The organism is Streptomyces cavernicola (assembly GCF_029968035.1).
GTDB classification, from domain to species: domain Bacteria; phylum Actinomycetota; class Actinomycetes; order Streptomycetales; family Streptomycetaceae; genus Streptomyces; species Streptomyces cavernicola.
Genome location: NZ_JASCIQ010000029.1, coordinates 1 through 57,016 on the forward strand (window position 1 = coordinate 1; position 57,016 = coordinate 57,016).

General features: G+C 70.4%; 52 protein-coding genes (1 of these 52 cut by a window edge). 38 read left to right on the forward strand and 14 right to left on the reverse strand.

Going from position 1 to position 57,016, the window contains the following annotated elements; genetic code table 11:
- From QIS96_RS24995 to QIS96_RS25010, 4 genes are all read left to right on the forward strand, one after another.
- Nucleotides 1-874: vitamin B12 dependent-methionine synthase activation domain-containing protein (locus QIS96_RS24995; protein ID WP_282544985.1), on the forward strand; the 874-nt coding region annotated here is incomplete at its 5' end.
- 254 nt (nucleotides 875-1,128) lie between these two features.
- Nucleotides 1,129-1,833 (forward strand): HAD family hydrolase, encoded by a 705-nt coding sequence (locus tag QIS96_RS25000; RefSeq protein WP_282544986.1) that lies wholly within the window; start codon nucleotides 1,129-1,131, stop codon nucleotides 1,831-1,833.
- Nucleotides 1,834-2,198: 365 nt separating this feature from the next.
- On the forward strand, nucleotides 2,199-3,806 hold the full coding sequence (locus tag QIS96_RS25005; RefSeq protein ID WP_282544987.1) for an ABC transporter substrate-binding protein: 1,608 nt from the start codon (nucleotides 2,199-2,201) through the stop codon (nucleotides 3,804-3,806).
- Between the two features lie 102 nt (nucleotides 3,807-3,908).
- Entirely contained in the window at nucleotides 3,909-5,495 is a 1,587-nt protein-coding gene (locus QIS96_RS25010) for an ABC transporter substrate-binding protein (RefSeq protein WP_282544988.1), read from the forward strand.
- An 80-nt stretch (nucleotides 5,496-5,575) separates the two neighbouring features.
- Here QIS96_RS25010 and QIS96_RS25015 read toward each other — a convergent pair whose 3' ends face one another.
- The 3 genes from QIS96_RS25015 to QIS96_RS37910 all read right to left on the reverse strand — a co-directional run bounded on the left by QIS96_RS25015 (nucleotide 5,576) and on the right by QIS96_RS37910 (nucleotide 7,842).
- Entirely contained in the window at nucleotides 5,576-6,247 is a 672-nt protein-coding gene (locus tag QIS96_RS25015) for a response regulator (RefSeq protein ID WP_060949613.1), read from the reverse strand.
- A gap of 20 nt (nucleotides 6,248-6,267) precedes the next feature.
- A complete protein-coding gene (locus QIS96_RS25020; RefSeq protein WP_282544989.1) occupies nucleotides 6,268-7,161 on the reverse strand; it encodes a RecB family exonuclease in 894 nt (297 codons plus the stop codon).
- Nucleotides 7,162-7,353: 192 nt separating this feature from the next.
- Nucleotides 7,354-7,842 carry a pentapeptide repeat-containing protein gene (locus tag QIS96_RS37910; protein ID WP_408907249.1) on the reverse strand — a complete coding sequence of 163 codons (489 nt, stop codon included), beginning with the start codon at nucleotides 7,840-7,842 and terminating at the stop codon, nucleotides 7,354-7,356.
- On the opposite strand from QIS96_RS37910, the gene QIS96_RS25025 reads away from it, so the two are divergent.
- The 3 genes from QIS96_RS25025 (at nucleotide 7,778) to QIS96_RS25035 (ending at nucleotide 10,654) form a co-directional block, all read left to right on the forward strand.
- Nucleotides 7,778-8,908: a site-2 protease family protein gene (locus QIS96_RS25025; RefSeq protein ID WP_408907250.1), complete on the forward strand. Its 1,131-nt coding sequence runs from the start codon at nucleotides 7,778-7,780 to the stop codon at nucleotides 8,906-8,908. The two genes, QIS96_RS37910 and QIS96_RS25025, sit on opposite strands and share 65 nt — an antisense overlap.
- 61 nt (nucleotides 8,909-8,969) lie before the next feature.
- Complete coding sequence (locus QIS96_RS25030; protein ID WP_282544991.1) at nucleotides 8,970-9,878, forward strand: tRNA (adenine-N1)-methyltransferase; 909 nt, start codon at nucleotides 8,970-8,972, stop codon at nucleotides 9,876-9,878.
- A 212-nt stretch (nucleotides 9,879-10,090) separates the two neighbouring features.
- Complete coding sequence (locus QIS96_RS25035) at nucleotides 10,091-10,654, forward strand: hypothetical protein (RefSeq protein ID WP_282544992.1); 564 nt, start codon at nucleotides 10,091-10,093, stop codon at nucleotides 10,652-10,654.
- A 43-nt stretch (nucleotides 10,655-10,697) separates the two neighbouring features.
- Here the strand turns inward: QIS96_RS25035 and QIS96_RS25040 are convergent, their stop codons facing one another.
- Nucleotides 10,698-11,009 carry a ferredoxin gene (locus tag QIS96_RS25040; protein WP_282544993.1) on the reverse strand — a complete coding sequence of 104 codons (312 nt, stop codon included), beginning with the start codon at nucleotides 11,007-11,009 and terminating at the stop codon, nucleotides 10,698-10,700.
- 230 nt (nucleotides 11,010-11,239) lie between these two features.
- Between QIS96_RS25040 and arc the strand changes: the two genes are divergently transcribed.
- From arc to prcA, 6 genes are all read left to right on the forward strand, one after another.
- Nucleotides 11,240-13,006 (forward strand): proteasome ATPase, encoded by a 1,767-nt coding sequence (gene arc / locus QIS96_RS25045; protein ID WP_282544994.1) that lies wholly within the window; start codon nucleotides 11,240-11,242, stop codon nucleotides 13,004-13,006.
- Nucleotides 13,007-13,243: 237 nt separating this feature from the next.
- Nucleotides 13,244-14,755, forward strand: coding sequence for a depupylase/deamidase Dop (gene dop / locus QIS96_RS25050; RefSeq protein ID WP_282544995.1), 1,512 nt, complete (start codon nucleotides 13,244-13,246; stop codon nucleotides 14,753-14,755).
- 138 nt (nucleotides 14,756-14,893) lie between these two features.
- Nucleotides 14,894-15,112, forward strand: coding sequence for a ubiquitin-like protein Pup (locus tag QIS96_RS25055; protein ID WP_282513164.1), 219 nt, complete (start codon nucleotides 14,894-14,896; stop codon nucleotides 15,110-15,112).
- Between the two features lie 50 nt (nucleotides 15,113-15,162).
- Nucleotides 15,163-15,738 (forward strand): endonuclease VII domain-containing protein, encoded by a 576-nt coding sequence (locus QIS96_RS25060; RefSeq protein WP_408907251.1) that lies wholly within the window; start codon nucleotides 15,163-15,165, stop codon nucleotides 15,736-15,738.
- The gene (gene prcB / locus QIS96_RS25065; RefSeq protein ID WP_282544997.1) at nucleotides 15,690-16,535 is read left to right on the forward strand and encodes a proteasome subunit beta; all 846 of its coding nucleotides are present in this window, start codon (nucleotides 15,690-15,692) and stop codon (nucleotides 16,533-16,535) included. Before QIS96_RS25060 ends, prcB begins: the two co-directional genes overlap by 49 nt.
- Nucleotides 16,536-16,587: 52 nt before the next feature.
- Nucleotides 16,588-17,343, forward strand: a complete 756-nt coding sequence (gene prcA / locus QIS96_RS25070) for a proteasome subunit alpha (protein WP_282544998.1) — start codon at nucleotides 16,588-16,590, stop codon at nucleotides 17,341-17,343.
- 95 nt (nucleotides 17,344-17,438) lie between these two features.
- Here the strand turns inward: prcA and QIS96_RS25075 are convergent, their stop codons facing one another.
- Entirely contained in the window at nucleotides 17,439-18,443 is a 1,005-nt protein-coding gene (locus tag QIS96_RS25075; protein WP_282544999.1) for a LacI family DNA-binding transcriptional regulator, read from the reverse strand.
- Between the two features lie 163 nt (nucleotides 18,444-18,606).
- Here QIS96_RS25075 and QIS96_RS25080 point away from each other — a divergent pair, with 163 nt between their 5' ends.
- From QIS96_RS25080 to QIS96_RS25135, 12 genes are all read left to right on the forward strand, one after another.
- A complete protein-coding gene (locus QIS96_RS25080) occupies nucleotides 18,607-19,866 on the forward strand; it encodes an MFS transporter (protein WP_282545000.1) in 1,260 nt (419 codons plus the stop codon).
- Nucleotides 19,867-19,875: 9 nt separating this feature from the next.
- Nucleotides 19,876-21,237 carry a Pup--protein ligase gene (gene pafA, locus QIS96_RS25085; RefSeq protein WP_282545001.1) on the forward strand — a complete coding sequence of 454 codons (1,362 nt, stop codon included), beginning with the start codon at nucleotides 19,876-19,878 and terminating at the stop codon, nucleotides 21,235-21,237.
- A 147-nt stretch (nucleotides 21,238-21,384) separates the two neighbouring features.
- Entirely contained in the window at nucleotides 21,385-22,371 is a 987-nt protein-coding gene (locus QIS96_RS25090) for an FKBP-type peptidyl-prolyl cis-trans isomerase (protein ID WP_282545079.1), read from the forward strand.
- A 68-nt stretch (nucleotides 22,372-22,439) separates the two neighbouring features.
- Nucleotides 22,440-22,814, forward strand: a complete 375-nt coding sequence (locus QIS96_RS25095; protein ID WP_282545002.1) for an FKBP-type peptidyl-prolyl cis-trans isomerase — start codon at nucleotides 22,440-22,442, stop codon at nucleotides 22,812-22,814.
- A 153-nt stretch (nucleotides 22,815-22,967) separates the two neighbouring features.
- Nucleotides 22,968-23,921: a helix-turn-helix transcriptional regulator gene (locus QIS96_RS25100; RefSeq protein ID WP_282545003.1), complete on the forward strand. Its 954-nt coding sequence runs from the start codon at nucleotides 22,968-22,970 to the stop codon at nucleotides 23,919-23,921.
- A gap of 17 nt (nucleotides 23,922-23,938) precedes the next feature.
- Nucleotides 23,939-25,000 (forward strand): helix-turn-helix transcriptional regulator, encoded by a 1,062-nt coding sequence (locus QIS96_RS25105; protein ID WP_282545004.1) that lies wholly within the window; start codon nucleotides 23,939-23,941, stop codon nucleotides 24,998-25,000.
- 11 nt (nucleotides 25,001-25,011) lie between these two features.
- Complete coding sequence (locus QIS96_RS25110; RefSeq protein WP_282545005.1) at nucleotides 25,012-25,335, forward strand: hypothetical protein; 324 nt, start codon at nucleotides 25,012-25,014, stop codon at nucleotides 25,333-25,335.
- 10 nt (nucleotides 25,336-25,345) lie between these two features.
- Entirely contained in the window at nucleotides 25,346-25,543 is a 198-nt protein-coding gene (locus QIS96_RS25115) for a hypothetical protein (RefSeq protein ID WP_282545006.1), read from the forward strand.
- A 219-nt stretch (nucleotides 25,544-25,762) separates the two neighbouring features.
- The gene (gene tatA / locus QIS96_RS25120) at nucleotides 25,763-26,050 is read left to right on the forward strand and encodes a Sec-independent protein translocase subunit TatA (RefSeq protein WP_282545007.1); all 288 of its coding nucleotides are present in this window, start codon (nucleotides 25,763-25,765) and stop codon (nucleotides 26,048-26,050) included.
- Nucleotides 26,051-26,142: 92 nt separating this feature from the next.
- Nucleotides 26,143-27,045, forward strand: a complete 903-nt coding sequence (gene tatC / locus QIS96_RS25125; RefSeq protein WP_282545080.1) for a twin-arginine translocase subunit TatC — start codon at nucleotides 26,143-26,145, stop codon at nucleotides 27,043-27,045.
- A 42-nt stretch (nucleotides 27,046-27,087) separates the two neighbouring features.
- Nucleotides 27,088-27,984, forward strand: a complete 897-nt coding sequence (locus tag QIS96_RS25130) for a diacylglycerol kinase (protein WP_282545008.1) — start codon at nucleotides 27,088-27,090, stop codon at nucleotides 27,982-27,984.
- 98 nt (nucleotides 27,985-28,082) lie between these two features.
- A complete protein-coding gene (locus QIS96_RS25135; RefSeq protein WP_282545009.1) occupies nucleotides 28,083-30,896 on the forward strand; it encodes a DEAD/DEAH box helicase in 2,814 nt (937 codons plus the stop codon).
- On the opposite strand, the gene QIS96_RS25140 is transcribed toward QIS96_RS25135, so the two are convergent.
- From QIS96_RS25140 to QIS96_RS25150, 3 genes are all read right to left on the reverse strand, one after another.
- Nucleotides 30,878-31,885 carry a pseudouridine synthase gene (locus QIS96_RS25140; RefSeq protein WP_282545010.1) on the reverse strand — a complete coding sequence of 336 codons (1,008 nt, stop codon included), beginning with the start codon at nucleotides 31,883-31,885 and terminating at the stop codon, nucleotides 30,878-30,880. The two genes, QIS96_RS25135 and QIS96_RS25140, sit on opposite strands and share 19 nt — an antisense overlap.
- 267 nt (nucleotides 31,886-32,152) lie before the next feature.
- Nucleotides 32,153-33,016, reverse strand: a complete 864-nt coding sequence (locus tag QIS96_RS25145) for a siderophore-interacting protein (protein WP_282545011.1) — start codon at nucleotides 33,014-33,016, stop codon at nucleotides 32,153-32,155.
- A 48-nt stretch (nucleotides 33,017-33,064) separates the two neighbouring features.
- Nucleotides 33,065-33,979, reverse strand: a complete 915-nt coding sequence (locus tag QIS96_RS25150) for a 5'-3' exonuclease (RefSeq protein WP_282545081.1) — start codon at nucleotides 33,977-33,979, stop codon at nucleotides 33,065-33,067.
- Between the two features lie 359 nt (nucleotides 33,980-34,338).
- On the opposite strand from QIS96_RS25150, the gene QIS96_RS25155 reads away from it, so the two are divergent.
- From QIS96_RS25155 to QIS96_RS25170, 4 genes are all read left to right on the forward strand, one after another.
- On the forward strand, nucleotides 34,339-35,604 hold the full coding sequence (locus QIS96_RS25155) for a quaternary amine ABC transporter ATP-binding protein (RefSeq protein ID WP_282545012.1): 1,266 nt from the start codon (nucleotides 34,339-34,341) through the stop codon (nucleotides 35,602-35,604).
- Nucleotides 35,597-38,218, forward strand: coding sequence for an ABC transporter permease/substrate binding protein (locus QIS96_RS25160; RefSeq protein WP_282545013.1), 2,622 nt, complete (start codon nucleotides 35,597-35,599; stop codon nucleotides 38,216-38,218). The genes QIS96_RS25155 and QIS96_RS25160 overlap by 8 nt, the downstream gene beginning before the upstream one ends.
- A 601-nt stretch (nucleotides 38,219-38,819) precedes the next feature.
- The gene (locus QIS96_RS25165) at nucleotides 38,820-39,365 is read left to right on the forward strand and encodes a helix-turn-helix domain-containing protein (RefSeq protein WP_282545014.1); all 546 of its coding nucleotides are present in this window, start codon (nucleotides 38,820-38,822) and stop codon (nucleotides 39,363-39,365) included.
- Nucleotides 39,366-39,372: 7 nt separating this feature from the next.
- Nucleotides 39,373-40,098, forward strand: coding sequence for a helical backbone metal receptor (locus tag QIS96_RS25170; RefSeq protein ID WP_282545015.1), 726 nt, complete (start codon nucleotides 39,373-39,375; stop codon nucleotides 40,096-40,098).
- 14 nt (nucleotides 40,099-40,112) lie between these two features.
- Here QIS96_RS25170 and QIS96_RS25175 read toward each other — a convergent pair whose 3' ends face one another.
- Nucleotides 40,113-41,264: a TDT family transporter gene (locus QIS96_RS25175; protein ID WP_282545016.1), complete on the reverse strand. Its 1,152-nt coding sequence runs from the start codon at nucleotides 41,262-41,264 to the stop codon at nucleotides 40,113-40,115.
- Between the two features lie 70 nt (nucleotides 41,265-41,334).
- On the opposite strand from QIS96_RS25175, the gene QIS96_RS25180 reads away from it, so the two are divergent.
- Entirely contained in the window at nucleotides 41,335-42,375 is a 1,041-nt protein-coding gene (locus QIS96_RS25180) for a LysR family transcriptional regulator (protein WP_282545017.1), read from the forward strand.
- Nucleotides 42,376-42,392: 17 nt separating this feature from the next.
- Here QIS96_RS25180 and QIS96_RS25185 read toward each other — a convergent pair whose 3' ends face one another.
- The 3 genes from QIS96_RS25185 to QIS96_RS25195 form a co-directional block, all read right to left on the reverse strand.
- Nucleotides 42,393-43,076 carry a gamma-glutamyl-gamma-aminobutyrate hydrolase family protein gene (locus tag QIS96_RS25185; protein ID WP_282545018.1) on the reverse strand — a complete coding sequence of 228 codons (684 nt, stop codon included), beginning with the start codon at nucleotides 43,074-43,076 and terminating at the stop codon, nucleotides 42,393-42,395.
- Between the two features lie 19 nt (nucleotides 43,077-43,095).
- On the reverse strand, nucleotides 43,096-44,559 hold the full coding sequence (gene eat / locus QIS96_RS25190) for an ethanolamine permease (protein WP_282545019.1): 1,464 nt from the start codon (nucleotides 44,557-44,559) through the stop codon (nucleotides 43,096-43,098).
- Between the two features lie 734 nt (nucleotides 44,560-45,293).
- Nucleotides 45,294-46,031 carry a FadR/GntR family transcriptional regulator gene (locus QIS96_RS25195; RefSeq protein WP_282545020.1) on the reverse strand — a complete coding sequence of 246 codons (738 nt, stop codon included), beginning with the start codon at nucleotides 46,029-46,031 and terminating at the stop codon, nucleotides 45,294-45,296.
- Between the two features lie 77 nt (nucleotides 46,032-46,108).
- Between QIS96_RS25195 and QIS96_RS25200 the strand changes: the two genes are divergently transcribed.
- The 4 genes from QIS96_RS25200 (at nucleotide 46,109) to QIS96_RS25215 (ending at nucleotide 50,628) form a co-directional block, all read left to right on the forward strand.
- Nucleotides 46,109-47,470, forward strand: a complete 1,362-nt coding sequence (locus QIS96_RS25200; protein WP_282545021.1) for a glutamine synthetase family protein — start codon at nucleotides 46,109-46,111, stop codon at nucleotides 47,468-47,470.
- Between the two features lie 8 nt (nucleotides 47,471-47,478).
- The gene (locus QIS96_RS25205) at nucleotides 47,479-48,858 is read left to right on the forward strand and encodes an aldehyde dehydrogenase family protein (protein WP_282545022.1); all 1,380 of its coding nucleotides are present in this window, start codon (nucleotides 47,479-47,481) and stop codon (nucleotides 48,856-48,858) included.
- On the forward strand, nucleotides 48,855-49,637 hold the full coding sequence (locus QIS96_RS25210) for a 3-oxoacyl-ACP reductase (protein WP_282545023.1): 783 nt from the start codon (nucleotides 48,855-48,857) through the stop codon (nucleotides 49,635-49,637). The genes QIS96_RS25205 and QIS96_RS25210 overlap by 4 nt, the downstream gene beginning before the upstream one ends.
- Nucleotides 49,638-49,734: 97 nt before the next feature.
- Complete coding sequence (locus tag QIS96_RS25215) at nucleotides 49,735-50,628, forward strand: DUF2510 domain-containing protein (RefSeq protein WP_282545024.1); 894 nt, start codon at nucleotides 49,735-49,737, stop codon at nucleotides 50,626-50,628.
- Nucleotides 50,629-50,646: 18 nt separating this feature from the next.
- Here the strand turns inward: QIS96_RS25215 and QIS96_RS25220 are convergent, their stop codons facing one another.
- On the reverse strand, nucleotides 50,647-51,855 hold the full coding sequence (locus tag QIS96_RS25220) for an amino acid deaminase/aldolase (RefSeq protein ID WP_282545025.1): 1,209 nt from the start codon (nucleotides 51,853-51,855) through the stop codon (nucleotides 50,647-50,649).
- A gap of 925 nt (nucleotides 51,856-52,780) precedes the next feature.
- Between QIS96_RS25220 and QIS96_RS25225 the strand changes: the two genes are divergently transcribed.
- Genes QIS96_RS25225 through QIS96_RS25235 form a run of 3 tightly spaced genes read left to right on the forward strand, consistent with a single transcriptional unit; the run spans nucleotide 52,781 to nucleotide 55,609 of the window.
- Complete coding sequence (locus QIS96_RS25225; protein WP_282545026.1) at nucleotides 52,781-53,644, forward strand: hypothetical protein; 864 nt, start codon at nucleotides 52,781-52,783, stop codon at nucleotides 53,642-53,644.
- On the forward strand, nucleotides 53,641-54,846 hold the full coding sequence (gene mycP, locus QIS96_RS25230; protein ID WP_282545027.1) for a type VII secretion-associated serine protease mycosin: 1,206 nt from the start codon (nucleotides 53,641-53,643) through the stop codon (nucleotides 54,844-54,846). The genes QIS96_RS25225 and mycP overlap by 4 nt, the downstream gene beginning before the upstream one ends.
- Nucleotides 54,847-54,871: 25 nt before the next feature.
- Nucleotides 54,872-55,609 carry an SseB family protein gene (locus QIS96_RS25235; RefSeq protein ID WP_282545028.1) on the forward strand — a complete coding sequence of 246 codons (738 nt, stop codon included), beginning with the start codon at nucleotides 54,872-54,874 and terminating at the stop codon, nucleotides 55,607-55,609.
- Between the two features lie 18 nt (nucleotides 55,610-55,627).
- On the opposite strand, the gene QIS96_RS25240 is transcribed toward QIS96_RS25235, so the two are convergent.
- Entirely contained in the window at nucleotides 55,628-55,999 is a 372-nt protein-coding gene (locus tag QIS96_RS25240; RefSeq protein ID WP_282545029.1) for a DUF1844 domain-containing protein, read from the reverse strand.
- Between the two features lie 418 nt (nucleotides 56,000-56,417).
- Here QIS96_RS25240 and infC point away from each other — a divergent pair, with 418 nt between their 5' ends.
- On the forward strand, nucleotides 56,418-57,016 hold the 5' portion of the coding sequence (infC, locus tag QIS96_RS25245) for a translation initiation factor IF-3 (RefSeq protein WP_282545082.1). The gene runs 61 nt beyond the window's last position; only the first 599 of its 660 coding nucleotides appear in the window; its start codon is at nucleotides 56,418-56,420; the stop codon falls past the right edge of the window.

Genomic DNA, 57,016 nt, shown 5'->3' on the forward strand with positions numbered 1-57,016 from the left:
GAAGGCCACTTCGAGCGCGGTGGTCGAGGAGCGCCCCGACGAGGGCCCGGTCCGCTCCGACGTCTCCGTCGACAACCCCGTCCCGGAGCCGCCGTTCTGGGGCACGCGTGTCGTCAAGGGCATCCAGCTCAAGGAGTACGCGTCCTGGCTGGACGAGGGCGCCCTGTTCAAGGGCCAGTGGGGCCTCAAGCAGGCCCGCACCGGCGACGGCCCCACCTACGAGGAGCTCGTCGAGACCGAGGGCCGCCCCCGCCTGCGCGGCTGGCTGGACCAGCTGCAGACCAAGAACCAGCTGGAAGCCGCCGTCGTCTACGGCTACTTCCCCTGCGTCTCCAAGGGCGACGACCTGATCCTCCTCGACGACGACGGCAACGAGCGCACCCGCTTCACCTTCCCGCGCCAGCGCCGCGGCCGCCGCCTCTGCCTCGCGGACTTCTTCCGCCCGCAGGACTCCGGCGAGACCGACGTCGTCGGCCTCCAGGTCGTCACCGTAGGCTCCAAGATCGGCGAAGCCACCGCCGAGCTCTTCGAGGCCAACTCCTACCGCGACTACCTCGAACTCCACGGCCTCTCCGTGCAGTTGGCCGAGGCCCTCGCCGAGTACTGGCACGCCCGCGTCCGCGGCGAGCTCGGCTTCGCCGGCGAGGACCCCGACGAGATGCAGGGCATGTTCGACCTCAAGTACCGCGGCGCCCGTTTCTCCCTCGGCTACGGCGCCTGCCCCGACCTGGAGGACCGCGCGAAGATCGCCGACCTCCTGCAGCCGGAGCGCATCGGCGTCCAGCTCTCGGAGGAGTTCCAGCTCCACCCCGAGCAGTCCACGGACGCGATCGTGATCCATCACCCTGAGGCGAAGTACTTCAACGCTCGGTAGTCGGCTCGGCCAAATCCAGCCCGTCCGGCGTTTGAGGACGAGGCCGAAGGCCGAAAAGGGGGGTCTGGGGGCGCAGCCCCCAGCACCGAGCCCCGTACAAGCCAAACGTGCGTGCCGCAGCACATACCCACAGGCAATCCAGCGAAGCGCGACGTACACTTGTCGGTCCAGCGCAGGCCGGTCGGCCGCAGCGCGGGGTGCACCCCGCGACGTGTGTCGACCGGCCTTCTCGTCCCTTACGGAGGTGTGCCCGGATGACCAGTACGGTCCCCGCAGTCGGTACCCGAACGGCCGAAGGCTCTGCGCTGCAGGCCGTGCTCCTCGACATGGACGGCACGTTGGTCGACACCGAGGGCTTCTGGTGGGACGCCGAGGTCGAGGTCTTCGCACAGCTCGGCCACGCCCTCGACGAGTCCTGGCGGCACGTCGTGGTCGGCGGCCCGATGACCCGCAGCGCCGGCTTCCTCATCGAGGCCACCGGAGCCGACATCACCCTGCCCGAGCTGAGCGTGCTGCTCAACGACGGCTTCGAGGACCGCATCAGCCGAGCCCTCCCGCTGATGCCGGGCGCCGCCCGCCTGCTCGCCGAACTGGCCACGCACGACGTGCCCACCGCCCTGGTCTCCGCCTCCCACCGCCGCATCATCGACCGCGTCCTGGACTCCCTCGGCCCGCAGCACTTCGCCCTCACCGTCGCGGGCGACGAGGTCGAGCGCACCAAGCCGCACCCCGAGCCGTACCTCCGCGCCGCCGCCGGGCTCGGTGTCGACCCCGCGCGCTGCGCCGTCGTCGAGGACACCGCCACCGGGGTCGCCGCCGCCGAGGCCGCCGGCTGCCGCGTCGTCGCCGTGCCCTCGGTCGCCCCCATCGCCCCCGCCGGAGGCCGTACGGTCGTCTCCTCCTTGGAGGACGTCGACCTGCCGTTCCTCCGCGACCTGGTCCGGTTCCCCCTCAACTGACCCCGGCGCGGCGGACTGCCCCGTATGGCGGGAGTTCACCCCACAAGAGACTTCCGTACGTGAGCTTTGTCACGGAAGTGCCGGTCGACAAGATCCGCCCGATGTGCTGGAACCCTTACAGGGCAAGGGACTTGCGTGACCTTGTGTCCTGATTCATCGCCGGGTGCACGAAAACTTCCCCGGATAGGTATTCGTTGCGTCCACATCCGCTGTCACAGCGTGATTACCGTCCAACTCCGGGCGTCTCCAGCGTTCCTGACAGCGCGGACTAATCTCGTCGCGAGAACATCGCACCGACTCCCGCGCCTCCCCGACCCACCCCTGTCGCGGAGCCCGCGGGAAACGAACGTTGGAGAAATCCGAGCATGAACCGCAAGACCCTGGTGCTGCCGGCTGCCCTCGGCCTGCTCGCCCCGGTCCTCGCCGCCTGCGGCGCGACGGACGGCGGCGACAAGAGCGACGAGGCGATCGTCGTCGGCACCACCGACCGGTTCTCGACCTCCGGCGGCACCCCGGCCCCCTTCGACCCGGCGTACGCGTACGACGCGAGCTCCTGGAACGTCCTCAGGCAGACCGTGCAGACCCTGATGCACCTGCCCCGCGGCGGCGGCGAACCCGAACCCGAGGCGGCCGAGCGCTGCGGCTTCAGCGACAACGCCAACGAACGCTTCGAGTGCACGCTCCGCAGCGGACTCAAGTTCTCCGACGGCCGCGAGATGACCGCCGACGACGTGAAGTTCTCCATCGAACGCGTCCTCGCCATCAAGGACAAGAACGGCCCCTCTGGCCTCCTCGCCAACATCGACGCCGTCGAGACCAGCGGCGAACGCAAGGTGATCTTCCACCTCAAGGCCGCCGACGCCACCTTCCCGTACAAGCTGGCCACCCCCGCCGCCGGCATCGTCAACCCCGAGGCGTACGACGCGAACGGCCTGCGCGAAGGCTTCGACATCGACGCCTCCGGGCCGTACACCCTCAAGACCGAGGTCGAGAAGGACACCGTGGTGAAGGCCGTCTTCACCAAGAACCCTTACTACAAGGGCGAGTTGACGCCCAAGAGCGACAACACGATCGAGCTGCGCTCCTTCGACGACGCCGACGCCATGGGGGAGTCCCTGAAGAGCGGCGGCATCGACATGATGGCTCGCACGGTCGACCCCGAGCAGATCCAGACCCTCGCGGCGAACGCCGACGACAAGATCGACGTCGTCGAGATGCCCGGCCTCGAAATGCGCTACCTCGGCTTCGACACCGACGCCCCCGCCGTCAAGAGCAAGGCCGTCCGCCAGGCCATGGCCCAGCTCGTCGACCGCGGAGAGATCACCTCCAAGGTGTACGGCGCCGCCGCCGAGCCCCTCTACTCCCTCGTCCCGGCCACCATCACCGGGCACACCAACTCCTTCTTCAACGAGTACGGCGAGCCCAGCACCGCCAAGGCTCGCGCCCTGCTCGACAAGGCCGGCGTGCACACCCCGGTCAAGCTCACCCTCAACTACACGACGGACCACTACGGCCCCGGCACCAAGGCCGAGTTCGAGATCCTGCAGAAGCAGCTCAACGACTCCGGCCTGTTCGACGTGGACATCAAGGGCGCCGACTGGCTGAAGTTCCGCCCCGACGAACTCGAAGGCAAGTACGCCGTCTACGGCATGGGCTGGTTCCCCGACTTCCCCGACGCCGACAACTTCATCGCCCCGTTCCTCGACAAGGACAACTTCCTCGCCTCGCCGTACGCGAACAGCAGGATCCGCAACACCCTGATTCCCGAGTCCCGGCAGGAGACCGACCGCCTCTCCGCGGCCGAGCCCATCGAGGACGTCCAGGACATCGTCGCCGAGGACGTGCCGGTCCTCCCGCTCTGGCAGGGCAAGCAGTACGTCGCCGCCCGCGACGACATCACCGGCGTCGAATGGGCCCTCAACTCCTCGTCCAACATGCAGCTCTGGGAGCTCGGCCGCGGCGTCGGCGCCTGACCCCGACCCCGTACCCACGACTCCCCGCGGCACCCCCGCGCCCCAACCCCCTTGCACACAGCACCACTTGAACCACTGCGCACCGAAGGAACGAAGAACCACGTGAACCAGCGCACCCGGCGGTACGCCCCGTTCCTCGCGGCCGGACTCGCCGCCGCCACCCTGCTCACCGGCTGCGGCACCGACAAGGGCGACGCCGCCGGAGCCGCCGGCGGCGTCGTCATGGGCATGTCCGACTCGGTCCTCGCCACCGACCCCGCCGCCGGCTACGACCCCGGCTCGTGGCTCCTCTTCAACAACGTCTTCCAGTCACTGCTCAGCTTCCCCAAGGGCGGCACGCAGCCCGAGCCGGACGCGGCCAAGGAGTGCGGCTTCACCGACGCCCACACCCGCGTCTTCCGCTGCACCCTGCGCTCCGGCCTGAAATTCAGCAACGGCAACGCGCTGACCTCGAAGGACGTCAAGTACTCCTTCGACCGCACCCGCGAGATCAACTCCGCGGACGGCCCGGCCACCGCCATGCTCTCCTCCATCGACCACGTCGAGACACCCGACGCCCGAACCGTCGTCTTCCGCCTCAAGGTCCCCGACGCCACCTTCCCCAGCAAGATCGCCTCCGGCGCCGGCTCCATCGTCGACCACCGCGAGTACCCGTACGACAAGCTCCGCAGCGACCACAAGGCCGTCGGCTCCGGGCCCTACACCCTGCAGTCCTTCACCGACGAACAGGCGGTGTTCAAGGCCAACACCAAGTACCGCGGCCCCGCCGAGCGCAAGAACTCCGCACTCACCCTGAAGTTCTTCCACGACGACCAGAAGAAGCTGAAGCAGGCCATCCTCGACGGCGACATCGACCTCGCCTACCGCGGCCTCGCCGCCGAGGACATAGCCGACATCGAGCGGCGGGGCGACGAGTCCGGCGTCGAGGTCGTCGAGGGCTCCAGCGCCGAGGCCCACCACCTCGTCTTCAACATGGACCACCCCGTCGTCGGCAAGCCCGGCGTCCGCAAGGCCCTCGCCTACCTCCTCGACCGCGACGCCCTCGTCGACCAGGTCTACGACGGCACCGCGACCCCGCTGTACTCGATCATCCCGTCCGGCATCACCGGCCACACCACCCCGTTCTTCGACACGTACGGCGCCCGCCCCCAGGGCGACAAGGCCGCCGCCGCCCTCCGCGAGGACGGCGTCCGCGGCAAGGTCGACCTGACCCTGTGGGCCACCCCCTCCCGCTACGGACCCGCCACCGTCCAGGAGTTCAAGGCCATCGCCGACCAGCTCAACGACAGCGGCCTCTTCGACGCCAAGGTCGAGTCCGTGCCGTTCCAGCAGTACGAGAAGGACATCAAGGCCGGAAAGTACGGCGTCTACGTCAAGGGCTGGATCCCCGACTACCCGGACCCCGACAACTTCACCCAGCCGTTCTTCGGCCACGACAACGTGCTGCAGAACAACTACACGAACCGGACGATCACCGGCCGGATCATCCCCGAGACCGCAGCCGCGAGCGAACGCTCCGCCACCGCGAAGGACTTCGAGGAACTCCAGGAGATCGTCGCCGACGAACTGCCCCTCCTCCCCGTCTGGCAGGGCAAGCAGTACGCCGTGACCTCCGACCGCGTCACCGGCGTCGAATGGTGCCTCGACGCCTCCACCGTCTTCCGCTTCTGGGAACTCGAGAAGCACTGACCGACACCGCTGCACACGACGACGCACGACGACGGCCCGGGGCGCACCCGCCCCGGGCCGTCGCACGTACACCACGCTCTCTACTGCGCGCCGGGCCGCACCAGACCGCTCTCGTACGCGTACACCGCCGCCTGCACCCGGTCCCGCAGGCCCAGCTTCGTCAGCACATGCCCCACATGCGTCTTCACCGTCGTCTCGCTGACGAACAGATCTGCCGCGATCTCCGCGTTCGACAGGCCCCGCGCCACCAGCTTCAGCACCTCGACCTCACGCTCGGTCAACGTGTGCAGCGTGTCCGGCACCGGCTCCTCACCAGACGGCAGATGCCCCGCGTACTTGTCGAGCAGCCGACGCGTGATGCTCGGCGCCAGCATCGCCTCACCCGCCGCGACCACCCGGATCGCCTGCACCAGCTCGGTGGCCGGAGCGTCCTTCAGGAGGAAGCCGCTGGCGCCCGCCCGCAACGCCTCCACCACGTACTCGTCGAGATCGAACGTCGTCAGGACGAGGACCTTCGCCGGACCGTCCCGCTCCGGACCCGTGATCTGCCTGGTCGCCTCCACCCCGTCCATCCGCGGCATCCGGATGTCCATGAGCACGACGTCCGGCTGCAGCGCCCGCACCTGATCCAGGGCCTGCAGCCCGTCACCCGCCTCACCGACGACCGCCAGATCCTGCTCGGCCTCCAGGATCATCCGGAATCCGGTGCGCAGCAGCGGCTGGTCGTCGACCAACAGGACGCGGATCGCCACGAGAATCTCCTTCGAGAGGTCTAGGCCTGGCCGCCCATTCTGCCCTGCTCACCTGTGCCGGAGCCGGGCGCCCCGACCTGAAGGGGATACGGCGGGGGAGTCCCCCCGAATTCCGGGCAAACCGCCTGATGGTCGCACCAGCCGCACAACTTCGTACGCCGCGGCCGCCAGTCACCCGACTCCGTCGCCTGCCGGATCGCATCCCACAACGCGTGCAACTTCCGCTCCACCCGCTCCAGATCCGCCGGCACCGGGTCGTACGTCAGCACATCGCCGCTGCCCAGATACACCAGCTGCAGCCGACGCGGCACCACACCCTTCAGCCGCCACACCACCAGGGCGTAGAACTTCATCTGGAACAGCGCGCCCTCCGCGTACTCGGGCCGGGGCGCCTTTCCCGTCTTGTAGTCGACGATGCGGACCTCGCCCGTCGGCGCCACGTCCACCCGGTCGATGATGCCGCGCAGCTTCAGGCCCGACTCCAGCTCGGCCTCCACGAACAGCTCCCGCTCGGCCGGCTCCAGGCGCGTCGGGTCCTCCAGCGTGAACCAGCGCTCCACCAGCGCCTCGGCCTGCGCCAGCCACTCGGCCATCCGCCGGCCCGCGTCCGCCTCGCCCGCGTCCCCGAACAACTCCGCCAACTCCGGCTTGGCCGCCCGCAGTCGGTCCCACTGGCCGGGCAGCAGGGACTTCGCGGCCGGTGGCGTCCGCTCGGCCGCCGGCGCGTCGAAGAGCCGCTCGAGCACGGCATGCACCAACGTCCCGCGCGTGGCCGCCTCGCTCGGCTTCTCCGGCAGCTTGTCGATCACCCGGAAGCGATAGAGCAGCGGGCACTGCATGAAGTCGCTCGCCCGGGACGGCGAGAGCGACGCCGGGGGGACTGCGGCCACGGCAGCGGCGGTGCTGTTTTCCATGGAGAAGACCCTACGACCCGCCACTGACAGCGGCCGCATACCATCGACGTCACACCCTCCCGCACTGCATGATCAGAGAAGCAGCGGCTCACGGCGTCGCCCCGACGCGCCGGCCGGAAGACGGGCGGGCGCGTCACACGGCGGCGGAAGACGCTTCGAACGAGGAGACAGGGTCACAGTGGACGAGAGCGGTCAGCCGCGCTCCCGGACCGGGGAAGCGGCCCCGGACACCGACGAGAGCACCCGGCGGGACCAGACCCGGCACGCCGACACCGAGCACACCGAGGCCACGCCGGCGGTCGAAGCTGCGCCCACGGCCGCCGAGCCCGCGCCCGACACGTCCGCGGTGGACGAGTCCGCGAAGGACGAGCCTGAGAAGGACGAGCCCGAGAAGGACGAGCCCGAGAAGGACGAGCCCGAGAAGGACGAGCCGACGGCCGAGGCGGAAACGGGCACCGACACAGACACCGGCCCCGCCTCCGAGCCCGAGGCGAAGCCCGAGCCCACCCCCACCCCCGCGGCAGCCACCAGCCCCGCACCCTCGCCCGCAGCACCCGCACCCGCACCCGCACCCGCACCCGCCCCCAAGCCCGAGCGCTCCCGAGGCGGCATCGTCATGGGGCGGATCTTCGGCGTCCCCATCCACGTCGCACCCAGCTGGTTCCTCGTCGCCGCTCTCATCACCTGGGTCTTCGGCGCCCAACTCGACCGGATCCTGCCCGAGCTCGGCGCCCTCCGCTACCTCGTCTCCCTCTTCTTCGCGGTCGCCTTCTACGCCTCCGTACTCGTCCACGAACTCGCCCACACCGTCGTCGCGTTGCGCTACAAGCTCCCCGTCCGACGCATCCAACTCCAGTTCTTCGGCGGCGTATCCGAGATCGAGAAAGAGTCCGAGACACCCGGCCGCGAGTTCATGCTCGCCTTCGTCGGCCCCCTCCTCTCCCTCGTCCTCACCGCCCTCTTCTACGCCGGCATGTACGTCGTCGAACCCGGCACCGTGCCCGGCGTCCTCATGGCCGGCCTGATGATCTCCAACCTCATCGTGGCGATCTTCAACCTCCTGCCCGGACTGCCCCTCGACGGCGGCCGCATGCTCCGCGCCGTCGTCTGGAAGCTCACCGGCAAGCCCATGGCCGGCACCGTCGCCGCCGCCTGGGTCGGCCGCGCCCTCGCCGTCGCCGTACTCATCGGACTCCCGCTCCTCACCCAGTCCGGCGCCCTCGGCGGCACCGCCCCCCGCAGCGTCGGCATGGAAACCGTCACCGACGCCCTGCTCGCCGCCATCCTCGCCGCCATCATCTGGACCGGCGCCGGCAACAGCCTCCGCATGGCCCGCCTGCGCGCCCACCTCCCGCAGCTTCAGGCCCGCACCCTCACCCGCCGCGCCGTCCCCGTCTCCTCCGACACCCCCCTCTCCGAGGCCCTCCGCCGCGCCAACGCCGCCGGCGCCCGCGCCCTCGTCGTCGTCGACACCGAAGGCGACGCCACCGCCGTCGTCCGCGAAGCCGCCATCGTCGGCGTCCCCGAACACCGCCGCCCCTGGGTCGCCGTCAGCGGACTCGCACAGGACCTCACCGCCGGCATGCGCGTCTCCGCCGACCTCGCAGGCGAAGACCTCATCGACACCCTCCGCGCCACCCCCGCCACCGAATACCTCGTCGTCGAACCCACCGGCGAGATCTACGGCGTACTCTCCACCGCCGACGTCGAGCGCGCCTTCGTCAAAGCCATGGCCCGCTCCAACTGACCCGAGCCGCCCGCCCACGCCCGTGGTCGGCCGCCCACGACCGGGCCGGTAGGCTGGTCGCATGTCCGAACCGACCGGTGCCGCCCGCCGACGCGGGCCCTTCAAGGTCGGGGACCAGGTACAGCTGACCGACCCCAAGGGCCGCCACTACACGTTCACGCTCGAAGAGGGAAAGAACTTCCACACCCACAAGGGTTCCTTCCCGCACGACGAGCTGATCGGCGCACCCGAGGGCAGCGTTGTCCGCACCACCGGCAACGTCGCCTACCTCGCGCTGCGCCCCCTGCTCCCCGACTACGTCCTGTCCATGCCCCGCGGCGCCGCCGTGGTCTACCCCAAGGACGCGGGGCAGATCCTCGCCTTCGCCGACATCTTCCCCGGCGCCCGCGTCGTCGAAGCCGGCGTCGGCTCAGGCTCCCTCAGCAGCTTCCTGCTGCGCGCCATCGGCGACCAGGGCATGCTCCACTCCTACGAGCGCCGCGAGGACTTCGCCGAGATCGCCCAGCAGAACGTCGAGCGCTACTTCGGCGGCCCCCACCCCGCCTGGCAGCTCACCGTCGGCGACCTCCAGGACAACCTGTCCGACACCGACGTCGACCGCGTCATCCTCGACATGCTCGCCCCCTGGGAATGCCTCGACGCCGTCTCCAAGGCGCTCGTCCCCGGCGGCATCCTCTGCTGCTACGTCGCCACCACGACCCAGCTGGCCCGCACCGTCGAGTCGATCCGCGAGATCGGCTGCTTCGCCGAGCCCCAGCCCTGGGAATCGATGATCCGCAACTGGCACGTCGAAGGCCTCGCCGTCCGCCCCGACCACCGCATGATCGGCCACACCGGCTTCCTGCTCACCGCCCGCCGCCTCGCCGACGGAGTCGAGCCCCCCATGCGCCGCCGCCGCCCCGCCAAGGGCGCGTACGGCGAGGACTACTCGGGACCCAACGCCGACCGCGGCGCAGCCACCGGCCGCTGACGCCACACGCAGAGAAGAACCACCCCAACGAACAAGCGCCGCCGCCCAGTTCCCGCCACACCAGCGGAACTCGGCGGCGGCGCTTGCCCGTTGACCGCCGCGCGCTTATACCCGACACCAAGACATCCGACCCCGCCGTTCCACCCCACTGTGACGTATGGCACCATGCTGGGCACCCCTCCCACCGGCAAAGCCCACAGGAGACGCTCCTAGTGCAGCACCCCGCCGTCCCGGAACTGGCACACACAACCCCCCGCCCCATGCACTGGCTCGCCACCGCCACGGCACTGGCCGCAGTCGTCGCAGGCTCCTCGATCCTGCAGCCCGACCACGCCACCGCCGCCCAGGCAGGCCCGCCGGCCGCCACCAGAACCACAGCCCCAGACCCGAAAAACGTCGAATACCCCCTGCAGTGCGGAGTCACCGCACCCCAGGTACAGAAACAAGCCACCGGCGACCTCGACGGCGACCACACCCCCGAAACCGTCGCCGTGGTCCGCTGCGCCTCCGGCTCCGGCACCCCACCCAGCGGCGTCTACGTCATCGCCCAGGGCACCGAAGGCAAACCCCGCGTCGTCGCCACCCTCGTCGACCCCAAGGACCGACTCAGCGTCACCGACTTCGCCGTCCACGACGCCGCCGTCACCGCCACCCTCCTCGGCTACTCCTCACCCGACGTCCCGAGCTGCTGCCCGGACACCCAGGACAAAGCCAAGTGGCAATGGCAGAACGGCTCGTTCGTACGCAGCGAACAGCCCACCGCCAAAAGCGTCTGACCCCACAACCACCGGGGAATCACCACCCGAGGTGTACGGACCGCTACTCCGCGTCCGGTCCGTACACCTCGACACGGTCCGTCACACGCCGCACATGAATACAGTCCCCCGGACACTCCTTCGCCGAGTCCGCGACATCCTTCAACAACGGCAACGGCACCCGCGTCGTAGCACCCGGCTCCTGCAACAGCTCGTCCTCGGCGCTCTTCACATACGCCAGACCATCGATATCGAGCTCGAAGACCTCCGGCGCATACTGCGCACAGATCCCGTCGCCGGTACACAGATCCTGATCGATCCAGACCTCGAGATCCCCGTCGACAGCCACTCCCCGGGCCTCCTGCTGCACGCTCATCGCTCCCGCTTCACTCACAAGTCCGCCTCGTACGGACGGGTGTTGGACCTTCCGACCCTACAACCGCTCGCTTTTTGATGTTGTTCCGTGGGTATTCACCTGGCGTGAGGGAGTACGCAAGGGTGAAGATCGGACACACCCCAGACCTCTTTGTGATCTAGGGGTTTCAATCCCTACCGGCCCAGGTAGGGTCAGGAAGCGTCCAGCTCCCCTTGGAGGAGGTGAGGACCGTGGCAGCCCACGACGACGACATGAACCGCGGCATCCGCCCGGGACGAGGGTCCGACGACCCCGCCGGTCAGATTGCCTATCTCGAGCAGGAGATCGCCGTCCTGCGACGTAAGCTCGCCGACTCTCCGCGGCACACGAGAATTCTCGAAGAGCGGATCGTCGAGCTGCAGACGAACCTGGCCGGAGTCTCCGCCCAGAACGAACGGCTCGCAAACACGCTCCGTGAGGCCCGAGACCAGATCGTGGCCCTCAAGGAAGAAGTCGACAGGCTCGCACAGCCACCCGCCGGCTTCGGCGTATTCCTGCAAGCCAACGAGGACGGCACCTGCGACATCTTCACCGGAGGCCGAAAGCTCCGCGTGAACGTCAGCCCGAGCGTCGAACTCGAAGAGCTCAGGCGCGGCCAGGAAGTGATGCTCAACGAAGCGCTCAACGTGGTCGAGGCCATGGAATTCGAGCGCGCCGGCGACATCGTCACCCTCAAGGAAATCCTCGAGGACGGCGAACGCGCCCTCGTCGTCGGACACACCGACGAAGAACGAGTGGTCCGCCTCGCCGAACCACTCCTCGACATCACCATCCGCCCCGGCGACGCCCTCCTGCTCGAACCCCGCTCCGGATACGTCTACGAAGTCGTACCCAAGAGCGAGGTCGAAGAACTGGTCCTCGAAGAGGTCCCGGACATCGGCTACGAACAGATCGGCGGCCTGGGAAACCAGATCGAACTGATCCGGGACGCAGTCGAACTCCCCTACCTCTACCCCGACCTGTTCAAGGAGCACGAACTCCGCCCGCCCAAGGGCGTGTTGCTCTACGGCCCGCCTGGCTGCGGCAAGACGCTGATCGCGAAAGCCGTCGCCAACTCCCTTGCCAAGAAGGTCGCCGAAGTCACAGGACAGGCCGCCGGCAAGAGCTTCTTCCTCAACATCAAGGGACCCGAACTCCTCAACAAGTACGTCGGCGAGACCGAGCGACAGATCCGCCTCGTCTTCCAACGTGCCCGCGAAAAGGCCAGCGAAGGAACCCCCGTCATCGTCTTCTTCGACGAGATGGAATCCCTCTTCCGCACCCGCGGATCCGGCGTCAGCTCCGACGTGGAAAACACCATCGTCCCCCAGCTGCTCGCCGAGATCGACGGCGTGGAAGGCCTGCAGAACGTCGTGGTCATCGGCGCCTCCAACCGCGAGGACATGATCGACCCCGCCATCCTGCGCCCCGGCCGCCTCGACGTGAAAATCAAGATCGAGCGCCCGGACGCCGAGGCAGCCAAGGACATCTTCGCCAAGTACATGAAGTCCTCGCTGCCCCTGCACGCCGACGACCTCGCCGAACACACCGGCGACCGCGACGCCACCGCATCCGCCATGATCCAGTCCGTCGTCGAGCAGATGTACGCCGAATCCGAGGAGAACCGCTTCCTCGAAGTCACGTACGCCAACGGCGACAAGGAAGTCCTCTACTTCAAGGACTTCAACTCCGGCGCCATGATCGAAAACATCGTCGGCCGCGCCAAGAAGATGGCCATCAAGGCCTTCCTCGAACAGAACCAAAAGGGCCTCCGCGTCGCACACCTGCTCCAGGCATGCGTCGACGAATTCAAGGAGAACGAGGACCTCCCCAACACCACCAACCCCGACGACTGGGCCCGGATCTCCGGCAAGAAGGGCGAGCGGATCGTCTACATCCGTACCCTCGTCACCGGAAAGCAGGGCGCAGACACCGGACGCTCCATCGACACCGTGGCGAACACCGGACAGTACCTGTAAAAAAACAGGGCGGCTGCGGGTGCCCGTCACCGGGTACCCGCAGCCGACTGTTTTCCAGGAACAACACCGAGCCAGAGCAATGACCGAATTGATCTCCCCACCAGCGCAAAGGCGTTCTAGGCTCTTCCGTACCGCCGAGAAGCGCAGTGCGGGGACGGGCACCGCACACGCACAGGAGAACCAGCGGTACTTGAGCGCCGTTCCCACCGGGGAACGCCGCCGGGCAAGGAGGGCCGCATGACCGTACGGCGAGTAATGGGCATCGAGACGGAGTACGGAATCTCCGTCCCCGGCCACCCCAACGCCAATGCCATGCTCACCTCGTCCCAGATCGTCAACGCCTACGCCGCGGCGATGCACCGGGCGCGACGCGCCCGCTGGGACTTCGAGGAAGAAAACCCCCTGCGGGACGCCCGAGGCTTCGACCTCGCCCGCGAGGCCGCCGACTCCAGCCAGCTCACCGACGAGGACATCGGCCTCGCCAACGTCATCCTCACCAACGGCGCCCGCCTCTACGTCGACCACGCACACCCCGAATACAGCGCCCCCGAAGTCACCAACCCCCGCGACGCCGTCCTCTGGGACAAAGCCGGCGAACGCATCATGGCCGAAGCCGCCGAACGAGCCGCCCAGCTCCCCGGCGCCCAGCCCATCCACCTCTACAAGAACAACACCGACAACAAAGGCGCCTCCTACGGCACGCACGAGAACTACCTGATGAAGCGGGAAACCCCCTTCTCGGACATCGTGCGCCACCTCACCCCGTTCTTCGTCTCCCGCCAGGTCGTCACCGGCGCAGGACGCGTCGGAATCGGCCAGGACGGCCACGAACACGGCTTCCAGATCAGCCAGCGCGCCGACTACTTCGAAGTCGAGGTCGGCCTCGAAACCACCCTCAAGCGCCCGATCATCAACACCCGCGACGAGCCCCACTCCGACGCCGAGAAATACCGCCGCCTCCACGTCATCATCGGCGACGCCAACCTCTCCGAGATCTCGACCTACCTGAAACTCGGCACCACGGCCCTCGTCCTGTCGATGATCGAGGACAACTTCATCGCCGTGGACCTCGCCGTCGACCAGCCCGTACGCACCCTCCACCAGGTCTCCCACGACCCCTCCCTGCAACACCTCGTCACCCTCCGCAGCGGCCGCACCCTCACCGCCGTACAGCTGCAGATGGAGTACTTCGAGCTCGCCAGGAAGTACGTGGAGGAGCGCTACGGCTCGGACGCCGACGAACAGACCAAGGACGTCCTCACCCGCTGGGAAGACGTCCTCACCCGCCTCGAGACCGACCCCATGAGCCTCTCCGGCGAACTCGACTGGGTCGCCAAACGCGAGCTCATGGAGGGCTACCGCCGGCGCGACAACCTCGACTGGGATTCCGCACGACTGCACCTCGTCGATCTCCAGTACGCGGACGTACGCCCCGAGAAGGGCCTGTACAACCGTCTGGCGGCACGCGGCAAGATGAAGCGACTCCTGGACGAGCAGGACGTGGAACGAGCCGAGACCAAGCCCCCGGAGGACACCCGCGCCTACTTCCGCGGCCGCTGCCTCGAGCAGTACGCGGACGACGTCGCGGCCGCCTCCTGGGACTCGGTGATCTTCGATCTGCCGGGCCGGGACTCACTGCAGCGGGTCCCCACCCTCGAACCGCTTCGCGGAACGCGAAATCACGTTAAAGAGCTGCTCGACCGGTGCAGGACTGCCGAAGAGCTGGTCCGGGTGCTTTCTGGCAGCTGACCGGCGGCTGAAAGCCCTGGAGCTGGGAATCACTGGGGTGGGTCCCGCGCGTTGATGCAAGTGCGGGGCCGATGTCTGACCCAGAACGTAGGGTCTGATCAAGAACGTCGAACGTCGACACCGAGCGGGGTGAGTCAGATGGCGACCAAGGACACTGGCGGCGGACAGCAGAAGGCGACGCGTTCCACCGAGGAGGTCGAGGAGCAGGCGCAGGACGCCGAGGCCTCGGAGGACCTCAAGGAGCGCCAGGAGAAGCTGAGCGACGATGTCGACTCGGTGCTGGATGAGATCGACGATGTCCTGGAGGAGAATGCCGAGGACTTCGTGCGAAGTTTCGTTCAGAAGGGTGGCCAGTAGGCCACTTTTACCTTCGAATCGAAGGCGGGTCGGGGGAGTTGGCTGGTGACGTGAAGCGTTGCTCGCGGTGTCGGGAGACCAAGCCGCGAGCGGCCTTCGCCAGTAACAGGGCCATGCGGGATGGGCTTCAGGCGTACTGTCGGCCTTGTGTGGCCGTCTACCACCAGGAGCGGCAGCTAGCCAAGGGTAAGAACGTCCGACCTAGGGTGGAGACGCCTCCGGGGCACAAGTACTGCCGCAGGTGCGGTGAGATCAAGCCGCACAGTGAATGGCATCGCAACTCGTCGGCGTCTGACGGACTTTCCACGAGCTGCAAGGCGTGCCGGGCTGCGGCAGGACGGGCCGGTCACCTGAAGCGGCAGTACGGCATGACCGAAGCTGATCGGGATGAGTTGGTGGCCTCTCAAAAGGGGCTCTGCGTGATCTGTCTCAAGAACCCCGCCGTGCATGTTGATCACTGCCACTCCACGGGTAAGGTCCGAGGCGTACTCTGCTTCAACTGCAATTCGGCCATAGGCAAGTTGGGCGATGACCCCGATGCCTTGCGTCGGGCGATCGCGTATCTGGGAGGAAACTCGTGGAAGCCAATCCTCGTAGCACCGGGCGTCTACCAGCTGCCTTCCTGACGCCTGGGTCCTCGTCGTTCGTGGACTTTCTCTCCGAGCATCAGCCGGAGTTGCTGCCGGGCAACCGTCAACTCCCGCCTGTGAAGGGCGTGATCGAGGCGCCGCACGGCACCACGATCGTCGCTGCGACCTTCCCGGGCGGTGTCGTGCTCGCCGGTGACCGGCGGGCGACGATGGGGAACATGATCGCGCAGCGGGACATCGAGAAGGTGTTTCCCGCGGACGAGCACTCGGCGGTGGGCATCGCCGGCACGGCGGGTCTGGCCGTGGAGATGGTGAAGCTGTTCCAGCTGGAGTTGGAGCACTTCGAGAAGGTCGAGGGGGCGACGCTCTCGCTGGAGGGCAAGGCCAACAGGCTCTCGACGATGATCCGTTCCAACCTCGGCATGGCGATGCAGGGCCTGGCCGTGGTCCCGTTGTTCGCGGGGTACGACCTGGACCGGGAGAAGGGCCGCATCTTCTCGTACGACGTGACGGGTGGCCGTTCCGAGGAGCAGGGTTACGCGGCGACGGGTTCGGGGTCGATCTTCGCGCGTGGGTCGATGAAGAAGTTGTTCCGGGACGATCTGACCGAGGAGCAGGCGACGACGCTGGTCGTGCAGGCGTTGTACGACGCGGCGGACGACGATTCGGCGACGGGTGGTCCGGATGTGGCGCGTCGGATCTATCCGATCGTCACGGTGATCACGGATGAGGGTTTCCGTCGGCTGAGTGATGACGAGGCTTCGGAGATTGCTCGGTCGATTCTTGAGCGGCGGCTCGAGCAGCCTGATGGTCCGCGTGCTGCGCTTCTCTGAGTCCGCTTCGGAATTGATCGTCCAGCCACTGACAGAAAGGGACGGATAGCCGGTGTCTACGCCGTTCTATGTCTCACCCCAGCAGGCCATGGCCGACCGGGCGGAGTATGCCCGTAAGGGCATTGCCCGTGGTCGCAGCCTGGTTGTGCTGCAGTACGCCGATGGCATTGTGTTCGTCGGCGAGAACCCGTCCCGTGCGTTGCACAAGTTCAGCGAGATCTATGACCGGATCGGTTTTGCCGCGGCCGGTAAGTACAACGAGTACGAGAATCTGCGGATCGGTGGTGTGCGTTATGCCGATCTGCGGGGTTACACGTACGACCGGGACGATGTGACGGCTCGGGGTCTTGCGAACGTGTATGCGCAGACGTTGGGCACGATTTTCTCGAGTGCGGCGGAGAAGCCGTACGAGGTTGAGTTGGTGGTCGCCGAGGTGGGGGAGACCCCTGAGGGTGATCAGATCTATCGGTTGCCGCATGACGGTTCGATCGTGGATGAGCACGGTTCGGTCGCGGTGGGTGGTAATGCCGAGCAGATCTCCAGTTATCTGGATCAGCGGCATGAGGACGGGATGAGTCTGGCGGCGGCTTTGAAGCTGGCCGTGCAGGCGTTGTCGCGGGAGCCGAACGGTGGGGAGCGGGAGATTCCTGCCGAGCGTCTCGAGGTTGCGGTGTTGGACCGTACGCGGCCGCAGCAGCGGAAGTTCAAGCGCATCGTGGGGCGGCAGTTGTCGCGGTTGCTTGAGGCGGACGGTGCTGCGTCTGCGCCGACGGATGCGCCGTCGGATGAGGAGGAGGGCGAGGAGTAGTCTCGCCCGGCTGGTTTCGGCCGGCTCTGTGGTTCTGGGCCCCGTGTCCCTGTGTCGCTCGTGTGGCGGTGTGGGGGTGCGGGGCTTTTTGCTGTTCAGGAGGGGGGTGGTGGGGCCGTGGAGTCGCGGATGACGAGTTGGGTGGGGAGGGCGTCGTCCTGGGGGGTGTGGCCGTCGAGGAGGGCGGTGAGGGCTTCCATGCCGCGTTCGCCTACGCGTTCGGCGGGGAGGTGGACGGTGGTGAGTTCGGGGTCGACGGCGGTGGCGAGGGCGAGGTCGTCGAAGCCGGTGACGGAGAGGTCGTGGGGGACGCTGAGGCCGAGGCGGCGGGCGGCTTTGCAGGCGCCGGCGGCGATCATGTCGCCGTCGCAGATGACGGCGGTGGGGCGGGGGCCGGGGGTGGTGAGTGCTTGGGTGGCGGCGGCGCGGGAGTAGGCGGCGGAGAGGGGGGCGTGGGCGGTGCGGAGGGTGGTGTGGGGGGCGGTGCGGAGGGTGTGGGCGATGGCTTCGGCGCGGGTGGTGAAGGTCCAGGAGTCGATGTCGGCGGCGAGGTGGAGGAAGTGGCGGTGGCCGAGGGTGAGGAGGTGTTCGGTGATCTGGCGCATGCCGTCGGCGACGTCGAGGTTGACGTGGGCGCCTGCGGTGGGGTCGGTGGGGTCGCTGTCGAGCATGACGAGGGGGAGGTCGGCGCCGTGGAGTGCGGTGAGGGTGTGGGCGGCCATGGAGGAGGCGATGACGCCGTCGATGGCGGCGCGGGCGGAGGCGAAGGGGTCTTTGGCGGGGCCGAGGCCTTCGGGGGAGGGGTAGAGGACGACGCCGAAGTCGTGTTGGGCGGCTTGGTGGGCGGCGCCGGTGTAGACGCGGGCGAAGAAGTCGTTGGTGAGGGCGGGGACGACGAGGAGGGCGGTGCGGGTGCGGCCGAGGCGGAGGTTGCGGGCGGCGAGGTTGGGGCGGTAGCCGAGTTGTCGGGCGGTGTCGCGGACGCGGTCGGCGGTGGTGGGGGAGACGCGGCCGTGCCATTTGTCGCCGAGTACGAGGGAGACGGCGGCTTGGGAGACTCCGGCGGCCTTGGCGACGTCCTTGCTGGTGGGGCGTGCCACGTCGGGCTCCGTTCTCGCTGGGGTGCGGTGTGGGCGGGGTGGACCGGTGGTTCGCGGACATGGTACGTATGGGCCCGGCGTTATACGTAAAACTTCCACGGGTGTTCCGGGCGCGGGTGTGTGTCGCGGGGGATGCTGCGAGGGGGCGGGAGAGGGGCAGGTCATGGCCGCGGGATACGTGGATCTTTTGCGGACGCGGCATGCGGCGCGGCTGCTGGTCGGGACGCTCGTGGGCCGGCTGCCGAATGCGACGGGGCATATCGCGATCGTGCTGTTCACGCGGGCGGAGGGCGGCAGTTACACGCTCGCCGGTGCGCTGGCGGCCGTGTACGGCTTGGCGACGGCGGTCGGGCAGCCGTTGTTGGGGCGGGCGGTGGATCTGCGGGGGCAGCCGGCGGTGATGTTGCCGGCGGCGGTGCTTTCGGCGCTCGGCATGGCCGCGTTCGCGTTCGTGGGGATCGGGTCGTTGCCGCTCGCGTACGCGGCGGTGGGGGTGGCCGGGTTGTTCACGCCGCCGTTGGAGGGCGGTCTGCGGGCGTTGTGGCCGGATGTGCTCGGTCGTGCGGACAAGGTGCATGCGGCGTACGCGTTGGACGCGGTGGCGCAGGAAGTCATGTTCACCGTGGGGCCGTTGCTGGTGACGTTGTTGGTGGCGCTGTGGTCGCCGGGGGCGGCGTTGCTGGTCATCAATGTGATCGGGGTGCTCGGGGCGTTGTCCGTGGTGGTGTCGGAGCCGTCGCGGAGGTGGCGTTCGGCGCCGCGGGAGGCGCACTGGCTGGGGGCGTTGCGTTCGCCTGGGCTGTTGACGTTGCTGGGTTCGTTCTTCTTCGTCGGTCTTGCGTTGGGTTCGATCACGGTGGCGGGGGTGGCGTACGCGGACGACCAGGGGCGGGAGTCGGTGTACGGCTGGTTGATGGCGGCGCTGGGTCTGGGGGCGCTGTTGGGCGGTGTGGTGTATGGGGCTCGGCAGTGGGTGGGGGCTCCGGAGCGGCGGTTGCGGGTGCTCGTGGGTCTGTTGGCGCTGGGGTATCTGCCGTTGACGTCGACTCCGGGTGTGTGGCTGATGTGTGTACTGGCCGCGGTTTCGGGGGTGTTCCTCGCGCCGTCGTTGGCCTGCGCGTTCATCGTGGTGGACCGGCATGCGCCGCGGGGCACGGTGACGGAGGCGTTCTCGTGGCTGGTGACGACGTTCGGTGTGGGCGCCGCGGTGGGAACGGGTGTTGCCGGCCCGGCGATCGAGGGCGGTGGCACGGCTGCGGGGTTCGCGGTCGCGGGCGCCGGTGGAGTGGCTGCGCTCCTTGTACTGCTCGGCACGGTTCGGGTGCTTGCGGCCCCGGTGGGCGGCGGGCAGGTGGCGGGCTCGGCGGAAAGTGATCGAAACGGGGCTGTCGAACCCGGTTTCAGTGCGGGGCATCAGGCGTAATGTTCAGTCATGGACCGCCGCATTTTCGGGCTGGAGAACGAGTACGGCGTCACGTGCACGTTCAGGGGACAGCGCCGTCTGTCGCCTGACGAAGTGGCGCGCTACCTCTTCCGCCGAGTCGTGTCATGGGGCCGCAGCAGCAATGTCTTCCTGCGGAACGGCGCCCGCCTGTATCTCGACGTGGGTTCGCATCCGGAATATGCAACACCCGAATGTGACAACGTGACCGAGTTGGTCACGCACGACAAGGCGGGCGAGCGCATTCTCGAGGGCCTGCTCGTCGACGCCGAGCGTCGCCTGCACGAGGAGGGAATCGCGGGCGACGTCTATCTGTTCAAGAACAACACCGATTCCGCGGGCAACTCTTACGGCTGCCACGAGAACTATCTGGTGGCCAGGCACGGGGAGTTCTCCCGGCTTGCCGACATTCTCATTCCGTTCCTCGTCACGCGGCAGTTGCTGTGCGGGGCGGGCAAGGTGCTGCAGACGCCGCGTGGTGCGGTGTACTGCGTGAGTCAGCGCGCCGAGCACATCTGGGAGGGCGTCAGTTCCGCGACGACGCGTTCCCGCCCGATCATCAACACCCGGGACGAGCCGCACGCGGACGCCGAGCGTTACCGGCGGCTGCATGTCATCGTCGGCGACTCCAACATGTCGGAGACGACGATGCTGTTGAAGGTCGGCGCGACCGACCTGGTGCTCCGCATGATCGAGGCGGGCACGGTGATGCGGGACCTGACGCTGGAGAACCCGATCCGGGCGATCCGCGAGGTGAGTCACGACATCACGGGGCGGCGCAAGGTGCGTCTGGCCAGTGGCCGGGAGGCCTCGGCCCTTGAAGTGCAGCGCGAGTACTACGAGAAGGCCGTGGACTTCTGCGAGCGCCGCGGCATTCGTTCGGGCACCGTGGAGCAGGTCCTCGAACTGTGGGGCCGTACGCTCGACGCGATCGAGCAGGAGGACCTGGACAAGATCGACACCGAGATCGACTGGGTCATGAAGTACAAGCTCATCGAGCGGTACCGCAACAAGCACAACATGACGATGTCGCATCCGCGGGTCGCGCAGATAGACCTCGCGTATCACGACATCCACCGTCGGCGCGGGTTGTACTACCTGCTGGAGAAGAAGGGTCAAGCGGCGCGTATCTGCAACGACTTGAAGATCTTCGAGGGCAAGTCGGTGCCTCCGCAGACGACCAGGGCGAGGTTGCGCGGTGATTTCATTCGCCGGGCGCAGGAGCAGCGGCGGGACTTCACCGTGGACTGGGTGCATCTGAAGCTGAACGACCAGGCGCAGCGCACGGTGTTGTGCAAGGACCCGTTCCGTTCGGTGGACGACCGGGTGGAGAAACTCATCGCAGGTATGTGATCGCCGGAATGTGACGAATCACCTGTGTTCCAGGGCCGGTTAGGCCGGGAGCGCAACGCGGGCGCCGTACGTTTCTCGTGCGGCGCCCTTGTCACGTCGTAGAGTTGCGCGCACCCCACACAAGATCTATCGATGATGAGGCCCACAGTGCGCCGACGCTCGCTGCTTCTTGCCGTTCCCGCCGGACTGTTGACGCTCGCCGGCTGCGGCGACGACAAGGCAGACAAGGCCAAGTCCAAGGCCACGGACGGTTCTTCCAACTCGGGGGACGCCGCCGCGAAGATCGTGGACGGTCCGCTGCCCGAGATCACCAAGGGCGACAAGTTCGGGACGAAGCCGACGGTTGCGAAGGGTTCGGGCGAGCCGTCGAAGAACCTTGCGGTGAAGACGCTGATCGAGGGCAAGGACGCGAAGGTCGCGAAGGGCGACTATCTGCAGGTCGATTACCTGGGGCAGATCTGGGCCTCGGCGAAGGTCTTCGACAACTCTTACGACCGCGGTGCGCCGGCGGTGTTCCCGATCGGTGTGGGCCAGGTCATTCCGGGCTGGGACCAGGGTCTTGTCGGCAAGAAGGTGGGCAGCCGGGTCGAGCTGGGCATTCCGCCGGAGCTCGGGTACGGCAAGCAGGGCAATGCACAGGCGGGCATCAAGGGCACCGACACCCTGGTCTTCGTCGTCGACATCGTCGGCTCGTACGGGGCGAAGAGCTCCGCGAAGGGCAAGGACGTCGCGCAGGACAACATCGACCTGCCGAAGGTCGGCATGAACACCGACGGCAAGGCGCCGTCGATCGACGTGCCGAAGAAGGACGCCCCGAAGAAGCTCGTGGCGAACTATGTGATCGAGGGCGACGGTCCCGCGCTGAAGGCGCAGGACACGGTGCTCGTGCAGTACAAGGGTGTGCTGTGGGACGGCGGCAAGGAGTTCGACTCCACGTACAAGCGCTCGCAGCTCGCGCAGTTCCCGCTGGCGCAGGTCGTGAAGGGCTGGTCGCAGGGGCTCACGGGGAAGAAGGTGGGCAGCCGGGTGCTGATCGTGGTGCCGCCGGAGCTCGGGTACGGCGACAAGGAGCAGCAGGGCATCCCCGCCAAGTCCACTCTGGTCTTCTCGGTCGACATCATCGCGAAGATGTGAGCGTGAGCGGTCCGGCGGAAATGTAAGACTGTCCCCGCTGCACATTCGAAGAAGCAGGAGCAATACACGTGAGCATCGACAAGCCCGAGGTCGACTTCCCCGGCGGCGAGCCCCCGGCGGACCTGGAGATCAAGGACATCTGGGAGGGCGACGGCGCCGAGGCCAAGGCGGGCGATCCGATCCGCATGCACTACGTCGGTGTGGCCTTCTCCAGCGGTGAGGAGTTCGACGCGAGCTGGAACCGCGGCCGGACCCTGGACTTCCAGCTCGGTGTCGGTCAGGTCATCCCCGGCTGGGACAAGGGCGTGCAGGGCATGAAGGTCGGCGGCCGCCGCCAGCTGATCATCCCGCCGCACCTGGCGTACGGCGAGCGCGGCGCCGGCAACGTGATCAAGCCGGGCGAGACGCTGATCTTCGTCTGCGACCTGGTCCAGGTCGGCTGAACCGCCGTCGGACTCCGGCGTGAGCCGGGTTCGGAACTTCGAGGGCCCCTGCCTGTCGGCGGGGGCCCTCGGCTTTTGCCTCGACACTCCGTAGCGGTACGGTCGACCGTCGTAGAGCGGCGTGCGTTGCGTGGCAGGTGGGAGAGGGCGTCGATGGCGATTGCCAAGGCAGAGCGGCTGATGAATCTCGCGCTGTGCCTGTTGGGGACCCGGCGGCCGTTGAGCAAGCGCGAGTTGCGCGGCTCCATCGAGGCGTACCTGGAGGCGGGTTCCGACGACTCCTTCAACCGGATGTTCGAGCGGGACAAGGACGACCTGCGGGAACTCGGCCTGGTGATCGAGACGGTCGAGAACCTCGACGGTGACGTCGGTTATCTGGCCCGCCGCGACAGCAACCGCCTGCCGCCCGTCACTCTCGACGCGGAGGAGGCCGCCGCGCTCGGCCTGGCCGCGAAGGTCTGGCAGCAGGCCCGCCTGGCCGGGGCCGCGAGCGGCGCCCTGCAGAAGCTGCGCGCCGCCGGGCTGCCCGAGGAGGTCGATCCGTACGAGCCGCACAGTGCGCTCGAACCGCGGATCCCGGTGCACGAGGCGGCGTTCGAGCCGCTGATGCTGGCCTGCCGCGACCGCCGTCCCGTCGTCTTCGAGTACCGCAAGGCGAACGCCGCCCGCCCGGAGGCCCGGCATGTGGAGCCGTGGGCCCTGGAGTGCTGGCGCGGCCACTGGTACCTGGCGGGCTGGGACCGGGACCGGGGCGCGGAGCGGCTGTTCCGGCTCTCCCGGATCACCGGCAAGGTCCGTTCCCGGGCAGGGAAGTTCACCGCCGAGGTGCCGGACGTCGTGACCGTACGGGAGACCGTGGCGAGCTGGGCCGGGGAGATCGCCGACCGCTCCGCGAAGCTCAGGCTGCGCGCGGGGGCGGGCTACCCGCTGCGCGCCAAGGCCACGTCGGTGCGTGAACTCGGCGACGGCTGGGACGAGTTGGAGATTCCGTACGGGCACGGCATGGACGCCTGGCTCGTGGAGTTCGGGCCCGATGTGGTGGTGCTCGAACCCGCCGAGCTGCGGGCGGACGTCGTGGACCGGCTGCGTGCCGTGGCCACTGGCTGAGGGGGAGACGGACAGACATGGCCGCGAACGCGATCGACCAGACCCGCAGGATGCTGTCCCTCGTCACATATCTCCGCGAGCGCCCCGGCGCCCGGATCGCGGACGTGGCGCGGGCGTTCGGCATCAGCGAGGACGAGCTGATCTCCGACCTCGACGTGCTGCCGCTGTGCGGGACCAGCTTCCGCGGCGGCGACCTGCTCGACATCGACACCGACGGCGAGCGGATCTGGTGGCACAACCCGGCCGCCCTGTCCGCCGAGGCTGCCGCCCCGCTCCGGCTCGCCGCGGACGAGGCGACCGCGCTGCTGGTCGCCGCCCGCGCCGTCGCCACCTTGCCGGGACTGCGCGAGGGCGACCGCGAGGCGCTGCTCCGTGCCACCGCCAAGCTGGAGGCCGCGGCGGGGGAGACGGCCGGGGCCAGCGACCGGCTCTCGGTCACGTTCGAGTCCGAGGGCGGCGTCTTCGCCGAGGTGGACCGGGCGATCTCCGAGCGGCGCCGCCTGTGGGTGCGCTACTACTCGCCCGCGCGCGACGAGCTGACCGAGCGGGAGGTCGACCCGATCCGCCTGTTCGCGCTCGGCCACACGTACATGGAGGCGTGGTGCTACCGCTCCGAGGCGCGGCGCACCTTCCGCCTCGACCGGGTCGCCGAGATCCGCATCCTGGACGAGCCGGCCGCCCCGCCCGAGCTGGAGCTGCGGGACCTGTCCGAGGCGCTGGTGCAGCCGTCGGCCGACGATCCGGAGGTGGTCGTCGAGGTCGGGCCCGGCGGGCGCTGGGTCGCCGAGTACTACCCGCACGACAGCGCGGAGGAGCTGCCCGACGGCGGGCTCCGCATCACCCTGCGCACCCCGGACCCGGCGTCGCTGCGCAGGCTCGCGCTGCGGCTCGGGCCGGACGGCCGGATCACCGAGCCCGGCGACCTGGCGCAGAGCGCGCGGCGCGCGGCGGTGGAGGCGCTCGCCGCGTACGAAGCGGCGGACGGCGAGACGCACGGCGCCCCACACAGCGCTCCGCATGGCGAACCGCATGACGAGGTTCACGATGCGCCAGGGCAGGGGCGGGGGCAGGGAGCTTGAGGGTTTCGGATATGTCGAGTACGTCCGGTAGTTCGGGAAGATCCGGGTTCGCGGTGGTGGGTGCGGGGCGGCCCGCCGACGGTGAGGCCGTGCCCGGCGTCCCGCGCCAGTCGGGCCCCACGCAGTTCAAGGCCGCCTGCCCCGACTGCCGGGCCCGCTTCCAACTGGCCGCCGGTGCCATCCGGTTGGCCATCGGTGCCAGCCGGCGTACCACCTTCTACTCCTTCACCTGCCCCGAGTGCGACGCCGCCGTGCGCAAGCCCGCCGGTGAGCGCATCGTCGAACTCCTCACGCGCGGTGGGGTGCGGACGCTGCGTCTGCACTCCACGGTCTAGGGTGGCGCGCATGTTCTGGCCCATGATCGCGATCGCCCTGGGGTTCCTGGGGCTGGCCGTCCTCGGTGTGCTCGCCGTACGCGTCTTCCTGGAGGTCAGACGCCTCGGAGCGCAGGTCGCCGACACCGCGGGGAAGATCAACCGCGCTGCGGAGGACCTGGAGCGGGCGGCCACGGGCGTTGCGCGGACCGGGCGGGACACGCTCTAGGGCCCGTCTGGGGCCCGTCTCCCGGAGGCCTGTTCCCGGTGCGTGCGCCGGCCGACGAAGCGCGCGATCACAGGCGAGGGGCGACTAGCCAGGAGTACGCAAGGGGATTGCCCTGCGTTTACTCCTGGGGGTTACGATCGCAGTCAAGCACGGTGGTCGGATACCTGTCCGGCCCAACCAGCACCTGATCCTGTCGCCTCGGTGAAGAAGGTAAACCCCATGGGTAGGCTCGGCCCCCTCGAGATCAGCCTGATCATTCTCGTAATCCTCCTTCTTTTCGGCGCGAAGAAGCTGCCCGACATGGCGCGTTCCCTCGGCAAGTCCGCTCGCATCCTCAAGAGCGAGGCCAAGGCGATGAAGAAGGACGACAACAAGGAGAATGCCCCGGCCGACCCGCCGAACCCGGGCGCGGACCAGCAGGCTCCCCGTACGATCCAGGCCGCTCCCGGCGACGTGACGAGTGCACGCCCGGTGAACGAGCCGTCCGACCGTACGACACAGCGCTGATCCGGAGCAGGCCGGAGCGGGCCTGCCGCACGAGATGAGGACGTGGGTTGCTCAAGTCTGCCCGCAAGCAGGAGAAGGACCCCGAGGGGCGGATGCCCCTCGCGGAGCATCTGCGTGAGCTCCGCAACCGGCTCAGCAAGGGAATGCTCGCCATCGTCGTGGTCACGATCGTGGCCGCGTTCTACAGCGAGGAACTCATGGGGTTCCTCACGGAGCCGGTGCCCAGTTGCAAGGGGGGCCTGGGTGAGTCCACCGGTGGCAACTGCGCGGTGGTCTCCTTCAACACGTTGCTTTCGCCCTTCACCACGACGGTGAAGGTCAGCCTGATGGCCGGCGTGATCGTCGCGAGCCCGGTCTGGCTGTATCAGCTGTGGGCGTTCGTCGCGCCCGGTCTGCACAAGAGCGAGAAGAAGTACACGTACACCTTCGTGGCCGCCGCCGTCCCGCTGTTCGCGGCCGGCGCCTACCTCGCGTACGTGATCCTGCCGATCAGCATGAAGGTGCTCCTCGGCATCACCCCAGAGGGCTCCGCGAACATCCTCGCGCTCGACGACGTCCTGGACTTCACCGTCCGCATGGTGCTCGTCTTCGGCCTCGCCTTCGAGCTGCCGCTGCTCCTGGTCATGCTGAACATGACCGGAATGGTCACCGGCCGTCGCATGGCCGGATGGTGGCGCGGTGTCGTCATGGGAGTCTTCGTCTTCGGTGCCGTCGCGACACCCACGACCGACCCGGTCGGAATGATCGCTCTCGCCGGACCCATCGTCGTCCTCTACTTCATGGCCGTCGGCTTCTCCCTTCTGAACGACAAGCGAAGGGCCCGCAACAACCCCGACGCCGCCCTCTCCGACGACGAGGCCTCCGAGCTCGATCTGACGCCCGAGGCCATCGGTGACATCGAGTCCGTGCCGGCCGCGCGGGCGCTCCCCGAGCAGGCGAGCACCGACGCGAACGACCGCGACCGCAGGACGAACGGTTACGACGACATCACCTGATCTTGTAAGGTCCAGCCCCCACAGAGTCCGGAGGGGCCCGCAGTGACCAGCGAGATCACGCTCTTCGTCAATCCCACCGCAGGCCGCGGCCGGGGCGCGCACGCCGCGCAGCCGGCCGCTTCCGCGCTCCGGGCCGCCGGATTCTCCGTGCGCACCCTCGTCGGCGATGGACCCGACGACGCCCTGCGGCGGGCCCGCGAAGCCGTCGAAGGCGGGACCGGCGCGCTCATCGCGGTCGGCGGGGACGGCATGGCGGGCCTCGCCCTGCAGGCCGTCGCCGGCACCCGCACCCCGCTCGGCGTGATCGCCGTCGGCACCGGCAACGACTTCGCCCGCGCCCTCGGCCTGCCCGTACGCGCCCCCGGGGCCGCCGGGAAGCTCGCCGCCGAGGCGCTCAAGAGCGCGCGGATCCGCGAGGTCGACCTCGGCCGGGTCGACGGGCGCTGGTTCGGCACCGTCCTCGCCTCCGGCTTCGACTCCCGCGTCAACGACCGCGGCAACCGCATGACTTGGCCCGGCGGGCGCTTCAAGTACGACCTCGCGATCCTCGCCGAACTCGCCGCGTTCAAGCCGCTGCCCTACCGCATCCGGCTCGACGACGGGCCCGCCTTCGAGGTCGACGCCACCCTCGTCGCCGTCGGCAACGGCAGCTCGTACGGCGGGGGCATGCGGATCTGTGCCGGGGCCGTGCTCGACGACGGGCTCTTCGACGTCACCGTCGTCGGCGACTGCTCGCGCCGCACCCTGCTGCGGGTGTTCCCGCAGGTCTACAAGGGCACCCACCTCGACCACCCGAAGGTCACCGTGCACCGGGCCGCCAAGGTGACCCTGGAGGCGCCGGACGTCACCGGGTACGCCGACGGGGAGCCGCTCGGCGCGCTCCCGCTGACCGCCGAATGCGTGCCCGCAGCGGTCCGCGTTCTCGCGCCCAGAAGCTGACGCCCCGGGCCGAAACCCCAGGCCCGAGCCCCGGCCGAAGTCCCAGGTGAACAAAGATCGCGACGCTGTCAGTGGTGGCGGGTAGGCTCGAAGACAAGATGACAGAGGACCTCTCACCGGCCGAGCGGTACGCGGCAGCCCGCAAGCGGGCTGTCGAGCAGGCCACCGCACTCGCGTCCTTCCGCGAGATGTACGACTTCGGGCTCGACCCCTTCCAGATCGAGGCCTGCCAGGCACTCGAAGCGGGCAACGGCGTGCTCGTCGCCGCGCCCACGGGCTCGGGCAAGACGATCGTCGGCGAGTTCGCCGTCCACCTCGCCCTGAGACAGGGCAAGAAGTGCTTCTACACCACCCCCATCAAGGCGCTGTCCAACCAGAAGTACGCCGATCTGGCCCGCCGTTACGGCCAGGACAAGGTCGGCCTGCTCACCGGCGACAACAGCGTCAACTCCGACGCCCCGATCGTGGTCATGACCACCGAGGTGCTGCGGAACATGCTGTATGCGGGCTCCCAGACCCTGCGCGGCCTCGGGTACGTGGTGATGGACGAGGTGCACTACCTCTCCGACCGCTTCCGCGGCGCCGTCTGGGAGGAAGTGATCATCCACCTCCCCGAGTCGGTCACGCTGGTCTCCCTCTCCGCCACGGTCTCCAACGCCGAGGAGTTCGGGGACTGGCTGGACACCGTCCGCGGCGACACCGAGGTGATCGTCTCCGAGCACCGGCCCGTGCCGCTGTTCCAGCACGTGCTCGCCGGGCGGCGGATGTACGACCTCTTCGAGGAGTCGCAGCAGTCCGGCAAGCGCGCCGTCAACCCGGACCTGCAGCGCATGGCCCGCCTTGAGGACAGCAGACCGGCGTACGGCAGGGACCGCCGCAAGGGCAAGCGGATCCGGGAGGCCGACCGCGAGCGGGAGCGGCGCTCCAGGTCCCGGATCTGGACGCCGGGCCGGCCCGAGGTCATCGACCGCCTGGACTCCGAGGGCCTGCTGCCCGCGATCACGTTCATCTTCAGCCGTGCCGCCTGCGAGGCCGCCGTCCAGCAGTGCCTGTACGCGGGCCTCCGGCTCAACGACGAGGAGGGCAGGCAGAAGGTCCGCGAGATCGTCGAGGAGCGCACGGCCTCCATCCCCGACGAAGACCTGCACGTCCTCGGCTACTTCGAGTGGCTGGAGGCCCTGGAGCGAGGCATCGCCGCGCACCACGCGGGCATGCTGCCGACGTTCAAGGAGGTCGTCGAGGAGCTGTTCGTACGCGGCCTCGTGAAGGCCGTGTTCGCCACCGAGACCCTCGCCCTCGGCATCAACATGCCCGCGCGCTCAGTGGTGTTGGAGAAGCTCGTCAAGTGGAACGGCGAGCAGCACGCCGACATCACCCCCGGTGAGTACACGCAGTTGACCGGCCGTGCAGGCCGCCGCGGCATCGACATCGAGGGCCACGCCGTCGTGCTCTGGCAGCGCGGCATGAACCCCGAGCACCTCGCGGGCCTCGCCGGCACGCGTACGTATCCGCTGCGCTCCAGCTTCAAGCCGTCGTACAACATGGCGGTGAACCTGGTGCACCAGTTCGGGCGGCACCGCTCGCGCGAGCTGCTCGAGACGTCCTTCGCGCAGTTCCAGGCGGACCGCTCGGTCGTCGGCATCTCCCGCCAGGTCCAGCGCAACGAAGAGGGCCTGGAGGGCTACAAGGCCTCCATGACCTGCCACTTGGGCGACTTCGAGGAGTACGCGCGGCTGCGCCGCGAGCTCAAGGACCGGGAGAACGAGCTGGCCAAGCAGGGCGCCGTGCAGCGCCGAGCGGCCGCGGCCGCAGCCCTGGAGAAGCTCAAGCCGGGCGATGTCATCCACGTCCCCACCGGCAAGTTCGCGGGCCTCGCCCTGGTCCTCGACCCGGGCCTGTCCGCGGGCCGTTCCAACGGCCACCGGGGGTACGAGTACCAGGAAGGGCCGCGGCCCCTCGTCCTCACCGCCGAGCGGCAGGTGAAGCGGCTCGCGTCGATGGACTTCCCCGTTCCGGTCGAGGCGCTCGACCGGATGCGGATCCCCAAGTCCTTCAACCCCCGCTCGCCGCAGTCCCGTCGGGACCTGGCCTCCGCGCTGCGCACCAAGGCGGGGCACGTCCGGCCGGAGAAGCACAGCAAGGGCCGCTCGGCCGCGGCGGACGACCGGGAGATCAGCCGGCTGCGGGCCGAGCTGCGCGCTCACCCCTGCCACGGCTGCGACGAGCGCGAGGACCACGCCCGCTGGGCCGAGCGGTACCACCGGCTGAAGCGCGACACCAGACAGCTGGAGCGCCGCATCGAGGGGCGCACCAACACCATCGCGCGCACCTTCGACCGGATCGTCGCGCTCCTCACCGAGCTCGACTATCTCCGCGGGGACGAGGTCACGGACGACGGCCGCCGCCTCGGCCGGCTCTACGGCGAGCTGGACCTGCTCGCCTCCGAATGCCTGCGCGCGGGCGTCTGGGAAGGCCTGAAACCGGCCGAACTCGCCGCGTGCGTCTCGGCGTTGGTGTACGAGGCGCGGGCCGCCGACGACGCGCTCGCGCCGAAGCTGCCGACCGGGCCCGCCAAGGCGGCGCTCGGCGAGATGGTGCGGATCTGGGGTCGGCTCGACGCCCTGGAGGAGGAGTTCCGCATCAACCAGGCGGAGGGCGTCGGCCAGCGCGAGCCCGACCTCGGCTTCGCCTGGGCGGCGTACATGTGGGCGTCCGACAAGAGCCTGGACGAGGTGCTGCGCGAGGCGGAGATGCCGGCCGGTGACTTCGTGCGCTGGTGCAAGCAGGTCATCGACGTGCTCGGTCAGATCGCGGCGGCCGCCCAGGCGGACGGCAGCACGGTCGGCAAGAACGCCCGCAAGGCCGTCGACGCGCTGCTGCGGGGAGTTGTGGCTTACTCGTCGGTCGGCTGATGTTGCGGCTCCGCCCCGGCTGTTGTCGGGGCGGGGCCCGCTGCCCAGGTCTCGTGGTCCGTCCACGCCTGGAGGGTGCGGCGGCTCTCGAAGCGGTGCGCGCGGCCGGTCAGCGGATCGGTGAACTCCAGCGTACGGGCGAGGAGTTGGAGCGGCCGTGAGTAGTCGTCGGGCGCGGGGTCGGCGACGGTCGGGTACACCGGGTCGCCGAGGATCGGCAGGCCGAGCGCGTTCATGTGCACCCGCAGCTGGTGGGTGCGGCCGGTGCGGGGGAGCAGCCGGTAGCGGGCGAGCGGTCCGCCGGGGCCGTGCTCGCGGTGCTCGACGAGCTCGATCCGGCTCTCGCTGTTGGGCTCACCCGGCACCTCGTACGCGGCGATGATCCCGCGGTCCTTCACGATCCGGCTGCGGACCGTGCGCGGCAGGGCGAGAGCCGGATCGTACGGGGCGATCGCCTCGTACTCCTTGTGGACCCGCTTGTCGGCGAACATCCGCTGGTACGCGCCGCGTTCGGCGGGGTGCAGCGTGAACAGGACGAGGCCGGCGGTGAGCCGGTCCAGGCGGTGGGCCGGGGAGAGGCGCGGCAGGTCGAGCTCGCGACGGAGGCGGGCCAGGGCGGTCTCGGTGATGTGGCTGCCGCGGGGGGTGGTGGCGAGGAAGTGCGGCTTGTCCACGACGAGCAGATGCGCGTCCCGGTAGAGCACGCGGAGCGGGAACGGGACGCGGGGCTCGGGGGCGAGGGGGCGGTGGAACCAGAGGTGTCCGCCCGGGACGTAGGGGCTGGTTGCGGTCAACAGACCGTCCACGTCTGCGACTTGGCCGGCTTCGAGCAGTCCGTCCACGACTTCGGCGGGGACGGGGAGGCGGTCCACCAGGTGGTCTCTTACGGTCGCCCACTCCCCGTCGAGCGGCAGTCGCAGGTGCACCGGGTCGATTCCGTCGCGCTGGGGGAGCGGGGAGTCAGGGATCCGGGGCTTGCGTCTGGGCACGGTGGTAAGGGTACGGGGGCTTTTGCGGAGGGGGTCTTGCCGTGGTCGGGTGCTTGCCGTTGACTCGGGCGCCGTTGATCGCCCTCCGGGCTCGTCCTCAAGCGCCGGACGGGCTGGAATTGGCGGGCGGAGTGGAGTTTGTCGGCCCAGGCCCAGGCCAAGCCCAGGCCAAGCCCAGGCCAAGCCCAGGCCCAAGCCGTGTCCGGGGCCCAGGCCCAAGCTATGTCCGGGCCCGCCCGCAGGAGTGGTTCGGGCCGTAGGCGTGGTTCAGGCGGCCGTTGCCGGGGTGGTGGGGGATTCCTGTTCCGCCTCCACCTGGGCGTTCCACTCGCGCTTCGCGGACTGCCAGCCGTCCTCGTTGTGGCCGAGGCGCCAGTAGCCGGAGATGGAGAGGCGTTCGCGGGGGATCTCGCGGTCCAGGCGGAGGTGGCGGCGGAGTTCCTTCACGAAGCCCGCCTCGCCGTGGACGAAGGCCTGGACGTCGTCCGGCGGGAAGTCGAGGGCGCGCACCGCCGAGACGAGGGCCTCGCCGACCGGGCGGGTGCCGCGGTGGAGCCACGTGATGCGGTCGGCGCCGGGGGAGTCGGCGGCGTACCGCTCCTCCTCCGGGCCCGACACCTCGACGAAGGCGTGTGCCCGCGCACCCGGCGGCAGCTGCTCGACGGACGCGGCGATCGCCGGCAGGGCGCTCTCGTCGCCGGCGAGGAGATGCCAGCCGGCGGCGGTGTCCGGTGCGTACCCGCCGCCCGGACCGAGGAAGCGGAGCTGCTCGCCCGGCCGGGCCGCGGTGGACCACGGGCCGGCCAGGCCCTCGTCGCCGTGCACCACGAAGTCCACGGTCAGTTCGCGGAGTTCGGGGTTCCAGGCGCGCACCGTGTACGTACGCGTCACCGGCCACTGCTCGCGCGGGAAGTCCGCGCGGATCTGCTGGATGTCGAACGGCTCGGGATAGCTCACGCCCGCGGCCGGGAACAGCAGCTTGATGTAGTGGTCGGTGTACGCGCCCGCCTCGAACCGGTCGAGCCCGGGGCCGCCGAGCACCACCCGCTGCATGTGCGGGGTGAGCCGCTCCGTGCGGAGCACCTCCGCGAGGTGGGCCTTCGGCGCTGTACGGGCCGGACGTTCTGCCACGGAGGCCTCCCTGACGAGGAATTGCTTAGGTAAGCCTAAGTTAACACCTCAGCCTTCGAGGACGGAGAGAAGTCGCTTCACTCGGCCCGTCAGGCCCCACCGGTCGGCGAGCTCTTCCAGTGCCGCCGGATCGCGCGGCTCGCGGGGCAGGGTGAGCGGCACGTCCGGGACCGGGACGTCCGTGGCGACCCGGACGACCTTCGGCGCCACCGCGAGATACGGGCGGGACTCGTCCAGGCGCTTGCGCTGCGTGGGAGTGAGCTTCGACTTCGGGTCGTCGACGGCGGCCATGATCCCGTCGAGGTCGCCGAACTGGGCGATCAGCTTGGCCGCGGTCTTCTCGCCGATGCCGGGCACGCCGGGCAGTCCGTCGCTCGGGTCGCCGCGCAGCAGCGCCAGGTCGACATAGCCGGCGCCGTCCACCGCGTACTTCTCGCGCAGCCACTCCTCGTCGGTGACCTGCAGGGTGCCGACGCCCTTGATCGGGTACAGGACGCGGATCTCCCGCTTGTCGTCGACCAGTTGGTAGAGGTCGCGGTCGCCCGTGACGATGTCGACCGGGCCGGTGGCGCGGGCTGCGAGCGTGCCGATCACGTCGTCCGCCTCGTACCCCTGTGCGCCGATGCGGGCGATGCCGAGGGCGTCCAGGATGTCCTCGATGATCGGGACCTGCGGGGAGAGGGTGTCCGGGATCTCCTCCGTGTAGTCGGAGTCCCCGTCGTCTTCCGCCTCCTCCGCCACGCGGTGCGCCTTGTACGAGGGGATCAGGTCCACCCGCCACTGCGGGCGCCAGTCCGCGTCCATGCACGCGACCAGCTCGTCGGGGTGGTGGTCGAGGACCAGGCGCGTGATGAATTCGAGCAGCCCGCGCACGGCGTTGACCGGGGTGCCGTCCGGGGCCTTCACGGATTCCGGGACGCCGAAGTACGCCCGGAAGTACAGGGAAGCGGTGTCGAGGAGCATGAGCCGTCGTGTTTGCTGCGTCACACGGGCATCATGCCGCACCCCGCTGACAGTGCCCTGGCGTCGAGCCGACAGTGGTCCGGCGTCGGGCCGGTGGTGCCCCCGCGTCGACCGCGCCACCCCGAATCGATCACGCACCGTAGGGGTTCGTGCACGCAAACGGAACGTGAACCTCCAGCGTTGTGAGCTGGAACACTCTTGCGTTTCAGGCCAGTTGGCCAGGGCAGGCGCGAAGCCGGAGCGAACCGATTGACGGATTCAACTAGTCCGATTGAAACGGTGAGCGGGAGGAATCCGCGCCGCTCCACGGCCCGCCGGCGGGGGAGGCGGGCCGTCTGACGTACGAACCGAGAGGCTTTATGTCCAGGCTGCAGGCTGAGCATCTGTACAAGGTGTTCGGCAGACGACCCGATGACGCGGTGCGCAGGCTCGAGAGCGGCGCCGACCGTGACGAGCTCCGCGCCGACGGCACCACCGCCGCGGTGATCGACGCTTCGTTCACCGTCGAGCCGGGCCAGATCTTCGTCGTCATGGGTCTGTCCGGATCCGGCAAGTCCACGCTGCTGCGCATGCTCAACGGACTGCTCGAGCCGACCGCGGGCCGGGTGCTCTTCGACGGTGAGGACATCACGCACCTCACCCCGCGCAAGCTGCGTGACGTGCGCTCGAAGAAGATCAGCATGGTCTTCCAGCACTTCGCCCTCTTCCCGCACCGCAGCGTTCTGGAGAACGCCGCGTACGGGCTCGAGGTGCAGGGTGTCCCGCGCAAGGAGCGCGAGCGGCGCGCCACCGAGGCGCTGCGCCTCTGCGGCCTCGAGGGCTGGGAGAAGTCCTGGCCCGACGAGCTGTCCGGCGGTATGCAGCAGCGTGTGGGCCTGGCCCGCGCGCTCGCCACGGACGCCGATCTGCTGCTCATGGACGAGTCGTTCAGCGCGCTCGACCCGCTGATCCGCCGTGACATGCAGGACCAGCTCCTGGAGCTGCAGAAGACCCTGCAGAAGACCATCGTCTTCATCACCCACGACCTCAACGAGGCGATGCGCCTCGGCGACCAGATCGCGGTCATGCGGGACGGCCGGATCGTCCAGATCGGCAGCTCCGAGGACATCCTCGTGCGCCCCGCCAACGACTACGTCGCGTCCTTCATCCAGGACGTGGACCGGTCCCGCGTGCTCACCGCCGGCGCGGTCATGGAGCCGGTCGAGGGTTCCGCCGACGCCGTGCGCGCGGCCGCGCCCGCGACGGTCGGCAAGGACACCCCGCTGGTCGAGCTGTTCGCGCTGTGCGCCGCCGCCGAGGCCCCCGTCGCCGTGGCTGACGCCGCGGGCGAGGTCGTCGGCCAGGTCACGCGCACCCGCCTGCTCGCCTCTCTCGGCGAGGAGGGCGGCGCCGCCGAGGCCGCCCCCGTACCGCACCAGCGGGACGAGGCGGCGACGGAGCCGGCCAAGCAGCACGACGAGGCGGACCTCAAGGCCGCCGAGCCCGAGGACGCGAAGCCCGGCAAGGACGAGAAGTCCGCCGGAGACGCGAAGTCGGACGTGAAGCAGGACGAGAAGGCCGTCGAGGGCGTGAAGCCCGACGAAGGCGACGCCGACGACGCCGAGGAGGTGCCCGCCAATGCCTAGGGTCCCCCTCGGTGACTGGGTCAACAGCGGAGTCACCTGGCTCCTCGACCACATGAACTGGCTGTTCGACGCCGTCAAGGCGGTCGTCACCGGCCTCTACGACGGCATCGTGGCCGTCCTGTCCGCCCCCGAGCCGCTGCTGCTCGTCGGCATCTTCGCCGTGATCGCCTTCTGGCTGCGCGGCCTGCTCGCCGGTGTGCTCACCTTCGCCGGCTTCGGGCTGATCATCTCGATGGAACTCTGGGACAACGCGATGATCACGTTGGCCCTGGTGCTCGTCGCCACGATCATCGCCCTGGTCGTCTCGGTGCCGCTGGGCATCTGGGCGGCGCGCTCCAACACCGTCAGCGGAATCGTCCGGCCCGTCCTGGACTTCATGCAGACGCTGCCCGCGATGATCTACCTGATCCCGGCCATCCTGTTCTTCGGCATGGGTGCGTCCGCGGGCATCATCGCGACCCTGATCTTCGCCCTGGCCCCCGGCGTCCGTATGACGGAGCTGGGCATCCGCCAGGTCGACGAGGAACTGGTCGAGGCGGCCGAGGCGTTCGGCACCACGCCGCGCAACACGCTGCTCCGCGTCCAGCTCCCGCTGGCCCTGCCGACGATCATGGCGGGCGTCAACCAGGTCATCATGCTGGGCCTGTCCATGGCCGCGATCGCGGGCATGGTCGGCACCGGCGGCCTCGGCGGCGACGTCAACCAGTCCATCGGCCAGCTCGACGTCGGCCTCGGCGCCGAGGCCGGATTCTCCATCGTCATCCTCGCCATCTACCTGGACCGCATCACCGGTTCGCTCGGCAGCCAGGTCTCCCCGCTCGGCCGTCGCGCCGCCGCCAAGGCGCGCGCCGCGCAGGGCCTGAAGATCTGGAGCTACCGCCCGCGCCCCGCGTTCGCGGTCGTCGGCGTCGTGATCCTCGCCCTCGTGGCGGGCGGCCTGAACTTCGTCGGCAAGTCCGAGACCGAGGCGGCCGGCGACGGCAGCAACGTCGGCCAGGGCAAGAAGATCTCCATGGGCTACATCCCGTGGGACGAGGGCGTCGCCTCCACCTTCCTCTGGAAGGAGATCCTGGAGCAGCGCGGCTTCAAGCCCGAGGTCAAGCAGCTTGAGGCGGGACCGCTCTACACCTCGCTCGCGCAGGGCCAGCTGGACTTCCAGACCGACGCCTGGCTGCCCACCACGCACGAGGAGTACTGGAAGAAGTACGGCACCAAGCTGGAGGACATGGGCGACTGGTACGGCCCGACCTCCCTGGAGCTCACCGTGCCCTCGTACATGAAGGGCATCGACTCGCTCGAGGACCTCAAGGGCCAGGGCAAGAAGTTCAAGGGCAAGATCATCGGCATCGAGCCCAGCGCCGGCATGATGAAGCTCCTCAAGGACAAGGTCCTCAAGGAGTACGGCCTGGAAGGCGAGTTCGAGGTCGTCGACGGCTCGACGCCCGCGATGCTGGCCGAGCTGAAGCGCGCGTACGCCAAGAAGGAGCCCATCGTCACCACCCTGTGGTCGCCGCACTGGGCCTACAGCGACTTCGACCTGAAGAAGCTCAAGGACCCGAAGGGCGCCTGGGGCGAGGGCGACCAGGTGCACACCGTGGCCCGCAAGGGCTTCGGCGCCGAGAACCCCGAGCTCGCCAAGTGGCTGAAGGACTTCAAGCTCACCGAGAAGCAGCTCACCAGCCTTGAGTCGGAGATCAACAAGTCCGGCAAGGGCAAGCAGCAGGAAGCCGTCCGCGCCTGGCTGAAGAAGAACCCCGGCCTGGTCGACAAGCTCGCCCCGGTCCAGAAGAAGGCGCCCACCGAGGGTGGCAAGGGCGAGGCCGCGCGCCCCGTCAACGTGGCCTGGTTCCCGTGGGACGAGGACGTCGCCGTGACGTACCTCTGGAAGCACGTCCTGGAGGAGCGCGGCTACAAGCTGAACCTCAAGCAGTCCGACGTGGGCCCCGTCTTCGCCGGTCTCGCCTCGGGCTCCCTCGACGTCAACTTCGACGCCTGGCTGCCGACCACGCAGAAGCAGTACTGGGACAAGCACAAGAAGGACCTGACCAAGCTCGGCTCGTGGTACAGCCCGACCTCCCTGGAGATCGCGGTCCCGTCGTACGTCAAGGGCGTCAAGTCCATCGAGGACCTCAAGGGTCGCTCCGGCGAGTTCAAGGGCAGGATCATCGGCATTGAGCCGGGCGCCGGGATCATGACCACGATGAAGGACAAGATCCTTCCGGGGTACGGCCTCGACAAGGAGTACGAGCTCGTCGAGGGCTCCACGCCCGCGATGCTGGCCGAGCTGAAGCGCTCGTACGCCAAGAAGGAGCCGGTCGCCGTCCTGCTGTGGACGCCGCACTGGGCCTACAGCGAGTACGGCATGACCAAGCTGAAGGACGACAAGGGCCTGTTCGGCGAGGGCGACAAGCTCTACAACGTCGGCAGCAAGCAGTTCCCGAAGCAGTACCCGCAGCTCACCAAGTGGCTGAAGAACTTCAAGATGAGCGAGGAAGAGCTCGCCAGCCTGGAGAACGACATCAAGAAGGCCGGCAAGGGCCATGAGGAAGAGGCCGTGGACGCGTGGCTGAAGGGCCACCCGGGCATGGTCGACCGGATGGCGCCGATCCAGTAGTTCCGGCAGCACACACTCCCGAGGGGTGGGTTTCCCCAGGTCCCGTGGCCTGAGGCGAAACCCACCCCTCGGGGCGTTCCGGGGCCCTGTCCGCCGCCGCGGGCTTCTCCCCTCCCCGCCCCTTCCCGAACTGGGGCTCCGCCCCAGACCCCTCCCCCAAGCTCTCGGCTTCGCTCGAGCAGGGGGACCCCCATCTCAAACGCCGGAAGGGCTGAATTGGGTCGGTGATACGGGCCCCGACAGGGGCGCGGGAAACTGCGCGACCAGCCACGACGTCGGGGCAGCCGAAGAACACAGCGCCGCAGGCTTTCGGGAAGGGGCGGGGAGGGGCAAGGCGCGCGAGCGGCCGCGACGGCGGGGCAGCCGAAAAGCAGCCGAGGGCGGCCGGGGCAGCCGCGCAGCCAGGTAACTGATCTTCTGGCGCACACTGGAAGGGTGAACCAGACGGTGTACGGGCCGCCCTTCCGGCCGGTACGGTCCGACCCCGGCCGGTTTGCACCGGGCGCCCGGAGCAGCCGCACGATTGGCAGGGCGCGGGCCGCGCTGCTTGCGTAGGGTGCGGAGACAGGATCGGACCGAAGCGACAGAGGGGGGCCGGACCATGGACGACAAGGAATCCGCGCGGGTCGGCGTGGCCATCCGGCGCCGCCGCCGCGCGCTGAGCCTCACGCTCGCCGCCGTGTCGGGGCGCAGCGGCCTCTCGGTGCCCTTCCTCAGCCAGGTCGAGAACGAGAAGGCCCGGCCCAGCCGCGCCTCCCTGGAGCGGGTCGCGGACGCGCTCGGCACGACCGCCGTGGAGCTGCTCTCGGCCGCCGACGCGGAGCGCACCGTCGAGGTGGTCCGCGCCGAGCCCGAGACCGCCGAGCCCAGCACACGCCTCCTCGTGAACGGCCGACACCAGCTGCACGCCCTGGAGTTCATCGGCGACCACGACGCGGGCCGCGAGTTCCAGCACCGCAACGACGAGCTGCTCTACGTCGTCGAGGGCGCCGTCGAGGTCGAGGCGGAGGGCCGGGCATACCGGCTCGCGCGCGGCGACTCGATGTTCCTGTCCGGCGGCGTGCGGCACCGGTGGCGGGCCGAGGTGCCCGAGACGCGGGTGCTCGTCGTCGCCGTGGGCGAGCACGTCAAGGCGGAGCCGGAGTGAGCCCGCGATGAGGGTCGTCTCGCTCGTGCCGTCGCTCACCGAGGCGGTGGCGCACAGCGCGCCCGGCCTCCTTGTCGGGGCCACCGACTGGTGCAGCCACCCGGCGGAGCTGGACGCGGCGGGGCTCGTACGCGTCGGCGGGACGAAGAACCCCGACGTGCCGGGCATCGTCCGGCTCGCCCCCGACCTGGTCATCGCCAACGAGGAGGAGAACCGCGCCCCGGACCTCGCCGCGCTGCGCGCCGCCGGGCTCGACGTCCTCGTCACCGAGATCCGCGACCTGCCCTCCGCCCTGCACGAACTGGACCGGGTCCTCGTGCACGGCTGCGGCCTGGCGCGCCCGGAGTGGCTCGACGCGGCCGCGGCGGCCTGGGAGTCGCCGCCCGAGCCGCTCGGCGTCCGCGCCGTCGTGCCGATCTGGCGCCGCCCCTGGATGGTCCTCGGCCGCGCCACCTTCGCCGGCGATCTGCTCGCCCGGCTCGGCGTCGTCAACGTGTACGCGGGGCACGCGGAGCGCTACCCCCGCATCCCCCTTGACCGACTGCGGGCGTCGGGGGCGGAGTTGGCGGTCCTGCCGGACGAGCCGTACCGCTTCACTGCCGAGGACGGGCCCGAGGCGTTCCCCGGCCTGCCCGCCGCCCTCGTCGACGGCCGCCGGCTCACCTGGTACGGGCCTTCGCTCGTGACGGCTCCACGGGTGCTCTTGGAGCAACTACGTTCAGCCGTACGGTAGTTGGCGGGGGTGGATCAGGCCGTTGCCGGGGCCGGAGCCGGGGCCGGAGTCGGGGCGGTGAGGAGGCGGCCCGAGGCGAGGCCGCGCAGCGTGCCGATCGCGGCGACCACCCAGGCGGCCACGAGGAAGACGTACAGGCCGGTCGCCAGCCACTCGTACGCGGCCAGGCCGGTGTGCCGGGCCAGACCCGCCGCGCCCGTGACACACGTGCCGACCGGGAACGTGAAGCCCCACCACGTCATGCTGAACCCGAGACCGGACCGGGCCGCCCGCACCACCAGGGCGAGCGCGAGCGCCAGCCACAGCAGGGCGAAGCCGAGCACCGGCACCCCGTACACCACCGCGAAGGCCTCGAAGGCGCCCGCGTACGAGCCGCCGATGGCGTCCGGGGCCACGTCGGCAAGGGAGTTGACGGCGGTCGTGGACTGGCCGAGCGGGCCGAGGACCAGGAACAGCGTGGGCGTGAGGGCGAGCGGCAGCGGGCCGTGCACCACGAGCCGGCCGAATATCAGCGGCAGCATCAGGAGCGTGGCGAGCAGGCTCAGGCCGAACATCGCGTAGCTGCCGAGCAGCATCGCCTCCTGCCACTGCCCGGCCGGCAGATACGGAAGCAGCAGCGGCCCCTGCGCGGCGGACACCATCGGCGCCACCACGGGCAGCAGCCACACCGGCGACGCCGTGCCCGGGGCGACCTTGTGCCGGGCCACCATCAGGTACGGGATCGCGGCCGCCGCGAGCAGGCCGAGCGCGGTGCCGGCCGTGAACAGCGCGAGGTCGACGGCGACGGCCGTGCGCTCGCCGAGCACCTCGGCGCCGACGGTGAGGGTGCCGCCGCCGACCGCGAGCAACGCCATCGACAGGCAGCCGTAGAACGGGGCCACCGCCGGGTCGAGCAGATGCGCCCTGGCCTGGTCCCGGTGGTGCAGCCAGTGTCCGGCGCGGGCGACGAGCAGGGCGGCGAGCAGCAGCGCGGACAGCGCCCACACGGCGACGGCGGCAGCGTGCGGCACCGGCGCGGGCAGCGCCGTCCCGGCCGAGGCGACGATCGCGGTGCCCATGACGGCCGCGTACCAGTTGGGGCCGAGGTGGCGCAGGGGAGAGGTGGTCCTGCGGTCCGCCGCCAGTGCGGGGGAGGGAAGGTGCTGCGGGTGCGCGTAGCTTGCCATGACCTCAGCGTCTCGCCGCTTTCATGCCCTCACCAGGGGGTATGCGTCTATGAGGGCATAAGCTGGAGTTATGAGCAACAGGCGGGAAGACGGTGCGGCGGGCGTGACGGAAGCCGATGCAGGGGGCGGTGCGCAGGGCGGCGGCCTCACCGGGGGTCCTGCCGGGGGCCCTGCCGGGGGCCCCGCCGGGGTTTCCGCGGGGGACGCGCACCTCGCCCACCGCGTGCCCGAACTCGGCGCGCTGCAGCTCCTCTTGGCCGTCGCACGCCTCGGCAGCCTGGGCCGGGCCGCCGCCGAGCTCGGCATCAGCCAGCCCGCCGCGAGCAGCAGGGTGAGGGCCATGGAGCGGCAGTTGGGCGTCGGCCTGGTGGAGCGTTCGCCGCGCGGCTCGCGGCTCACCGACGCGGGCGTGCTCGTCACCGACTGGGCGCGCCGCGTCGTCGAGGCCGCGGAGGCCTTCGACGCGGGCGCGCAGGCGCTGCGGGACCGGCGCGACTCCCGGCTGCGGGTCGCGGCGAGCATGACCGTCGCCGAGTATCTGCTGCCGGGCTGGCTGATAGCGCTGCGCCGGGAGCGGCCGGACACGGCGGTGTCGCTGCTCTCCGGGAACTCCGCCGCCGTCGTGGAGCGGCTCCTCGCCGACGAGGCCGACCTCGGCTTCGTCGAGGGGCTCACGGCGCCGCGCGGCCTGCGCGGCGCGGTCGTCGCCCGGGACCGGCTCGTCGTGGTCGTCGGCCCCGACCACCCGTGGGCGCGGCGGCGCACCCCGCTGGCCCCGGCCGAACTCGCCGCCACCGCACTGATCCTGCGCGAGGAGGGCTCCGGCACCCGCGAGGTCCTGGACGCGGCCCTCGCCGAGCATGGCGGCCTGGCCGCGCCGCTCCTCGAACTCACCTCCACCACCGCGCTCAAGGCGGCCGTCGCGAGCGGCGCGGGCCCGGCGGTGCTCAGCGAACTGGCCGTCGCCGAGGAGCTGGCCGCGCACCGGCTCATCCAGATCCCCGTCGAGGGCGTCGACCTGCGGCGTGCGCTGCGCGCGGTGTGGCGGTCGGGGCAGCGGCCCACGGGGCCGGGGCGGGACTTGTTGTCGCTGACCCGGCGGGTCCAGTAGGCCCGCGATCTGCCGTGCTATGCGCCGGAGGCCGCCACCAACGCCTGCATCACCCGCAGATCCACCCCCATCTCCGGATGCCACTGCACCCCCAACACCCATGCGGGGCCGGGCAGTTCGACGGCCTCCACGGTGCCGTCGGCCGCGTGCGCCGAGGCCAGCAGGTTCCGGCCGAGACGGTCCACGGCCTGATGGTGGTACGTCGGTACGTGGTCCTCGTCCGGCACGATCGCGGCGTACCGCGTGCCCGGCACCGGCTTCACCGGGTGGCTGCCGAAGACGCCCTTCTGCACGGCGTGGCCCTCCATGTGCTGGACGAGGGTGCCGCCCAGGGCCACGTTCAGGAGCTGCATGCCGCGGCAGATGCCGAGCAGCGGCTTACCGGTCGCCAACGCGGCCTCGATCAGGGCGAGTTCCCAGGCGTCGCGGGCGCGGTCCGGCGGGCCGGTGCGCGGCTCGGTCGCGGCCCCGTACCGCACCGGCTCGACGTCCGGGCCGCCCGCGATCACCACGCCGTCGAGCCGCGCGACCACGGACGCCGCGTGCGCCGGGTCGTCCGGCGGCAGCATCGCGGCGACGCCGCCCGCCGACTGCACCAGGCGCGGATAGCCGGCCGGAAGCAGCGCCGCTTCCAGCTCCCACACGCCCCAGCGCGCACCCGCCTCCAGATAGGTGCTGACCCCGATCAACGGCCTCGTCACGACAGGCACTCCTTCGCCACTAGTTCCGTTCCAACTCTGCCTCGGCCGCGGCGAGCGCCGCGAACTCCTCCTCGGGCGCCTGCGCGACCAGATGCTTACGGCTGTAGAACCCGAAGTACGCGATGGCCACCACGTACACCCCCAGCGCGATGAACGCCGCCACCACGTCCACCAGGAACGTCGCCACCAGCGCCGCGCAGGCGAGGACGAGGGCGACCGAGGAGGTCAGGACGCCGCCGGGGGTGCGGTAGGGGCGGCTGAGCTGCGGCTCGCGGCGGCGCAGGACGATGTGCGAGAGCGACATCAGGGCGTACGAGATGGTCGCGCCGAAGACCGCGACGTTCAGCATGCGCGCACCGTTGCCGCTGGCCGCGGCGAGGGCGAAGCCGATCGCGCCCGGCACGAGCAGCCCCAGGTAGGGGGCCTTGCGGCGGCTGGTCAGGGAGAGGAACTTGGGCAGGTAGCCGGCGCGGGAGAGCGCGAAGAGCTGGCGCGAGCCCGCGTAGATCAGGGAGAAGAACGACGCCACCAGGCCTGCCAGGCCCGCGTAGTTGACGATCCGGCTGAGCGTGGTCGGCTCGCCGTCGGGCTGCAGCGCCTCCACCAGCGGATTGCCGGCCGACTGGATGGCGGCGGAGCCGCGCGCGCCCGCCGAGGCGAAGAACGTCAGCAGGGCGAGGCAGACCAGGATCAGCATCGACCAGCGGATCGCCTTCGGCAGCGTGCGCGCCGGGTTCCGGGTCTCCTCGGCGGCCAGCGGCACGCCCTCGACGCCGAGGAAGAACCACATGCCGAACGGGAACGCCGCCCAGATGCCCAGAATCCCGTACGGCAGCCAGGAGTTGGCGCCGAAGGCGGCCGGGTCCGGCTTGATGTCGTTCAGGCCCGACGCGTCGAACTCGGCGAACGCGCCGACCGCGAACACGAGCAGCGCGGCCACCGCGATGCCGGTCACCGCGAAGCTGAACCGGAGCGCCTCGCCGACGCCCCAGAGGTGGATCCCGATGAAGATCGCGAAGCAGGCGAGGGTCAGCGGCCAGCCCGCCTCCAGGCCGAACAGGCCGAGGGACTCGACGTAGTCGCCGATGAAGATGGAGATGGCCGCCGGGGCGAGCACGTACTCGATGAGGATCGCGGTGCCCGTGAGGAAGCCGCCCCAGGGGCCGAGGGCGCGCCGCGCGAAGCCGTAGCCGCCGCCGGCGGTCGGCAGGATCGAGGAGAGCTCGGCGAGGGAGAAGACCATGCACGTGTACATCACGCCCATGAGCACCGTCGCCACGGCGAGGCCGCCGAAGCCGCCTTCCGCGAGGCCGAAGTTCCAGCCGGAGAAGTCGCCGGAGACGACGTACGCGACGCCGAGTCCGGTGAGCAGCACCCAGCCGGCGCTGCCGCGGCGCAGCGCCCGGCGCTCCAGGTAGTCGTCGCCTGTGGCGGGGCCGGGTGGGGCGGTGGTGCGTTCTTGCTCGGGCCGTGCTTGCGTCATGGCAGGGCTCCCCGCATTCGCCAATGGAATGGTTCCATACCTTTGCGGGGGTGGTGGGGGCGGCGCAAGCCCTCTGGTCACCTTTTTCCCCTCCCCGCCCCTTCCCCGAAGGCCTCAGCGGCCGACTCCGGCGCTGCGCCCCCGGCTCTTGCTCCGGGGTCGCCGCCCCTGAGGCCCGCTTCGGGGCTTCGCCCCGGATCCCGGTTGTGGGTTGGCTGCTGCGCTGTTGTGGCTGATCGCGCCCACGCGGCGGAGCCGCAAATGTCACAGCCCCGCGCCCCTTGATGGGGCTCCGCCCCCAAGGGCCCGGCTGTTGTTCGGGTGCTGCGCCGTTGTGGCTGGTCGCGCCCGCGCGGCGGAGCCGCGAATGTGACAGCCCCGCGCTCCTTGATGAGGACTCTGCCCCCAAGGGGCTGGATCTGCGACCCGATAGGGGCGCGGGGAACTGCGCGAGCGACCACGACGGCGCAGCACCCGAACAACGACCGGGGTCGGGGTCCGGGGCGAAGCCCCGAAGCGGGGTTCCGGGGGCTGGCCCCCGGGGCGGAGCCCCGTGGTGGGGGTCCGGGGGCGAAGCTCCGAAGCGGGGTTCAGGGGCGGCAGTCCCGAGGCGGGGTCCGGGGGCGGGGCCCCCGTTGCCGACGGCAGTCTTTCGGGAAGGGGCGGGGTGGGGAAACGAGCCCGGAGGGCGATCGGCGTGCGCAGAGTCGACGGGGCGGGGCGGGCCACGGAACCTACGCCAGAAACCCCCGCAACAGCGCCGCCGTGCCGCAGCAGTGCTCCCGCATGACCTGCCGGGCCACCCCGGGCTCACGGTCGAGGACCGCCGCCACCAGCGCCGCATGCTGCTGCTGCGAGTGCTCCAGGTTGCGCACAAGAAGCGGTATGCAGTCGAGAAGGTCGTTCACCGTGGCCCGTACCGCCGCGTACTGCCCGGCAAGCGTGGGCGACCCGGAGAGCTCCGCGAGCGTGAGGTGGAAGAGCGTGTCGAGCCGCCGGTAGTCCGTCAGCGGAGCGTCCTGCGTGGCGGCGAGCGCGTCGAGGAGCCGGTCCTCCTGCTCCCTCGGCAGCCCTTGCGCGGCGCACAGCTCCGCCGCGCCCGTCTCCAGGACCTCGCGGAACCGCAGCACGTCCTCCAGGTCCACGTCCTTCAGGCGCCGCCGCAACTCGTCCTCGCCCGCGCCCCCTTCCCGGGGAAGTACGAACGTGCCGCCGTACCGCCCGCGCCGGCTCTCCACCAGGCCCTGGTCCTGCAGCACCTTGAGCACCTCGCGCAGCGTGACCCGGCTGATGCCGAGCTGTTCCGCCAACTCCCGCTCGGCGGGCAGCCGTTCGCCCGCCGGCACGAGCCCGAGGCGGACCACCTGAAGGATCTGCTCCAGGGCCTCCTCGAAGCCGTTGCCCGCGCGCACGGGGCGCAGCACCTGCGGAAGCCGCTGTGCTCCCGCGCCGGTCGACCCGGTCGTGGACATCGCGCGTTTCCCCCTTCCCAAGGAATGGTTCTCGTGCATACCTTAAAGCCTCCGGACCGCCCAAGGAGGAGACCCCCGTGGCAGACCGCACACCGCCGCTCTCGGTCGAGGAGCTGCGTGCTCTCGTCGCGAGCGGTGAGATCGACACCGTCGTCCTCGCCTTCCCGGACATGCAGGGCCGCCTGCAGGGCAAGCGGTTCGCGGCCCGCTTCTTCCTCGACGACGTCCTGGAGCACGGCACGGAGGGCTGCAACTACCTGCTCGCCGTGGACGCGGAGATGAACACCGTCGACGGGTACGCGATGTCCAGCTGGGAGACCGGCTACGGCGACTTCGCGATGGTCCCGGACCTGGACACGCTGCGCCGCGTCCCCTGGAACGAGGGCACCGCGATGCTGATCGCCGACCTCGCGTGGAACGACGGCTCGCCGGTGGTCGCCGCGCCCCGCCAGATCCTCCGCCGCCAGCTGGACCGCCTCGCCGAGCTCGGCTACAGCGCGCAGGTCGGCACGGAGCTGGAGTTCATCGTCTTCAAGGACAGCTACGAGCAGGCCTGGGACGCGAACTACCGCGACCTGACCCCGGCCAACCAGTACAACGTCGACTACTCCGTCCTCGGCACCGGCCGCGTCGAGCCGCTCCTGCGCCGTATCCGCAACGAGATGGCGGGCGCCGGGCTCACCGTCGAGTCCGCGAAGGGCGAGTGCAACCCCGGCCAGCACGAGATCGCCTTCCGCTACGACGAGGCCCTCGTCACCTGCGACCAGCACGCCATCTACAAGACCGGCTCGAAGGAGATCGCCGCGCAGGAGGGCGTCTCCCTCACCTTCATGGCCAAGTTCAACGAGCGCGAGGGCAACTCCTGCCACATCCACCTCTCGCTCGCCGACGCCGACGGCAACAACGCCATGCCGGGGGACGAGGAGGGCATGTCGCCGGTCATGCGGCACTTCCTCGCCGGGCAGCTCGCCGCCCTCCGCGACTTCTCCCTCCTCTACGCCCCCAACATCAACTCGTACAAGCGCTTCCAGGCCGGCTCGTTCGCGCCGACGGCCGTGGCCTGGGGGTACGACAACCGCACCTGCGCGCTCCGCGTCGTCGGCCACGGCCGCTCGATGCGGTTCGAGAACCGGCTGCCCGGCGGCGACGTCAACCCGCACCTCGCGGTCGCGGGCCTGGTCGCAGCCGGTCTGTACGGCGTCGAGCAGAAGCTCGAACTCCCCGAGGCCTGCCCCGGCAACGCGTACACCGCGGACTTCGAGCACGTCCCTACCACCCTCAGGGAGGCCGCCGAACTCTGGGAGAACAGCCCCATCGCCAAGGCCGCCTTCGGCGACGAAGTCGTCGCCCACTACCGCAACATGGCGCGGGTCGAACTCGACGCGTTCGACGCCGCGGTGACCGACTGGGAGCTGCGCCGCTCCTTCGAACGCATGTGAGGCCCTCTTTGTCGTACGAGTACGAGCACCGCGTACTGAACCCGGCCACCGAAGAGCTGGTCGCCACGGTCCCGGCGACCAGCGCGCAGGAGGTGGACGCGGCCGTCGCACGGGCCGCCGCCGCCCAGCAGAAGTGGTCCGCCCTGGCGCCCGCCGACCGGGCCCGCGCCCTGCGCCGCTTCGCCACGACCGTCGACCAACACCTGGAAGAACTCGCCCAGTTGGAGGTCCGCGAGGCCGGGCACACCATCGGCAACGCCCGCTGGGAGGCCGGCAACGTCCGCGACCTCCTCGACTACGCGGCCGGGGGAGTGGAGCGCCTGAGCGGCCGTCAGATCCCCGTACCCGGTGGCCTCAACGTCACGCTCCTCGAACCCCTCGGCGTCGTCGGCGTCATCGCGCCCTGGAACTTCCCGATGCCGATCGCCGCCTGGGGCACCGCGCCCGCGCTCGCCGCCGGCAACGCCGTCCTCCTCAAGCCCGCCGAGACCACCCCGCTCACCGCCCTGCGCCTGGCCGAACTCGCCCTGGAATCAGGCCTTCCCGAGCACCTCTTCCAGGTCCTGCCGGGCGCCGGGCACGTCACCGGGAACGCGCTCGTCGAGCACCCCGGCGTCGCCAAGATCGTGTTCACCGGCTCCACCCGCGTCGGCAAGCAGATCATGGCCCGGTGCGCGGACCGCGTGAAGCGCGTGACCCTCGAACTCGGCGGCAAGAGCCCCAACATCGTCTTCGCCGACGCGGACGTGGAAGCGGCGGCGGCCGCCACCCCCATGTCCTTCCTCGACAACTCCGGGCAGGACTGCTGCGCCCGCACCCGCATCCTCGTGCAGCGCTCCGCGTACGACCGGTTCATGGAGCTGCTCGGCCCCGCGATCGAGCAGGTCGTCGTCGGCGACCCGGGCGACGAGAAAACCCAGATGGGTCCGCTGATCTCCAAGGTCCAGCTGGAGCGGGTGCGTTCGTACGTCACCGGGGACCTGGAGACCGTCACCGGCGGCGCGCCCGAGGGGCCCGGCTTCTGGTTCCCGCCGACCGTCGTCACCGGCGTCGAGGAGGCCGCGCCCGTCGCCGCCGAGGAGGTCTTCGGGCCCGTCGCCGTGGTCCTGCCCTTCGAGGACGAGGCCGACGCGGTCCGGCTCGCCAACGCCACCGAGTACGGCCTCTCCGGCTCGATCTGGACCCGCGACTCGGGGCGTGCGATCCGCGTCTCGCAGGCCGTCCGCGCGGGCAACCTGTCCGTCAACTCGCATGCCAGCGTGCGCTATTGGACCCCCTTCGGCGGCTACAAGGAGTCCGGCCTCGGCCGCGAGCTCGGCCCCGACGCCCTCACCGCCTTCACCGAGACCAAGAACGTCTTCATCAGCACGGAAGGTTCCGCACAGTGACTGAACAGCCCCTCTGCCGCCGCCTCGTCGGCCGTACCGCCGTCGTCACCGGAGCCGGCAGCGGCATCGGCCTCGCCACCGCCCGCCGGCTCGCCTCCGAGGGCGCGAACGTCGTCTGCGCCGACATCGACCCGGACGCGGGCAAGGCCGCCGCGGAGGCGGTCGGCGGCACCTTCGTACAGGTCGACGTCACCGACGGCGAACAGGTCGAGGCCCTGTTCAAGACGGCGTACGACACGTACGGCAGCGTCGACGTCGCCTTCAACAACGCCGGCATCTCCCCGCCCGACGACGACTCGATCCTGGAGACCGGCCTGGAGGCGTGGAAGCGCGTCCAGGAGGTCAACCTCACCTCCGTCTACCTGTGCTGCAAGGCCGCTCTGCCGTACATGCGCGAGCAGCGCCGCGGCTCGATCATCAACACCGCCTCGTTCGTGGCGCGGATGGGTGCGGCCACCTCGCAGATCTCGTACACCGCGTCCAAGGGCGGCGTCCTCGCCATGTCCCGCGAGCTCGGCGTGCAGTTCGCCCGCGAGGGCATCCGCGTCAACGCGCTCTGCCCCGGCCCGGTCAACACCCCGCTGCTGCAGGAGCTGTTCGCCAAGGACCCGGAGCGGGCCGAGCGCCGCCTCGTGCACGTCCCGGTGGGCCGCTTCGCCGAGGCCGAGGAGATCGCCGCGGCGGTCGCGTTCCTCGCCAGCGACGACTCCTCGTTCGTGAACGCCACGGACTTCCTCGTCGACGGCGGCATCGCGGGCGCGTACGTCACCCCGCTGTAGGCCCTGGTCCGGCGGGCGTCGTACGGGCCGAGGCCCGGCCGGTACGGCGCCCGAGGGCTCTCTCCCCGCCGCGCGGCGCCCGACTTAAGGTGGGCGGATGAGCATGACGACCCCGCCCGGCTGGTACCCGGACCCCGCCGCGCCGCACGTCGAGCGCTGGTGGGACGGTGCCGCGTGGACCGAGCACACCCGCGCCGCGGGCCTGCCCGGCACGGTCCCCGTGGGCGCCCCGCACAGCGCCGCCCGGAGCGGGGAGGCGTCCGGCAGGGCCAAGGTCGTCGCCCTCGGCGCCGCCGGAGTCGTGCTCGTCACAGCGATCGTCACCGGCGCCTTCGTCCTCGGCGGTGAGCACGGCGCCGGTCCCGGCCCTGGCCCCGAGCCCACCGCCACGGCCTCGGAGACGCCCACCGACCCGGAGCCCACCACCCCCGAGCCCACGCCCACCACGGCCGGCCCGACCGGCGACCCGAACCGCCTGGTCGACCAGTTGAACGGCGTCTCGCTGCCCCTCCTCGACGGCTGGAAGCGCGCCGAGCGCCCCGTCGACCGGGTGCCCACCGCGGTCACCGACGACGACTACGACTGCCCAGGCACCAGCGGCTTCTGCCGGCACGGCCGGGTCGGCACGTACTCCGTCACCGTCGACGACGGCTCCTCCGCCCGCAGCGTCGCCGAGCAGGACATCGCCGAGGCCGCGGAGCGCGCGTACGACCGCGACGCCGCCGGCCGCAGGCCGTACAACGGCATGAAGGACCACCGCGAGGTCGACGCCGGGCGGGTGCGGGTCGCGGGCGGCGAGGGGTACTTCGTGCGCTGGCGCGTCACCACCGCCTCGGGCCCCGGCGGATACGTGCAGTCCCTCGCCTTCCCGCCGCCCTCGGGCGGCGCGGGCAGCATGGTCGTCGTCCGCTTCGCCTTCGACGCGGGGCCCGCAGGACCGCCGCTCTCCGCCATCGACGAGATCACCGACGGCATCCGCGCGACGCGCTGACCTTCGTACGGGGGGGGGCTAGAGGAACGTCCGGCCCTCGCCGCGGTACGTCGGCACCGTCTCCACGATCCGGTTGCCCTCGACCAGGTGCAGCTCCTCGAAGCGCTCGCACAGCTCGCCCGCCTTGGCGTGCCGGAACCACACCTTGTCGCCGATCAGCAGGTCGTCCGCGGGCGAGCCGAGCAGCGGCGTCTGCACCTCGCCCGCGCCCTCCTGCGGGTCGTACCTGAGGCCCTGCGGCAGATACGGCACCGGCAGCCGGTCCCGGCCCGCGACGCCGGACGCCGGATAGCCGCCGCCGAGCACCGTCACCACGCCCACACCCGGCCTGCGCACCACCGGCTGCGCGAACAGCGCCGCCGGACGGCCGCTGAACGACGTGTAGTTGTCGAAGAGCCGCGGCACATACAGGCCCGAGCCCGCCGCGATCTCTGTCACCGCGGCCTCCGCCGCCGTGTGCTGCACACTGCCCGTGCCGCCGCCGTTCACGAACTCCAGGCCGGGCTCCACGGCACGCACCGCGCGCACCACCTCAGCCCGCCGCACCGCCAACTCCCGCCGTGCCGCGGCCTGCATCGCGCGGATCGCCCGCGAGCGCACCGGCCGCCCGGCGAGCAGATCGCCCACCCCGGCCACATGCCCCTCGTACGCCATCACGCCCACGAGCCGGAACCCCGGCCGGCGCGCCACCGACCGCGCCAACTCGGCGACCTGCGCGGGGGAGTGCAGCGGCGAGCGGCGCGCCCCGATCCGCACCCGCCCGCCGAGCAGCTTCAGGGCCGTGTCCAACTCCAGGCAGACGCGCACCTCTTCACGACCGCGGTCGCCGTCCCGCGCCTCGTCGATCAGCCGCAGTTGCGCCGGGTCGTCCACCATCACAGTGACGGCCGCCGCCAGCTTCGGATCGGAGGTCAGCTCCGCGAAGCCCGCACGGTCCGCGGACGGGTACGCGAGCAGCACGTCGTCGAAGCCCGAACGCGCCAGCCACAGCGACTCCGCGAGCGTGAACGACATGATCCCCGCGAACCCGTCCTTCGCCAGGGCCCGTTCGAGCAGCGCACGGCAGCGCACCGACTTGCTCGCCACCCGGATCGGCTTGCCGCCGGCCCGGCGGACGAGGTCCGCGGCGTTGGCGTCGAAGGCCTCCACGTCGACGATGGCGACGGGGGCGTCGAGGTGGGCGGTGGCCCGGTCGTAACGGGCGCGATCTGCAGCGAGAGCCGTCATGGGCGCAGCCTGCCAGACCGCTCTACTCAGGGGTAGGGGGATGATCCGGACAGATCCCCCCGCGGCCCTCGGGCGGGTTCCCGCCCGACCTGCATCAGCCCGTAGAGTGACGCGCAGGCAGGGAAGAACGGGCCGGTCTCCGAGGGGTGTCCCCGACGGAGTTCGAACAGAGCCCGCGCTCGAGGACGGGGGGTGCATGAGCACAGACGCGCGCAGCACCGGCATCCCTCCGCGCCCCTCCTCCCCACCCCCGCCCAACCCCGCCACCCGCCTCCCCGACGAACCGCCGCGCACGGAACCCGGTGCCGGACAGCGCCCGAACCCTTCGGCTGAGCCGTCTGGGCCGTCATCTGCGGCTGCCGCCCCCGCTGCTCCCGCCTCTGTGCCTTCGCCCGGTCCGGTGCCTACGGGCGCTCCGCGCGCGGGTGGCCCGGCGAGCCCGGCCGCACCTCCGTCGGGGCCCGCGCCCGCCGCCTCCACCAGCAACGACAACGGCAGCAACGGCAGCGGCAACGGCAGCGACGGAAGTGTGCCCCGGCCCGACACCACGGGCCGTATCCCGACGCAGCCCACTGCCCCCGCCCCGCGCCCCAGCGAGACCACCGCGCAGTTGCGGCCCGTGCCCCCGGCCCCCGGCGAGAAGCCGGTGCGCCGCGCAGGTTCCGCACCCCTGCCCCCCGAAGCGCCCCGGCACCCGCAGCAGCCCCAGCCGACACAGCCCCCGCAAGGCACGCAACCCCTGCAGCAGCCTCAGGCCCCACAGCCCCCGCAAGGCACGCAACCCCTGCAGCAGCCTCAGGCCCCACAGCCCCCGCAAGGCACGCAACCCCTGCAGCAGCCCCAGCCCCCGCAGGGCACGCCCCCCCCGCGCCCCATGGCCCCGCCGCCCATGGCCCCGCCGCCCCCCGCCGCGCACCGTCGGCCCGTGGGTTCCGTCGATCTCACGCCGCAGCCCCATGCCGGTCCGCCGATCCACTTCGGGCGGCCCGCCGTCTTCGACGACCGGACCGCGCAGCTGCGCCCCGTGCCGCCGCGCAGCAAGCCCCGGCTCGCCACCGTCGCCGCCTGCCTCGTGGTCGGGTTCGGGCTCATCACCGGTGCGGTGACCGGGAGTTGGCTCACCGGCGAGGCCGACGGCGCCCCCAGCGCCGAGCGCGTCTTCACCTCCGCCGGCGAGGCCTGGCACAACGCGAAGGTCGACGCCCTGTTCCCACCCCGCGTCAAGGGCGAAGGCGCGGGCCCCGGCGGCGCAGACCGCGTCTGGACCCGGATCGCCGTCGCCCCCGACACCGACTGCCGGAACGCGCTCGACCCGCTCCTGCGCAAGGCACTCCAACCCGTGGGCTGCGAACGGCTGTTGCGCGCCACGTACACCGACGCCACCCGCAGCCACGTCACCACCGTCGGCATGCTCTTCACCAAGGCCGACGCCGCCTCCATGGGCTCCCTGCGCACCCGCTTCACCGAAGAGGGCCTGGACCAGCGCGACGACCTGATGCCACGGCCGTACGCGAAGAAGGGCACCGTCGCCGCCGGCTTCGGGAACGAGCAGCGCGCCAGCTGGACCGTCTCGATCCTCACCGACGCCCCCGTCGTCGTCTACGCCGTCTCCGGCTTCGCCGACGGCCGCGAGATCTCCGAGCCCGAGCCCGCCGCCGAGGCCATGGAGTCCGGCGCCACCAGCACCCCCGCCCAGTCCGGCCTCGGCCACGAGGCGAAGGGCCTCGCCGACCAGATCGAGCGCACCCTGCGCAAAACGGCGAAGGCGGCGTCGGAGGACCGCACATGAGCACCCGCATGAGAACCCGTACGAGCACCGCCCCGGACGCCCGCCGCATCGGCCCGCTGCGCAAGGGCGGCACGCTCCTCGCCGCCGCCGCGCTCGCCCTGCTGCCCGCCGCCACCGCCCGCGCCGACGAGATCCGCACTCAGCAGTGGGGCCTCGCCGCCCTGCACACCGCCGAGGCCTGGGAGCGCACCCGAGGCGCGGGCATGACCGTCGCCGTACTCGACACCGGCGTCGACGAGCAGCACCCCGACCTGCAGGGCAGCGTCCTGCCCGGCAAGGACATGATCGGCTTCGGCGCCGCCAGAGGCGACCGCCCCTGGGCCCGTCACGGCACCGCCATGGCCGGCATCATCGCAGGTCACGGCCATGGCCCCGGAAACGAGAACGGCGTGCTCGGCATCGCGCCCGAGGCCGAGATCCTGCCCGTCCGCGTGATCCTCGAAGACGGCGACAAGTCCCGGAAGAAGGCCCGCTCCTCCCGCGCGGGCGCCCTCGCCGAAGGCATCCGCTGGGCCGCCGACAACGGCGCCGACGTCATCAACCTCTCCCTCGGCGACGACAGCGAGTCCGCCCACGCCGACCCCACCGAGGACGCCGCCGTCCAGTACGCCCTGAAGAAAGGCGTCGTAGTCGTCGCCTCCGCCGGCAACGGCGGCGAGAAGGGCGACCACATCTCCTACCCGGCCGCCTACCCGGGCGTCATCGCCGTCGCCGCCGTCGACCGCTACGGCAGCCGCGCCCCCTTCTCCACCCGCCGCTGGTACGCCACGGTCAGCGCCCCCGGCAAGGACATCGTCATAGCCGACCCGGACCGCGAGTACTACCGCGGCTGGGGCACCAGCGCCGCCTCCGCCTTCGTCTCCGGCGCCGCAGCCCTGGTCCGCGCCGCCCACCCCAACCTCGCACCCGCCCAGATCAAGCAGCTCCTCGAGGACACCGCCCGGGACTCCCCCGACGGCGGCCGCGACGACTCCCGCGGCTACGGCCTGGTCGACCCCGCCGCCGCCATCGAGGAGGGCGGCAAACTCAAGCCCGAGAAGCTCCGCCCCGCGGCGTACCAGGACAAGTACTTCGGCAGCGGCCCGGACGCCGACCCCGACGGCTCCACCGCCGCCTGGCTCGGCCCCCTCGCCGGCAGCCTCGGCGCGGTCTGCCTCGTCGCCGCCGTCGTCCTCTGGCGCGGCCGCCGCGATACGTACTGAACCGCCCCCGGTAGGGTCGACGACCGTGGCGAACAAGAACATCCCGGATTCCGGATTCTCCGACGACGACGGCACCGCCGACCCGAAGCTGAGCGCGGCCCTCGCCGCCTGGGCCGCCGAGCGCACCCCCGAGAACGGCCGCGCCGTCCTGGAGCACCTGCCCGGCACTCGCCTCCTCGTCCCCGTCGTCGCCGTGCTCGGCGAAGTCGAGGAGGACGAGAACGGCCTCCGCCGCGAGAAGACCAGCGACATGGCCGTGCCCATCCTCAAGGCCGGCGACCGCAGCGCCCTGCCCGCCTTCACCTCCACCGAGGCCCTCGCCCTGTGGGACCCCGAGGCCCGCCCCGTCGCCGTACCCCTGCACCAGGCCCTGCAGGCCGCCGTGCACGAGAAGGCCGACACGATCGTCCTCGACGTCGCGGGCCCCGTGCCCTTCGAACTCCCGCGCCCCGCCCTGCTCGCCGTCGCCGAGGGCCGCTCCTCCACGGACCCGCTCGCCGACCCCGCCGTCACCGAGGCGGTACGCGCGATCGTCGCCGCCGAACCCGCCGTGCTCCGCGCCCACCTCGGCCCGGGAAGCGCCGACGGCACCCTCGCCCTCGTCCTCGGGCCCGATGCGGCGCCCGCCGAGGCCGCCCGCCGCATCGCCGAGGCCGTCGCCGCCGACGAAACGCTGAGGGCCCGCCTGGTGCGCGGCCTCGACCTGGCACTCCTGCCCGCCGAGGCGACGCCGCCGGGCGAGCCCCTCTACGTACGCGCGTGACCCCGCGCGTGTGATCCGTCAGCCGAAGACCGGGCCCGTGTACTTCTCGCCCGGACCCTGACCCCGCTCGTCCGGCACGAGCGACGCCTCGCGGAACGCCAGCTGCAGCGACTTCAGGCCGTCCTTGAGGGGAGCGGCGTGGAACGAGCTGATCTCCGTCGTGCTCGCGTCGAGCAGACCGGCCAGGGCGTGCACCAGCTTGCGGGCCTCGTCCAGGTCCTTGTGCGCGTCGCCCTCCTCGGTGAGGCCGAGCTTCACCGCGGCGGCGCTCATCAGGTTGACCGCGACCGTCACGATCACCTCGACCGCGGGGACCTCCGCGATGTCACGGGTCATGGCGTCGAAGTCGGCGGAGGTGTCTTCGCCGGGGGCGGGGATCGCGTCGCTCATGGCTTGCTTCTACTTCCTGGCTGCTGCTACAGAGGGGCCCGGCGACTGCCGGGGCCGGACCAGCCTAGGCGCTGCTCCCTGGCGTGGCTGCCGCACCCCCGATCGCTGGTATGCTGGTGAACCGACCGGCCGGTCATGTCTGTTTCCTCGCTGAAGAACCAGTCGCCCGGCCCACAAGTGGAGGCTCCGCTCTCCCACCTGACCGCCCCCAGGGCGGCGGGTCACCGGTCCGACGGCCACCCCGAGTGGCGGTCTTCTGCGCCCCGCGTGCGTCGCGGCGGTGCTCCGGTAAGTGATGGAGCCCCGCATGTGATCGTCTCCGGGGCATTTTTCTTGCGCCGGCGCGGTTAGGTCTTACGAAAAGAGACGTTACGCGGCAGTCCGCCAGGCCGTCGCGTGGTGCTACCGAGGAGGATCCATCAGCGCCGAGCCCCGCATCAACGACCGGATTCGCGTTCCCGAGGTGCGACTTGTCGGTCCCAGCGGCGAGCAGGTCGGGATTGTTCCGCTTGCCAAGGCCCTGGAGCTTGCGCAGGAGTACGACCTCGATCTCGTAGAGGTCGCGGCGAACGCCCGTCCGCCCGTGTGCAAGCTCATGGACTACGGGAAGTTCAAGTACGAGTCGGCCATGAAGGCCCGTGAGGCGCGCAAGAACCAGGCGCACACGGTCATCAAGGAGATGAAGCTCCGGCCGAAGATCGACCCGCACGACTATGACACCAAGAAGGGTCACGTCGTCCGGTTCCTCAAGCAGGGCGACAAGGTCAAGATCACGATCATGTTCCGTGGTCGCGAGCAGTCCCGGCCGGAGCTCGGTTTCCGACTGCTGCAGCGCCTCGCGGAGGACGTTCAGGACCTCGGGTTCATCGAGTCGAACCCGAAGCAGGACGGCCGAAACATGATCATGGTCCTCGGTCCGCACAAGAAGAAGACCGAGGCGATGGCCGAGGCCCGTGAAGCCCAGGCCGCCCGCAAGGCGGACGCGCCGGGCACCACGACCCGTCGGGACCGCGCCGC

Bases quoted from the DNA above. Each gene is read 5' to 3' on its own strand.
- QIS96_RS25105 (WP_282545004.1), top strand. From the start codon at position 23,939: ATGGCCGCGAACGCGATCGACCAGACCCGCAGGATGCTGTCCCTCGTC.
- QIS96_RS25100 (WP_282545003.1), top strand. From the start codon at position 22,968: ATGGCGATTGCCAAGGCAGAGCGGCTGATGAATCTCGCGCTGTGCCTG.
- QIS96_RS25020 (WP_282544989.1), bottom strand. From the start codon at position 7,161: ATGGAAAACAGCACCGCCGCTGCCGTGGCCGCAGTCCCCCCGGCGTCG.
- QIS96_RS25170 (WP_282545015.1), top strand. From the start codon at position 39,373: ATGAGGGTCGTCTCGCTCGTGCCGTCGCTCACCGAGGCGGTGGCGCAC.
- QIS96_RS25040 (WP_282544993.1), bottom strand. From the start codon at position 11,009: ATGAGCGTGCAGCAGGAGGCCCGGGGAGTGGCTGTCGACGGGGATCTC.
- QIS96_RS25175 (WP_282545016.1), bottom strand. From the start codon at position 41,264: ATGGCAAGCTACGCGCACCCGCAGCACCTTCCCTCCCCCGCACTGGCG.
- QIS96_RS25150 (WP_282545081.1), bottom strand. From the start codon at position 33,979: ATGCTCCTCGACACCGCTTCCCTGTACTTCCGGGCGTACTTCGGCGTC.
- pafA (WP_282545001.1), top strand. From the start codon at position 19,876: ATGGACCGCCGCATTTTCGGGCTGGAGAACGAGTACGGCGTCACGTGC.
- QIS96_RS25165 (WP_282545014.1), top strand. From the start codon at position 38,820: ATGGACGACAAGGAATCCGCGCGGGTCGGCGTGGCCATCCGGCGCCGC.
- QIS96_RS37910 (WP_408907249.1), bottom strand. From the start codon at position 7,842: ATGAGAGCGGCGACGAGGAACCAGCTGGGTGCGACGTGGATGGGGACG.
- QIS96_RS25160 (WP_282545013.1), top strand. From the start codon at position 35,597: ATGCCTAGGGTCCCCCTCGGTGACTGGGTCAACAGCGGAGTCACCTGG.
- tatC (WP_282545080.1), top strand. From the start codon at position 26,143: ATGCCCCTCGCGGAGCATCTGCGTGAGCTCCGCAACCGGCTCAGCAAG.
- QIS96_RS25195 (WP_282545020.1), bottom strand. From the start codon at position 46,031: ATGTCCACGACCGGGTCGACCGGCGCGGGAGCACAGCGGCTTCCGCAG.
- QIS96_RS25110 (WP_282545005.1), top strand. From the start codon at position 25,012: ATGTCGAGTACGTCCGGTAGTTCGGGAAGATCCGGGTTCGCGGTGGTG.
- dop (WP_282544995.1), top strand. From the start codon at position 13,244: ATGACCGTACGGCGAGTAATGGGCATCGAGACGGAGTACGGAATCTCC.
- QIS96_RS25005 (WP_282544987.1), top strand. From the start codon at position 2,199: ATGAACCGCAAGACCCTGGTGCTGCCGGCTGCCCTCGGCCTGCTCGCC.
- QIS96_RS25115 (WP_282545006.1), top strand. From the start codon at position 25,346: ATGTTCTGGCCCATGATCGCGATCGCCCTGGGGTTCCTGGGGCTGGCC.
- QIS96_RS25215 (WP_282545024.1), top strand. From the start codon at position 49,735: ATGAGCATGACGACCCCGCCCGGCTGGTACCCGGACCCCGCCGCGCCG.
- mycP (WP_282545027.1), top strand. From the start codon at position 53,641: ATGAGCACCCGCATGAGAACCCGTACGAGCACCGCCCCGGACGCCCGC.
- QIS96_RS25030 (WP_282544991.1), top strand. From the start codon at position 8,970: ATGTCCGAACCGACCGGTGCCGCCCGCCGACGCGGGCCCTTCAAGGTC.
- QIS96_RS25180 (WP_282545017.1), top strand. From the start codon at position 41,335: ATGAGCAACAGGCGGGAAGACGGTGCGGCGGGCGTGACGGAAGCCGAT.
- eat (WP_282545019.1), bottom strand. From the start codon at position 44,559: ATGACGCAAGCACGGCCCGAGCAAGAACGCACCACCGCCCCACCCGGC.
- QIS96_RS25220 (WP_282545025.1), bottom strand. From the start codon at position 51,855: ATGACGGCTCTCGCTGCAGATCGCGCCCGTTACGACCGGGCCACCGCC.
- QIS96_RS25135 (WP_282545009.1), top strand. From the start codon at position 28,083: ATGACAGAGGACCTCTCACCGGCCGAGCGGTACGCGGCAGCCCGCAAG.
- QIS96_RS25240 (WP_282545029.1), bottom strand. From the start codon at position 55,999: ATGAGCGACGCGATCCCCGCCCCCGGCGAAGACACCTCCGCCGACTTC.
- tatA (WP_282545007.1), top strand. From the start codon at position 25,763: ATGGGTAGGCTCGGCCCCCTCGAGATCAGCCTGATCATTCTCGTAATC.
- QIS96_RS25080 (WP_282545000.1), top strand. From the start codon at position 18,607: ATGGCCGCGGGATACGTGGATCTTTTGCGGACGCGGCATGCGGCGCGG.
- QIS96_RS25025 (WP_408907250.1), top strand. From the start codon at position 7,778: ATGGGGCGGATCTTCGGCGTCCCCATCCACGTCGCACCCAGCTGGTTC.
- QIS96_RS25055 (WP_282513164.1), top strand. From the start codon at position 14,894: ATGGCGACCAAGGACACTGGCGGCGGACAGCAGAAGGCGACGCGTTCC.
- QIS96_RS25155 (WP_282545012.1), top strand. From the start codon at position 34,339: ATGTCCAGGCTGCAGGCTGAGCATCTGTACAAGGTGTTCGGCAGACGA.
- QIS96_RS25000 (WP_282544986.1), top strand. From the start codon at position 1,129: ATGACCAGTACGGTCCCCGCAGTCGGTACCCGAACGGCCGAAGGCTCT.